Here is a 57,671-nt window from a genome sequence, read left to right as displayed (position 1 = left end):
TGCGAAGCGAAGCCGGGCACCTACGACTGCGTGCGCACGCTGGTGAAAGGATTACGCCGCGAACATCCGGCGGGGGAAAACTGGTCCTATTCCTCGGGCGGCGCGTGGCTGTTAGGCGATGTGCTTGAGCGCGCCACCGGCATGACGCTCGCCGCGTATCTGGAGAAAAGCATCTGGCAGCCGTACGGCATGGCCAGCGACGGCGTATGGCATGCCTACAGCAAAGGCCAGCACGACGTGGGCGCGCACGGATTTAACGCAACCCTGGAAGACTGGGGACGCTTCGGAGAATTTATCCTGCATAACGGTACGCTGCCGGACGGGAAGCAGATCCTCCCTGACGGCTGGGTGAAGCAGTCCTCCGAGTGGACGCAGGCAAAAGGTTCTGTCTCCGCCGCGCATCCGAAAGGCCTTTACGGCTATCAGTGGTGGAACAATGAGGTGCCGGCCAACGCCACAAACGTAGAGCCAAAGGTCGAGGATTCGCTGAAGGACTCCCTCTGGGCGCTGGGCATTTTCGGCCAGATGATTGTGGTGAATCAGAAGGAAAACCTGGTGATTGTCCAGTGGTCCACCTGGCCACAGGCGGAGCCGTCATTCAGCGCCCAGCCGCTGGAAGCGTCGCTGATGTTTAGCGCCATTGCCAACGCGCTGCGCTAAATTACCGAAGCCAGGCTTTGCCTGGCTTCACCTCTGCGCGACGTCACAAAACAGCGATTTCAGCAACTTAGCGAAAACAGGTAAATAAAAGATCACCCAAATGTTAAGTTATTGTTGCTTATGTAAATCCTGGTCAACACATTGTCATTCATGCGCTGCACGCATCAATTCATGCGCTTTTTGCGCTTATTAATTCTCACATACTGATCCAGTTTTCAGAAACAGACGAGCATAACGTCGTTATAAAAACTGGAGATAACCATGGTTTCCTCAACCTCACCTGCAACCGTCCGGGCGAAAGCCGGCGCGATTTTCCGCGTCACGTCGGGCAACTTTCTTGAGCAATTCGACTTCTTTCTGTTCGGGTTTTACGCCACCTATATCGCCCACACGTTCTTCCCGGCCAGCAGTGAATTTGCCTCGCTGATGATGACCTTCGCCGTCTTCGGCGCGGGCTTTCTGATGCGTCCGATCGGGGCCATTGTCCTCGGAGCCTACATTGATAAAGTGGGTCGCCGTAAAGGGCTGATCGTCACCCTGTCGATTATGGCCGCCGGAACGTTTCTGATTGTGCTGATCCCTTCCTATCAGAGCATTGGCCTGTGGGCGCCGCTGCTGGTGCTGACCGGCCGCCTGTTGCAGGGTTTTTCGGCAGGCGCTGAGCTGGGCGGGGTCTCGGTTTATCTGGCGGAGATCGCCACGCCGGGCCGCAAGGGTTTTTACACCAGCTGGCAGTCGGGCAGCCAGCAGGTCGCCATTATGGTCGCGGCGGCGATGGGCTTCGCGCTGAACGTGGTGCTGGAAGAGAGCGCCATTCGCGAGTGGGGCTGGCGTATCCCGTTCCTGTTTGGCTGTCTGATTGTGCCGTTCATCTTTTTCCTGCGCCGCAAGCTGGAGGAGACCGAGGAGTTCAGCGCCCGTCGCCACCATCTGGCGATGCGTCAGGTCTTCACAACGCTGCTCGCCAACTGGCAGGTTGTCGTCGCGGGCATGCTGATGGTGGCGATGACTACCACCGCCTTTTACCTGATCACCGTTTACGCGCCGACCTTCGGTAAAAAAGTGCTGATGCTGAGCGCGTCGGACAGCCTGCTGGTCACGCTGCTGGTGGCGGTGTCCAACTTTATCTGGCTGCCGATCGGCGGTGCGCTTTCGGACCGCTTCGGGCGGAAGCCGGTGCTGATCGCCATGACGCTGCTGGCGCTGGCAACCAGCTATCCGGCGCTGACGATGCTGGCCGCCGCCCCGAGCTTCTCCATGATGCTGACCGTACTGCTGTGGCTCTCTTTCCTCTATGGCCTGTATAACGGCGCGATGATCCCGGCTCTGACGGAGATCATGCCAACAGAAGTCCGCGTAGCGGGCTTCTCGCTGGCTTACAGCCTGGCGACCGCCGTCTTTGGCGGCTTCACGCCGGTGATCTCGACCGCCTTGATTGAGTACACCGGGGACAAAGCCTCTCCGGGCTACTGGATGAGCTTTGCCGCCGTTTGCGCCCTGCTGGCAACGCTCTATCTCTATCGTCGCCGTACGTTAGCCCTGCACACCGCCGTTGAGGAGTGATTGATGATGCTTACATTCAGAACGGTGATTACCGCCCTGACCTTCGCCACCCTCAGCGCGGGCGCGCTTGCACAGGATGTGACGGTGATGATTTCAGGCGGCTTCAGAGCGGCGCTGGAGAAACTGGCGCCGCAGTATGAGGCCAAAAGCGGCGACAGGCTCGTTTTAATCTCCGGCCCGTCGATGGGCAAAACCCCGCAGGCTATTCCCGCCCGGCTCGCCCGGGGCGAAAAAGCGGATGTGGTGATTATGGTTGGCAATGCGCTGGAAAAGCTTGAACAGGATCGTTGGACGGCGCCGGGCTCCCGTGTGGAGCTGGCAGATTCGCCCGTCGGGATGGTCGTTAAAGCGGGCGCGCCGGTGCCGGATATCAGTACGGTGGCTGCCCTTCGACAAACGCTGCTGAAGGCCCAATCCATGGCGTATTCCGACAGCGCCAGCGGCCGCTATGTCGAGAGCGAGCTGTTCGGGAAACTGGGCATCGACGGCCAGGTTCACGGTAAAGCACATCGGGTTGAACGCATCCCGGTGGCGTCTGAGGTGGCGAAAGGGAAATACGACCTCGGCTTTCAGCAGGTCAGCGAACTTCTGCCGGTACCGGGGGTGACGTTTGTGGGCAAGCTGCCTGACGACATGCAGTACATAACCCGCTTCGCCGGCGCCGTGACCCAGAGCGCCGACCATCCTGAACGGGGGAAAGCGCTGCTGGCCTTTCTCTCTTCCCCGGATGCAGCACCGATCGTGACGGCAACCGGGCTACAGCCCGTTAGCGCAGATCGCGATACTGCTCGGTGATCAGCGCTTCCAGTTCGGCAGCAATATAGGACTGGATCCGCCCGCGACGGCGAATCAGCCCCACGGTCCGCCTGACTTCGGGCTCGGTTAAAGGGACCGACGTCAGGAGCGAATGTTCGGCGCGGGGCATCGACATGGCGGGAACGGCGGCAATGCCGATCCCGGCTTCAACCATCCCCAGCATGGTCGTCACGTGCCGTGTTTCGCAGATGCTGGGGCGCTCGGGACGAATATGCCCGACCCGCTGGTCAAGAAGATTGCGGTTGCCGGACGTCTTATCCAGACCGATATAATCCTGCTGATAAAAAGCCTGCCACGTCAGGCTTTTTCTTTTGGCAAGCGGGCTGTCGCGCCGGCAGGCGGCGACGTAGACGTCCTCCACCAGCGGGACACATTCGATGTCGGGCTGCAAATTCTGGGCGAAACAGATACCAAAATCCGCCTGTCCGCGGGTGACGGCCTCAATAACATTCCCGGCGCTGCTGTCGATCAGCTTTATGCGTACGCGGGGGTAGCGAGACTGAAAGCGACGGATCACGTCCGGCATAAAGTAACACGCGGCTGACGGCACGGTCGCCACGGTGATCAGCCCCGTGCGCTCCTCGCTGGCTTTATCGATATCCGAAAGCATGGACTCCACGTCGGCAAGCAGTTGCCCGCACCGGTCGGCAAAGGTCTGACCATAGAGGGTCAGCGTGACGCGCCGGGTGGTTCTGTCGAAAAGCTTTGCCCCCAGCGCCGCCTCCAGCTTTTCAATTCTGCGACTCAGTGCCGACTGGGAAAGGCAGATAGACTCTGCCGCAAGGCGGAAATTGCCGTATTCCAGCAGCGCGCGGAAGGCGTAGAGATCGTTGAGGTCAAAATTGACGGGCATACGGACGAGATCCTTAAGCACATAGGGTGAGAAGAGGTTTATCATAGCCGCGCACGACATACTTCACAAAATGAAGGGGATACCCCTAAAGCGCTATCAACCAGACGGCACATAGTGATAGTTTATGCGGGCTGGATTCCTCTTAAACAGGCTGCCCGTCTGCAAACTGCCGAAGAGGAGTGTCATACTGCTATACAGAGTATGTTGGCATGCTAACAGCCCCTGACCTTTCCATTTTGTTCACGTGCGAGTAACGAGCAAAGCGATGATTAAGTGGCCCTGGAAAACGAACGACGCTGGTCGAAATATGGCGCTGCCCTGGGATGAGGCTCTGGCGATCCCCGTGCTGGCGAATCTCTTGCCTGAAGAGCAATCAAAGCTGATTCAGCTGGCAGAGCGTTTTTTACAGCAAAAACGTCTGGTACCGCTACAGGGCTTCGAGCTCGACCCGCTTAAAAATTCGCGCATCGCCCTGCTCTTCTGCCTGCCGGTGCTGGAGCTGGGCATCGAATGGCTGGATGGCTTCCACGAAGTGCTGATCTACCCGGCACCGTTTATCGTTGATGACGAATGGGAAGATGACATCGGCCTGGTGCACAACCAGCGTATGGTGCAGTCCGGACAAAGCTGGCAGCAAGGGCCGATCATCCTCAACTGGCTGGATATTCAGGACTCGTTCGATGCCTCGGGCTTCAACCTGATTATTCACGAAGTGGCGCATAAGCTGGATACCCGCAACGGCGATCGCGCCAGCGGCGTGCCGATGATCCCGCTGCGCGACGTCGCGGGCTGGGAGCACGACCTGCACGCGGCGATGGAAAACATTCAGGATGAAATAGACCTGGTTGGCGAGAGTGCGGCCAGCATTGATGCCTACGCGGCGACCGATCCCGCCGAATGCTTTGCGGTGCTGTCCGAGTATTTCTTTAGCGCACCCGAGCTTTTTGCCCCTCGCTTCCCGGCGTTGTGGCAGCGTTTTTGCCAGTTTTACCAGCAGGATCCGCTCCAGCGTCTGCGGCAAAGCGAGGACGCTGCGAGCACGTCCTCACATCCGTTCCACTAATGTTTAAGGGGTACGATCGGTTGATCGTACCCACACGCTCACCGCGAGAAACAGCACCGCCATTCCCCATGCGGCAGTAATCAAAAACTGCTCACCGTACAAGCGCGTCACCACGGGCACCAGCAGTGCGCTGGCACCGTACCCCAACGTATGGCTGGTGGCAATTACCCCTGCGCCTTTACCCGTCGTCAGCCGATCGTTGAGCAAAAGCTGGTATCCCGGCGTGGCCATGGCGGCACCCAGCGAGGTGATGACAATGCCCACGTAGAACAGAGCGACGCTTGCAAGGCACATCAGCCCAAGCCCCGCCACCATCAGAACTGCGGCGATGAAGAGTAAAACCCTCGGGCTAAAATGCTGCGGGCGCACCACCAGAAACTGTGCCGCAAGGGTCGCCAGCGCGGCCAGGCTCAGCAGCATCGCGACATGATGGCTGATTTGCACGGCATCGCCATTGAAGAGCGGGTGGAGATGGGGCGATAAGCCAAGCTGCATCAGGCTGACCAGCGCTGCCAGCAGCAGCGCCAGCGCCAGGAAAGGCAGCATCGAGGCCTGTAACCGCGTCGACTGATGCGCCACCGGCGGCAGCGGCGGATCCGCGGCCTCGCGCAGCACCAGCAGCAGCGCGATAAGCGGTGCCAGCGCCATCAGCCAGAGCGGTGCGACCGGACTGACGCTGAGCATCAGCGCGGCCAGCGGCGGCCCCAGCAGACGCCCGAGGCTAAGGCCAGAGCTTATCGTCGCCAGCGCCGCCATTCTTTTATCCAGCCCGGCACGTTGAATGGCCCACGTCTGGGCCGCAGGCACCAGCCCCGAGACCGTCAGGCCGTACAGCATGCGCGACAGAATCAGGCCCGCCATTCCCCAGAAGGCATTCAGCGCGCCGTGCGCCATCGCCCAGACCACCAGCGCCATCACCACGAAGCTCACCAGATAGCCGCCTAACGAGGCCAGCATAACGATCTTGCAGCCGCGCCGCTCGCTCTGGCGTCCCCACCAGGGCGATGCGGGTAAAAAGAGCATCGAGCCGAACATCAACAGCCCGGCCCAGACGGAGAGCGAAAAACCGGTCATTGATACCAGCTGCGGCAGCATGACCAGCAAACCGTTTTGTCCGATGCCCAGTAAACCGGCGCCCAGCGCCAGGGGCCAGTTGGCCTTCGGGGCAATATCATCAGTCAGATTATTAATAGAGGCGCGCATAGAATTGTGAAGATAATGTCAATAAATGTGTGGAAATTATGAAGTTTATGAAAACAAATATTGCAAAAATAGTTGCGACTGTAAACAGAATGAATATCATAACGAGAATTATTATCAGTCATGGAATGAGGTACATCTATGCGTGCTCTGCCCCGCTCCGCCGGTACAGATGTTGCGGCCCAGTGTTTTTTGAACGCGCTGCTGCGCGAAACGAAGGACTGGCATTATCTTCCCGCAACCCGTGCGGATGAGTTATCGCAGATTCATATCCCGCTCTCCCCAACCCAGGCCATTCGGGTTCCGGTACGCTATTTCTCCCCCACGCAGCATCACCAGTATTGTTTCCCGGCCACGCTGATTCAGGCCGACAGCGACGGTGGTGACGCGGTCACATTTCATCAACTGATTGATTTCATTCTGCAAAAACCGTCGGTCAACGGATCTCTGGATGCCGATACGCTGGCGCGCTTTAGGCAGCGCGTGCTGGAAAGCCATACGCATACCTGGCAGGCCATTGATTTACGCCACAACTGGGCCAACCTGCGCGATAAGCCGCTGACCTTTGCAGAAGCGGAACAGGCGCTGCTGGTCGGCCACGCGTTTCACCCGGCACCTAAGTCGCACGAGCCGTTTAATGACGCCGAGGCGCGCCGCTATCTGCCGGATTTTGTCTCCCGCTTCCCGCTGCGCTGGTTCGCGGTTGAGAGTAAGCAGATTACCGGCGATAGCCTGAATGTTTCCCTGCGGGAGCGGCTGCTGCGCTTTGCGGCGCAGAGCGCCCCGGCGCTGCTTGGCCACTTCACGGACACCCGCTGGCTGCTGCCGATGCACCCGTGGCAGGCTGACTGTCTGCTGGAACAGCCCTGGTGCCAGCGTCTGGTCGAAAAAGGTGCCCTTCAGGACCTGGGCGAAGCGGGCGCGCAGTGGCTGCCCACCAGCTCCTCCCGCTCGCTGTACAGCGAAACCAACAGCGACATGATTAAGTTTTCCCTGAGCGTGCGCCTGACCAACTCCGTGCGCACGCTGTCGGTGAAAGAGGTTAAGCGCGGAATGCGCCTGGCGCGCCTGGCGAAAACGGAACGCTGGCAGGGGCTCCAGGCGCGCTACCCGACCATGCGCGTAATGCAGGAAGACGGCTGGGCGGGCCTGTGCGATGAGCACGGCGTCGTTCAGGAAGAGAGCCTGATGGCCCTGCGCGTCAACCTGCTGTTCCCTACCCCTGAAACGCAAACTAACGTGCTGGTAAGCCTGACGCAGGCCGCACCGGACGGCGGCGACAGCCTGCTGGCGGCGGCGGTTCGCCGTCTGAGCGCGCGTCTGGATCTCCCGCTCGCCCAGGCCGCGCGCTGCTGGCTGGACGCCTACTGCGACCGCGTATTACTCCCCCTGTTCAGCGCCGAGGCGGACTACGGCCTGGTGCTGCTGGCGCACCAGCAAAATATCCTCGTTGAGATGCAGCAGGATTTTCCCGTTGGGCTTATCTACCGTGACTGCCAGGGCAGCGCATGGACCGAAGGGGCCGACGCGTGGCTGAAAGAAGCGGGCGAAACCGACGTGGAAAACCGCTTTGGCGACAGCCAGCTGCTGCGCTACTTCCCTTACTACCTGCTGCTGAACTCCACCCTTGCCGTGACCGCCGCCCTCGCCGCTGCCGGCTTCGACAGCGAAGAGAGCCTGATGTCCCGCGTGCGGGACGCGCTGGCCGACCTGCGCAAAACGGCGAAGCAAACCCGCTGCCTCGATTACGTGCTCGACAGCCCGACCTGGAACTGTAAGGGCAACTTCTTCTGCTACCTGCACGATCGCAACGAAAATACCATCGCCGATCCGGCGGTGATCTATTTCGACTTTAGCAACCCGTTTTATAAGGAGAAGGCGTGATGGCCATTGCGAATATCGTCCATTCCGGCTACGGCTTCCGCTGCACGTCCACGGAAAAAAACCTGCCCCTGACCCTGGGTCTTGACGGCAGCGCGGTTCTTGATCGTCTGGCCGGGATCCCGGACGGCTGGCTGGTGGAGGCGCTCGACCAGCTGTTTGTTGCTGCGCCCGCCCTGACGGGCATTACCCTGCCGTGGGCCGCCTGGCAGGATGAACCCCAGGCGCAGGCGCTGTTTAGCCTCGCAAGCGGGGATTATCTGGCGCGTGAACGTTTCTGGCAGCTGCCGTTGTGGCTGAAAGGGGAACGTCCGCAGGCGAGCGGCGGCATGCAGTTTGACGAAAGCCGCCAGCTTTATTTCCCGCTGCGCCCTCACCGCCCGCAGGGTGAAGTCTATCGCCGTTACGATCCGCAGATTAAGCGCACCCTGAGTTTCCGCGTGGCGGACGTGGCGCTGGACGGCGAGCGTTTTACCCGCTGGATGAACACCCCACGCGTGAACGCCTTCTGGGAGATGGCGGGCCCGCAGGCCGAACAGGAAAATTACCTGCGTCGCCAGCTCGACTCGTCGTACTGCTATCCGGTGATCGGCTGCTTTGACGATGAGCCGTTCGGCTATTTTGAACTCTACTGGGCGCCAGAAGACCGTATTGGCCGCCACTACCGCTGGCATTCCTTTGACCGTGGGCTGCACATGCTGGTCGGGGAAGAGCACTGGCGCGGGGCGCAGTATATCCGCAGCTGGCTGCGCGGGCTGAGCCACTATCTGTATCTCGATGAACCGCGCACAACGCGTATTGTCGCCGAGCCGCGCTTCGACAATCAGCGTCTGTTCCGCCACCTGACGTCCGCCGGTTTCGACACGGTGAAGGAGTTTGACTTCCCGCACAAGCGCTCTCGTCTGATCATGAGCGAGCGTCACCGCTTCTTTCATGAGGTGGAACTGTGAACGCGCTCTGGCAGAAAGTGAACCGCGAGATGGTGGCGAAAATCCTCGCTGAACTGGAATACGAACGCACCCTGCGCGCCGAGCCGGTTTCGGCGGACGGCTGGCGCATCGCCATGGGCAACGCGTCATGGCAGTTCCGCGCCACGCGTGGGATCTGGGGCTGGCTGCATATCGATCCGGACACCCTGACCACCGCCAGCGGCGCGACGGTCGAAGCGGAAAGTGCTTTGCTACAACTCGCCACCGTGCTGGAGATGAGCGACGCGCAAACGGCGGAGCACATGGAAGATCTTTATGCCACGCTGCGCGGCGACATGCAGCTGTTGCAGGCGCGCGAAGCGCTGGATGCCGATGCGCTGATCCAGCTCGACCCGGACGAATTACAGTGCCTGATGCGCGGTCACCCAAAGTTTATCTTCAACAAGGGACGCCGCGGCTGGGGGCTGGATGCGCTACGCCAGTACGCGCCGGAATATCGCGGTCGCTTTCGCCTGCACTGGGTAGCCGTGCAGCGCGAGCGTCTGGTCTGGAGCAGCGACGCCGATTGCGACATTAACGCCCTGCTCGCCAGCGCCATGGACGATGCCGAGCGCGCCCGGTTCGACGCCCGCTGGCAGGCGCTGGAACTGGACGACCGCTGGCTGCCCGTGCCGCTGCATCCGTGGCAGTGGCAGCAAAAAATTGCCATTCATTTCCTGGCACAGCTCGCGCGCGGCGAAATGGTCGAGCTGGGCGAGTTTGGCGATGAGTATCTGGCGCAGCAGTCCCTGCGCACGCTGACTAACGCCAGCCGTCGCGCACCGTATGACATCAAGCTGCCGCTGACCATCTACAACACCTCCTGCTACCGCGGTATTCCGGGCAAGTACATTGCCGCCGGTCCGCTGGCCTCGCGCTGGCTACAGCAGCAGTTCGCCAGCGATGCCACGCTGATTCGCTCCGGAGCGCAGGTGCTTGGCGAACCCGCCGCCGGCTATCTGTCGCATCCGGGTTATGCCGCATTGCCTGAGGCGCCGTACCGCTATCAGGAGATGCTGGGCGTGATCTGGCGCGAGAACCCATCCTGCTATTTACAGGACGGCGAACAGGCGGTGCTGATGGCGGCGCTGATGGAAACCGACAACCAGGGGCGCCCGCTGATTGACGCGTGGATCAAACGCTCGGGCTTAACCGCTGACGCATGGCTGGACACGCTGTTTGAGGCGACGGTGATCCCCTTCTATCATCTGCTCTGCCGCTACGGCGTGGCGCTGATCGCCCACGGCCAGAACGTCACGCTGGTGATGAAAGACGACGTTCCACAGCGCATCCTGCTGAAGGATTTTCAGGGCGATATGCGCCTGGTGGACGAAGATTTCCCGCAGGCGCTGAGCCTGCCGGAACAGGTAAAAGCCGTCACCGCGCGCCTCAGTGCGGATTACATCATCCACGACCTGCAAACCGGCAACTTTGTCACCGTGCTGCGCTTTATTTCGCGCCTCACCCTGCAATGCGGCGTGAGCGAAACGCGTTTTTATCAGATCCTGGCGCAGGTGCTGCACCGCTATATGGCCGCCCATCCGGATCTTGCGGCGCGCTTCGCGAAGTTCGACCTGTTTAAGCCGCAGATTATTCGCGTGATCCTCAACCCGGTCAAACTGACCTTCTCTGAACACGACGGCGGCAGCCGCATGCTGCCAAACTACGTCTGCGATCTTGATAACCCTCTTTTTCTGGTCTCCCAGGAGTCAGCGCAATGAAAACGTATGATTTCATCGGCATCGGTATCGGTCCGTTCAACCTCAGCATCGCCGCGCTGGCAGAGGGGCTGGACGGTTTTAGCTCGCTGTTTCTTGAACGCAAGCCGCACTTCTCCTGGCACCCGGGGATGATGGTGCCGGACTGCCATATGCAGACCAGCTTCCTGAAGGATCTGGTCAGCGCCGTGGAGCCGACCAACCGCCACAGTTTCCTGAACTACCTCGTTCAGCGTAAGAAGTTCTACCGTTTTCTGACCACCGAGCAGCGCACCGTCTCTCGCGAGGAGTTTGCCGACTACCTGTGCTGGGCGGCGGATAATCTGACGAATCTGGCCTTCAGCCAGCAGGTGCAGCAGGTCAGCTTTGATGAGCAAAACGGCCTGTTTGAGGTGGTGACCCAGCGGGATCGCTTCCTTGCGCGCCACGTCTGCGTGGGGATTGGTAAGCAGATCAATCTGCCCGAGTGCGTCACCGCGCAGGATGATACCTGCTTCCACGCCAGCGAGATGATGCTGCGCACGCCGGATTTGGCGGGCAAACGCGTCACCGTTGTCGGCGGCGGCCAGAGCGGTGCGGATCTGTTTTTGAATATCTTCCGTGGGGAATGGGGCCAGCCGCTAAGCCTCAACTGGGTATCGCGCCGCAACAATTACAACGCGCTGGATGAGGCCGCGTTTGCTAACGAGTATTTCACGCCGGAGTATGTGGACAGCTTCGCCACGCTCGGTGACGACGCGCGTCGTCAGATGTTGCAGGAACAGAAGATGACCTCCGACGGGATCACCACGGAGTCGTTACTGGCCATTTACCGCGCCATGTACCACCGTTTCGAAGTGTTGCGCGAAAAACCCTGGGCGCACCTGCTGCCGTCCCGCTCGGTGACGGCGCTGACGCGCCTGGAAAACGGGCAGCGCCTGAGCATACAGCATCATCTCGACGGCGGGCGTGAACAGCTGGAGAGCGACGTGGTGATTTTCGCCACCGGCTACCGCGCCGTGCAGCCCGCGTTTCTGGCCCCGCTCTCTTCCCGACTGCGTCTGGATGAGGATGACGCCTTCTGCATCAACAATGATTTCACCCTTGAATGGGACGGCCCGCAGCGCAACCGCCTGTTTGCCGTCAACGCCGGGATGCACCGTCTCGGTATTGCCGAACCCCAGCTCAGCCTGATGGCCTGGCGCGCGGCGCGAATTCTGAATCGCGCTCACGATGACGAGCCGTTTGAACTGGCAACCACCCCCGGCGTTATCCACTGGCGAAGCACCACCAGCCCGGAGAGCAGCCAGGTTTTTAAATCATTAATGAAGACCACCGAGTACTGACACACACATTCAGGATCAACATAACAATGAAACGTTCTCATCTTTGGGTTTTAAATCCGTGCCTGCTTGCCATGCTTTCTACCTCTGCGTGGGCGGAAGAACAAAAGGAAGAAGATATTGTGGTCTCCGCCAGCCGTGCCCACCGCAGCGTGGCAGAGATGGCGCAGACCACCTGGGTTATTGAGCGGGCGGAAATTGAGCAGCAGGTCCAGGGCGGGAAAGAGATTAAAGACGTGCTGGCCCAGCTGATCCCCGGCATGGACGTCAGCAGCCAGGGGCGTACCAACTACGGCATGAACCTGCGCGGTCGCTCCATGATGGTGATGGTGGACGGCGTGCGCCTGAACTCTTCCCGCAGCGACAGCCGCCAGCTCGACTCTATCGATCCGTTCAACATTGACCGCATCGAAGTGATCTCCGGCGCCACCTCGCTCTACGGCGGCGGCAGTACCGGCGGGCTGGTGAACATCGTCACCAAAAAAGGCCAGCCGGAGACCGAAGTCGAGTTCCAGACCGGAGCAAAAAGCGGATTTAACAGCCATAACGACCATGATGAGAACGTCTCCGCTGCCGTGAGCGGCGGCAACGATAACGCGTCTGGCCGTCTGTCGGTCTCGTATCAGCGCTACGGCGGCTGGTATGACGGCAACGGCGACGAAGTGATTATCGATAACACCCAGACCGGCTTGCAGTATTCCGACCGTATCGACGTGATGGGAACAGGCACCATCAACATCGACGATCATCAGCAGCTCCAGTTAACCACGCAGTATTACAAGAGCGAATCCGACGGGAAACATGGCCTGTTCCTCGGGGAGAATTTTGCTGCGGTCACGGGCGATGCCAAAGCCTATAACAAAGACAACCTGAACTCTGACCGTATCCCGGGCACAGAGCGTCACCTGATTAACCTGCAATACTCGAACACCGACTTCTGGGGCCAGGATCTGGTTGCGCAGATTTACTACCGTGATGAGAGCCTGACCTACTACCCGTTCCCGACGCTGAGCAAAGGCGCGGTAACCAGCATTGGCGCATCCCAGCAGAAAACCGATTTTTATGGCGGCAAGCTGACGCTGAACAGCAAGCCGATGGATGACCTGACGCTTACCTGGGGCGTGGATGCCGACCATGAAACGTTCGACGCCAACCAGCAGTTCTTCGACTTAAGCAAAGCGGCGGCGAGCGGCGGCATGGAGCTGGACAACGCCTACAACGTGGGCCGTTATCCGGGTTACAGCATCACTAACCTCGCGCCGTTCCTGCAAGCCAGCTATGACATTGACGCCATCACCCTGAGCGGCGGCGTGCGCTACCAGTACACCGAAAACAAGGTGGATGATTTTGTCGGTTACGCCCAGCAGCAGGCTATTGCCACGGGCAAAGCGACCTCAGCAGACGCGGTGCCGGGCGGAAAAACCGATTACAACAACTTCCTGTTTAACGCCGGGATCCTTGGACGTCTGACCGAACAGCAGCAGCTGTGGTTTAACTTCTCTCAGGGCTTTGAGATCCCGGATCTGGCGAAGTACTACGGTTCCGGCACCTATCAGCTGGTGGATGGTCACTATCGTCTGCAAAACAGCGTGAACGTGAACGACTCGACGCTGGACGGGATTAAGGTCAACGCCTACGAGCTGGGCTGGCGCTTCACCGGCGATAACCTGCGTACGCAGGTGGCGGCCTACTACTCGCTCTCGGATAAAACCATCACCATCAACAAGAGCGACATGACCATCAACCTGGAAGACGACAAACGTCGTATCTACGGGGTTGAAGGCCAGGTGGACTATTTCTTCACCGACAGCGACTGGAGCACCGGGGCGAACTTTAACGCCATCAAGTCCGAAACGCGTGAAAACGGGAAATGGGAGAAGCTGACGGTCGACAGCGCCAGCCCGTCGAAAGCCAGCGCATGGGTCAACTGGGCGCCGGGCGACTGGGCCCTGCGCGTGCAGAGCACTCAAACCTTCGACGTGTCGGATGCCGACGGTAAGAAGATCGATGGCTATAACACCATTGATTTCCTCGGCAGCTACGCCCTGCCTGTGGGGAAAGTCAGCTTCAGCGTGGAAAACCTGCTGGACAAAGACTACACCACCGCCTGGGGCCAGCGCGCACCGGGGCTGTATAGCCCAACCTACGGCGCACCGGGTCTGTATACTTACAAAGGCCGTGGACGTACGTTTGGTCTGAACTACTCCGTTCTGTTCTGATCCTTCGCGCCGCCTGCCAGCGGGCGGCGCAATTCGCTGTGCAATTTGAAAGCAAATTTGCTATTAAATCATCGGTTTGCTGAAATTCTCGGCAAACGAACAAAAACGTCGTTTTCCCCTTTGACAAGGCGCACGCAGGCCGATAATATTCGCCTCGTTCACACGATTCCTCTGTAGTTCAGTCGGTAGAACGGCGGACTGTTAATCCGTATGTCACTGGTTCGAGTCCAGTCAGAGGAGCCAAATTTGAAAAGCCTGCTTTCATAGCAGGCTTTTTGCTTTTGTGGGTTCGGTAAATTTGCCGGGTGGCGGCTGCGCCTTACCCGGCCTGCTGATTAGCGACTAAATCTGATAATCAATCGCCACTTCTTCCGGCTCCATCACCTGACGTTTGATCTCATCCACGGAGAGCCCCGCATTGCAGAGCTCGATAAATCGCCACACGTAGTTGCGCTGAAGTTGCCCGCGTTTCAGCCCCAGCCAGACGGTATTCGCGTCGAACAGGTGACGCGTATCGAGACGCACCAGATTATCGGCTTCACGCTCTGCGCCAGACTGCTCGGCCACCAGGCCAATCCCCAGCCCTAGCTCGACGTAGGTTTTGATCACGTCTGAATCCTGTGCGCTCAGCACCACGTCCGGCGTGAGCCCTTTACGCTTGAACGCTTCATCAATGCGCGAGCGTCCGGTAATGCCCTGCCGGTAGGTAATCAGCGGCCATTTGGCGATCTCTTCCAGCGTCAGTGGTGAAACCTGGTTCAGGGGGTGATCGGCGGGTAACAGCAGGCTGTGATGCCAGCGGAACCACGGGAATGCCACCAGCAGCGGGTCGTTGCTCAGCCGCTCGCTGGCGATACCGATATCTGCCCCACCGTTATGCAGCAGCACTTCGATTTCCTGCGGCGTGCCCTGGATGAGTTCGAGCCGTACGTCAGGAAAGATTTCACGAAAGGCTTTGATCACCGTCGGAAGGCTGTAGCGCGCCTGCGTATGGGTGGTGGCGATGGTCAGCACCCCCGAAGCGTCGTTGGTAAAGAGATCCGCCAGCCGGCGAACGTTGCTGGCCTCGTTGAGAATACGCTCAGCGATGGTCAGCAATGCCTTGCCTGGTTCCGTCATGCCCAGCAGGCGCTTGCCACGACGGATAAAAATCTCAATGCCTAACTCCTCCTCCAGCTCGCGGATATGCCGGCTGACGCCCGACTGGGAGGTGTAGAGCATGTTGGCGACTTCGGTCAGGTTGTAATCCCGCCTGGCCGCCTCACGAATAATTTTAAGTTGCTGGAAATTCACGATTCACTCCGGCGCATCTGACATAAGGCTATTGTTAGAGTCAGCCGGGCTGTAGAACAAATAATAAAAACCAGCATCTTATGCTTATTTGGAATATCAGCTGACCAGTTGCAGCTCGCGGTTTTCCAGCGACGGCTTGCTGACCAGAGACATCAGGATCTCTTTCACCGCCTGCGCCTGCGGTGTCAGTGAGCCGCGCGCGGACATATTCAAAGAGAGCGGTAAGCTCATGGATGGCGTAGTGATGCGGGCCATCCAGCCGTTCGCCGCGCTGCACAGTGAACGTGCGGCAGACTCGGGCAGTACCGTCACCCCCATACCACTGGCAATGGCGGCAGTCAGCGTGGAGATGGAGTCAATCTCTCCGATAATTTTCGCCGTCAGACGGCGCAGCGAGAACGCTTCGTCGACGCGCACACGCACGGCGCTGTAGTCGCGCGGCAGGAACAGATTCATCTCCGCCACGGCGGTTAAATCAATGCTCTGCCCCGGGCAATCATGGGTCCCGACCAGATAAAGATCTTCCTTCAGCAGCGGCTGGCTGGTGATCCCGGCAACCGGTGAGCGGTCGTACAGCACGGCCATGTCCAGCTGACCGTTGAGCAGTTTGTCATTGAGCACGGAACCGCTGTTCTCATGCAGATAAACCAGCACTTCCGGTAGCTCAGCGCGTACCGCCTGAAGCAGCGGCATGGTGACAGACGATGCGGCCGTTCCCGGCGCCAGGCCGATGGAGACATGCCCGCTCAGGGTCTGCCCCACATTATGAACGGCCAGCTGCGCCTGTTCGCACTGACGCAGGATCGTCCGGGCGTGGGTGTATAAAATTTTTCCCGCTTCGGTAGGCGTTACGCCGCGCTTGGTGCGGATCAACAGTTGCTGGTCCATTTCGCCTTCCAGAGTCGCGACCTGCTGGCTCAGCGCAGGCTGCGCGATATGCAGCACTTCAGCCGCCTGGGTCAGGCTGCCGATATCGACGATTTTTACGAAGTATTTCAGTCGTCTTAAGTTCATGTTGCCCCCTGTTCGAAAATAGCGTGCCGGTAACGGCTGTGTTGTTAAACAGGTTTTGCAATATGGATGCCAGTTTTTGGCGGCGGGAGAATATCTGCGTTAAGCGGCTGAAAATAAGGAAAGCCAATCGCTAATGCCAGTTTTGAGTCCGGGACAGTGGTTTCCGATCTGCCCCATTCGGGGTATGTCTGCACAAAAATGGTGCATTCCGTTGGCAAAAACGTCACTTTGCTGGTTTTGTCAGCAAACAGTTAAAAGTCAGCGATCCATCCTTTGACAAGGCGTACGCAGGTCGATAATATGCGCCCCGTTCACACGATTCCTCTGTAGTTCAGTCGGTAGAACGGCGGACTGTTAATCCGTATGTCACTGGTTCGAGTCCAGTCAGAGGAGCCAAATTTGAAAAGCCTGCTTTTAAAGCAGGCTTTTTGCTTTTCTGCGTTCGGTAAGTTTGTCGGGTGGCGGCTGCGCCTTACCCGACCTACGGTCTTGTAGGCCCGGTAAGCGCAGCGCCACCGGGCATAGCAAGCTTCACCGGCATCCCCGACCGCCGTTCCAGCTCAGCGGCTGCACCCTCGCTCACGAGCTGCGACCGCAGTGCAGCCGTAATCGGCAGCGGCACCTTGTTGGTCGATTCAAATTCAGCCCGATTGCGTGAAAGTGGCTCGTGGACCTCAACCCAGCGGCTGCCGTCCGGCTCGGTGGTCACTTTTACGGGCTGATCGATAAGCTGTACCCGCGTCCCCACCGAAACGTTATCGAACAGGTATTTGATATCGTTATTACGCAGGCGAATGCAGCCCTGGCTGACACGCAGGCCGATGCCGAAATTCGAGTTGGTACCGTGAATAGCGTACAGCCTGCCGATATAGAGAGCATACAGCCCCATCGGGTTATCCGGCCCGGCGGGAACGAACGCGGGCAACGTTTTCCCCTCTTTCGCGTAAGCGCGCCGCGTGTTGGGCGTCGGTGACCAGGTTGGGCCTTCCTGCTTGCGCTCAACGGCGGTTACCCAGTTACGCGGCGTCTCGCGCCCGGCCTGACCAATGCCAATAGGCAAGACCTCAACCGTATTGCTGCCGGGTGGATAATAGTAAAGACGCATTTCCGCGACGTTCACCACAATCCCCTCGCGCACCGTTGGCGGCAAAATTAACTGCTGCGGCACCACCAGCTGTGTACCGGCACGCGGTAAAAACGGATCTACCCCCGGGTTAGCTTCCAGCATATTGCTCAACCCCTGCCCGTGCTGCGCTGCAAACGCTTCGAGCGGCAGGGTATTGCCTTCAGGTACGGTGACGGTTATCGGCGCTCCCACCAGGCGGCTCCCCTCGGGAGGCAGCGGGTAGGTGACAGCAGATGCAGCGGGAACCAGCATACAAAGCGTAAAAACGAACGCGGCAAATCGAATCATAGTGTTCTGTACTCATCCAAAAGAGAAAGCCTGCCGGTGGGCAGGCTTATCATACTCACGCAATCACTTTTTCGTCGTGCGCCATCTCCGGGTAAGGACTTTTTCCGCTTCAACGATCATGAACATCGCAAACCCGACCAGGAAAGTAATGATCCAGTAGCGGAACGGCAGCGCCTCGGTACCGAACAGCATTTGCATGAACGGCGCATAGACGATCAGAAGCTGAAGCGCCAGCAGTACGCCGCTCACAATCCATATCCCCTTGTTAGCCAGCAGACCTTTACTCAGGGAGAAGCCGTCGGTGACGCGGCAGTTGAGCATGTAAAACCACTGGGCAGTCACCAGCATTTGCAGCAACACGGTGCGGATGAACTCCGGCGAGTAGCCGCGCGGTTGTAGCCAGGCCTCCAGCACAAAGGCGCTGATGGCGATCATCAGGCCGACAAACACCACGCGCCAGATGGCGTAACCGTCCATCACGTGCAGGTTAGACTTACGCGGCGGCCGGTTCATGATGTCCTTCTCACCCGCTTCAAACGCCAGGCCAAACGACAGCGTTGCCGAGGTTGCCATGTTCATCCACAGGATCAGTACCGGTGTTAGCGGGATCAGGTTCCCCGCCAGCAGGGCGATAATGATCAGCAGAGCCTGGGCGATGTTGCTGGGGATCACGAACAGAATGGTCTTTTTCAGGTTGTCGTAGACCCGACGCCCTTCATGGACCGCCCGGGCAATGGTGGCAAAGTTATCGTCCGTTAATACCATGTCGGCGGCTTCTTTGGTGACTTCAGTACCTTTGATCCCCATCGCGATGCCGACGTCTGCCCGCTTCAGCGCCGGCGCATCGTTCACCCCGTCCCCGGTCATCCCGACCACTTCCTGTTTACTTTGCAGCGCCTGCACCAGGCGGAATTTATCTTCCGGGCTGGTTCGGGCAAAGATATCGTATTTTTGCGCCGCCTCGCTCAACTGATGGTCGTCCATCGCCTCCAGCTCGCGTCCGGTGATGGCGCTCGCCGCATTGCCAATACCCAGCATCTGCCCGATGCTCATCGCCGTTTGCGGATGATCCCCGGTGATCATTTTCACGCGAATGCCCGCCTGTAGGCAGTCGGCGATGGCCGTAATGGCTTCCGGGCGCGGGGGATCCATCATGCCCGCAATGCCGAGCAGAATAACGCCCTCTTGCAGATCGGCATGGGTCAGCTCCCGCTGGCCGCTGGCGGCCGGCTTCCAGGCCGCAGCCACCATGCGCAACCCTTCGCGCGCATACTCTTCAATCTTCTCTTCCCAGTAGTGCAGGTTGAACGGCTCGAGCCCGCTATGGGTCTGCTGGTGCTGACAAAGACGGAAAAGGACGTCCGGCGCACCGGTAATTAACATCACCTCTTCGTCGCCCAGACGATACAGGGTGGACATGTATTTGTACTGCGAATCGAATGGGATTTTACTGCGCAACTCGGCATCAACTGCTGGCAGCGGAATTTTGGCCGCCAACACCTTCAGCGCGCCTTCGGTGGGGCCGCCGGTGATTTTCCATAACCCCTGCTCATCTTTGATCAGCTGGCTGTCATTACAGAGATCGACGGTGCGCAGATAGCGCTCCAGCACAGATCCCTGGGTCACGCTGACTGGCGTCGGATCGTCAACAGGGTGAATAGTGCCCACCGGCTCGTAGCTGTCGCCCTCCACGCGGTAGGTGGTGTCCGCGGTAATCACCGCTTTTACCGTCATCTCATTCATGGTCAGGGTGCCGGTTTTATCCGAGCAGATAACCGTCATCGCCCCCAGGGTTTCCACGGTAGGCAGCTTGCGAATAATCGCCTTGCGCCGCGCCATCGCCTGCACGCCCAGCGAGAGGATGATCGAGATAATGGCCGGTAATCCTTCCGGCACCGCCGCCACCGCCAGGCTAATCAGCGACAGCACCAGCTCTGAAACGGGCATATCGCGGAAGATGAGGCTGAAAACAAACAGCGCCAGCATCATGACCAGAATGGTGATGAAAATGGTCTTGCCGAGCTTGTCCATTTGCACCATCAGCGGGGTACGGTGTTTTTCGATGTCCGACATCATCTGGTTGATATGGCCGAGCTCGGTCTCGCCGCCGGTCGCCACCACCAGCCCTTTTCCCCCGCCGGAGCTGACCGTGGTGCCGGAATACAGCAGGTTGTAACGGTCGCCTAACGGCAGTTCACCGCTGAGCGCATCGCTGCTTTTCTCCACCACGGTGGATTCGCCGGTGAGGATAGCCTCTTCCACCCGCAGGTTGTGCGCCTCTATCACGCGAAGATCGGCAGGAATGCGATCTCCGGCGCGTATAACCACGATGTCTCCCGGCACCAGCGCCGTGGTGGGGATGGTTTCATGGCTGCCCTGCCGGATGACCACCGCCTCGCTGGAGAGCATATTGCGAATACTTTGCAGCGATTTCTCCGCATTGCTCTCCTGAATATGGCCAATCAGGGCGTTAATGACGGCCACCCCGAGAATGACAAACATATCCACCCAGTGTCCCATTATCAGCTTCAGCAGCGCCGCCACCAGAAGAACGTAAATGAGAACATCGTTGAAATGGGCCAGAAAGCGCAGCCAGCCGGGTTTACCCGGTTTTTGCGGTAAGGCATTTTCACCATATTTGTCCAGCCTGACGGTGGCTTCCGCACTGCTAAGTCCGTCCAGGCTGGATTGGATATTTATCAGGGTTTCATCAACGGTCTGTTGATAATACGGACGGTGAGGCTTTTCTGTTATCATCGTTCCTTCCTCGGGTTCTTTTCAGAAATCACCTTGCTTTCATGCCATTAACGAATAACGAAAACAGGAACATGCGCATAACGAACGATACTCGCCGCCTCTGACCCTAATAAGTGGGTTTGAATATTTGGATTGCGCGACCCCACAATAATTGCGCCGGCGTTAAGTTCATCCGCCAGTTTGATCGCCTCATCACGTATATTCCCGCTGCGAACGTGAAGATGAACATTTTCTTCCGGCAGGTTGATTTTTTTTACCAGCGCGGCAAGTTTTTCTTTAGCATTATTAACCATATATTCATCCATCTTTCTCGCGTCTGCAATAAAACCGCGGGTCAGTTCAGCCGAGAACTTTGGCATAACGTACAGCAGATGAACGTCACCCGATGCGCTTTGCGCGAGGAACTGGGCATGCTGTAGCGCTTTATCTGACAGCGCTGTTTCGTAAACATCCACCGGCACCAGAATCGTTTTATACATATCAAGCATCCTTTTTATAACCAACACAGCTGTGAGTGAATCAGGAGAGATCGCATCAAACCAGGGGGTATATGCGCAAAGGCCTTTTCGGAAAAAAGGGATGAATGCTATTAAACGTAGCACAGGAATATCAGGTTGTTATTCAAAGCGAATACGCTATCGTCACACGTGTTTCGCCTTAGCCTGCCACGCCACTAATAATGGTTATTTAACATTTATTTATTCACCGACTATGCTCATAGTCAGGCATGCAATACGTTCATTCATATTTACCCTGCGCCACCTTCTACCTCATGGAGGAATGCATGTACGGTTTAAGCCTGATTCGCCTTGGTTTGTTTATCGCGCTTGCCATTATCGCCAGCACAGCAATCGGTTTATTTACCTATGTGGTCGTCTCGGCCCTGGCAGAATAGCGCCACCCCAGCATTGATGACGAAATAAATAAAACAATTATTATCAGGGGAATACTGTGAAGCGCTACGTCTCTCTTCTGCCCGCTGTGTTATTACTGCTGACGGCGTGCGATCCTAAACCCGATCGCGCCGCGCCCCTGCCGAAAATGGTAAAAGTCGCAGAGGTGGTGAAGGCCGGCAACGCGCAGCAGCGCGTCTTTCCCGCCCGCATCGAATCCGGCGACGCTACGGATCTCGCGTTCAAACGTGCAGGGCAGATTGAGACCCTGGACATTCGCCAGGGTGCCGTTGTCAAACAGGGGCAACGGCTCGCCAGTCTTAACGATCGCGAAGCCCGGCAGCGTCTGAACGACAGGCAAACGGCGGCAACCCTGGCGCAAAGGCAATTTGACCGCTTCCAGACGCTGGCGGGACGTCAGGCCGTGTCGAAGGCCGAGATGGATGTCCAGCGCGCCAGCCGCGATTCTGCAAACGCTGCGCTACAGATTGCGCGAGAAGAATTGAGCCAGATGACGCTCGTCGCCCCCTTTAGCGGGACAGCGGCCAGCGTCCATGTGCGAAATCATCAGGTCGTGTCAGCCGGCCAGCCCGTCGTTACATTGACCCGTACAGACCTGCTGGACGTGGTGTTCAGCCTTCCGGAAAATCTGTTTAAAACCTTCGATATCCGCAATGCGCAGTACAGACCGGTGGTGAGGATCAATGCCCTGCCCGGGCGCGAGTTCACCGCAGTGTACAAAGAACACTCGGGCAGTAGCGACAGCAACACGCTGACCTGGCAGGTGATTTTAACCATGCCCCGCCCGAATGATTTTCCCGTTGTGGGCGGCGTCAGCGGGACGGTCACGGTCAATTTAACCGACCTTCCGGCGGGCGTGGGCAGCGAGGCGCTGGTGGTGCCGGTTGAGGCGGTCTTTAGCCCGGATAACCGCCCGCGCAATGAGCCGCACGTCTGGGTGGTAACGGGCGAAGGCGAAACGTTGCACCTGGAAGATCGAAAGGTCAGCGTGGGACAAGTTAGCGCTGAGGGCATCGTCGTCGTCGACGGGCTTAAGGCCGGTGAACGCGTGGTGGTCGCAGGCGTGGGCGAGCTACACGCCAATCAGCCGGTACGCATCTGGACGCGTGAACGGGGACTGTAATGGATATCTCTCGTCAGTTTATCAGTAATCCGGTTCGCGTCTGGCTGACTATTCTGCTGCTGGGCGTGGGCGGCATTATTGCCCTGCTGAACATCGGCAGGCTGGAAGATCCGGCGTTTACCATCAAAACTGCGGTGGTGATCGCCCAATATCCGGGCGCGTCGGCGCAGCAGGTTGAGGAAGAGGTCACCCTGCCGCTGGAAAACGCGCTTCAGCAGCTCCCTTACCTCGACAACGTCAGCTCCATCTCCTCCAACGGCCTGTCGCAGATCACGGTCAATATTGCCTCGCGCTACCACTCAGATGAGCTACCGCAGATCTGGGATGAGCTGCGTCGCCGGGTGGGAGATGCCGCCCGACAGTTTCCGCCGGGCGTAGTCGCCCCGTTTGTGAATGACGATTTTGGCGACGTGTTCGGCTTTTTCTTTGCCATTTCCGGCGATGAATTCAGCAATCCGGAACTGGTGCGGTATGCCGAGCAGCTGCGCCGGGAGCTGGTCCTTGTGCCGGGCGTGGGCAAAGTTGCCATTGGCGGTGCCATCACCCAGCAGATTAACGTGGACATCTCTCTGACCAAAATGGCCGCCCGCGGGATAACGCTGAACCAGCTTTCTGCCCTGTTAAGCAGGCTGAACGTGGTCTCCAGCGCCGGAGACATTCCCGCCGGGACCGAGTCCATTCGCCTGCATCCTACCGGGGAATTCGAGAATATTGACGAGCTTGCCGATCTGATCGTAACCCCGCCCGGCGCTGGGGCGGCTACCCGCTTGCGGGATATTGCCACCCTGTCGCGCGGGCTGGATGCCTCCCCCTCCAGCATCTACCATGCTAACGGCAGAAAAGCCGTCACCATGGGCGTCTCCTTTATCCCCGGCGTAAACGTGATCGACGTGGGACATGCGCTGGAGGCGAAGCTTGAGCAGATGTCAGCCGAAAAGCCGGCAGGCATCCATATTGACCTGTTTTACGATCAGGCGGCGGAGGTCGGTGATTCCGTTAACGGATTCATCATTAATTTCCTGATGGCGCTGGCGATTGTCGTCGGTGTGTTGCTGATCTTTATGGGCGTACGCAGCGGGATCATTATCGCCTTTTCCCTCGCGCTCAACGTGCTGGGCACGCTGCTGATCATGTATCTTTGGGGCATTGAACTTCAGCGCATTTCGCTGGGGGCGCTGATCATCGCCCTCAGCATGCTGGTCGACAATGCCATCGTGGTTGTCGAAGGGGTACTGATCGCCCGGCAGCAGGGCTCACCCCTGCTGAGCGCCATTAACCACATTATTCGCCGTTCTGCGCTGCCGCTGCTGGGCGCGACGGTCATCGCCATCCTGGCCTTCGCGCCCGTCGGGCTGTCGCAGGACTCCACCGGCGAATACTGTAAGTCGCTGTTTCAGGTTCTGTTGATTTCGCTCATGCTGAGCTGGTTCTCTGCCCTCACCATTACGCCGGTGCTGATCAAATGGTGGCTGTTTAAACACGACGCTGCGCCGCCAGAGGCCGACAAAACGGACCCCTACGACAAACGCATCTATCGCATTTACCAGGGTTTGCTCAGGTCGCTGTTGCGGCGTAAAGCACCAACGCTGGTGGTGATGGCCGCGCTGCTGGCTGCCGCCATCTGGGGCTTTGGCTCGGTGCGGCAGAACTTCTTCCCCTCCTCCAGCACGCCGATTTTCTTTGTCGACCTCTGGCTCCCTTACGGTACCGACATTAAATGGACCGAGAAGATGACCGGCGATATCGAGAAAACCATCAACGGCCAGCCAGGCGTGGAAACCACGGTCTCGACGATCGGTCAGGGAAGTATGCGTTTTATTTTGACCTACAGCGGACAGCGCCAGTACAGCAACTATGCGCAAATCATGGTGCGGATGGATGACCAGCGTAACATCTCTGCCCTGACCCGCCACGTTGATGAGTACATCGCCCGGAACTATCCGCAGGTTAACGCCAGCACGAAACGGGTGATGTTTGGTCCTTCCGGCGACAGCGCTATTGAAGTGCGTATTAAAGGGCCTGACCCGGACAGGCTGCGCCTGATCGCCAGCCAGGTAGACAACATCCTCACGCGCGATCCGGCCACGGACAGCGTCAGGAACGACTGGCAAAACCGCAGCAAAGTGATCCGCCCGCAGTACGTTACCGCGCTGGGCCGCGAGCTTGGCGTGGATAAGCAGGACGTGGATAACGCACTGGAGATGAATTTCTCCGGCAGCCGGGCGGGGCTGTACCGTGAAGGCAGCGATCTGCTGCCCGTGGTGGTGCGCCCGCCGGAAAGCGAGCGGCTGGACGCCAATCACCTGAATAACGTCCTGGTCTGGAGCCAGACCCGGCAGCAGTATATCCCGCTGAGCAACGTCGTCAGCGGCTTCGCGCTGGAGTGGGAAGATCCGCTGATCCTGCGTCGCGACCGCTCCCGCGTGCTGACCGTGCAGACCGATCCCGACCCGCTAAGCCAGCAAACCTCCGGCGATATTCTCGCCCGGGTGAAGCCGCAAATTGATGCGCTCCCCCTGCCCCACGGCTACAGCATCGAGTGGGGCGGGGACGCGGAGAACTCCAGCGAAGCGCAGCAGGGGCTGTTCACCACGCTGCCGCTCGGTTATCTGGTGATGTTTGTGATCACAGTGCTGATGTTCAGCTCGGTGAAAAACGCCGTCGCTATATGGCTGACCGTGCCGCTGGCGCTGATCGGCGTGACGCCGGGGTTTTTACTGACCGGGATCCCCTTTGGCTTTATGGCGCTGATTGGCCTGCTGAGCCTGAGCGGGATGCTGATCCGCAACGGCATTGTGCTGGTAGAGGAGATTGAACAGCAGAAAGCGCAGCAGGATCAGCACAGCGCGATCGTTTACGCCGCCACCTCGCGCCTGCGCCCCATCCTGCTCACCGCCTTTACCACCGTGCTCGGGCTCGCTCCTCTGCTGCTGGATGTGTTCTTCCAGAGCATGGCCGTTGTGATTATGTTTGGACTTGGGTTTGCTACAATCCTGACGCTGCTGGTACTCCCGGTAATTTACGCGTGTTTCCATCGTAAGGACGAAGCTGAACAACAATGAATGCGACAGGGCTGAACATCATCAAGACGCTGGGCTGTATGACGGCGGTGACTTTCTTCACCATCTACAATACCTGGGATCGGTACGATTATGACTATCACTGGATCCTCGGCTTTTTAACGTTTATCTCGACCATCGCCACGCCGCTGTTTTTTGTGGTGGCGGGCTATCTGGATGGGCAATCCCGCCACGGCACCCGCTGGCAGCTTGATAAGATTAAAAGCCTGGTGATCGTCTTTCTGTTCTGGGTGACCATTTATTACCTGTGGGAGCCCTATCAGCGCGGGTATCTGATCCAGCCCTGGTTCGTGTTCGCGTTTATCGTGATTTACACATTTCATCCGGTGGTGGAGTGGCTCAGCCAGCGGCGAACGCTTTTCGTTGGGGTGATTGCTGCCCTGCTGCTTTTCTCCTACGGGTACGATTTGCTGTCAGCGCTCTATCCTGACGTACATGTCCTTTCGCTGTCGCCGCAGTATCGCCTTTGGACGTGGCTGCTGTTTTATCTGACGGGACAACTCTTTTGCGATCCGCACATCGCGGCGTGGATCGGCCGCAAAAACGTGGTCAGGGCAGCGGTGATTGCCATCCCGTTTATCTATCTGTTCACGTGGTTTTACGAGCGGCACTTCTTTTTTGCCCTGTTTAAAGCGGACAGAAACGCCTTTATCCTCACCGGATCGCAAATCTACATTCTGATTATCGCCCTGGTGATCGCGGCCAACGGCGTACGCTTTCGCCGCAATGCGGAGTTTAAAGAGTCCGTGCTGGCCGCCATTAGCAAAACGATGACCGGGGTCTATATTATGCACTACTCGGTGTTTCACCTGCTGACGGCGCTCATTCCGGTGACCTCTCTGAGCATCAAGCTGGCCCTGATTGTGCTCACCTTTATTACGTCGGTCCTGTTTTCGCTGCTCATCCTCTCCAACGCGGTGGCCAAAAAGGTCATTACCCTTTAAAAGCCCAGGCGCAGCCAGGCAAACAGCACGTTGCCGTTGTTGTAGGTGCCGGGAATATAGGTGAACTGGACGGTAACGCGCTTGTATCCGGCTGAGAACAGGGGAAAGATAAACGGCAGCGGTACGTAGTTAGCAAAGTCGTCGCGCGCGGTGATCCCCGCCGCGGCGCCCAGCCCCAGACGGAAATCTTTCGCGTTATCCAGATACCAGCCCTTCTCCCAGCCGTAGCCCATCGCGGGCTGCCACTCGTTGTGGGAATCTTTAAACATCATGGCGAAGAGCGCGCTCCAGTTGCCCTCGTCGTTGTAACGAGACACACCCAGCCCACCGCCCCACGGCATTTCGTTGTAGTTGTCTGTTTTCTCTTTGTCATACATGAAGCGGGCGTGCCAGCTCAGAAACGGCAGGTAGAGATCGTAACGCTCCGGCTGCTCCCAGGTCTGGGAAATATCGTCCGTGACCGCATCCCACCAGCGGTGAATGCGCTGTTCGCCATAGACTTTCGGCTCCGCATGCAGCGGCGAAACCACCAAAAACAGGACTACCCAGAGTGCAGGAAAGAGGCGTTGCATCGTTATTCCCTCAGCTTACGTCACGCAGCGATCACTATTACTGTAAACCATTCAGCCCTAACCGGAGCCAAACAGGCTGATTTATATTGGGCCCGGGTAAGATGAAATTTATTTATTCAGCGCTTTCAGGAAAGATAAAAACGTTTTCTCTGGCCGCCCGTCGCGGTAGTCTCATACCTTCCGTCACGATGACGGCCGCAATGTGAGTGACCTTTTCTTATACCAATAATTAAAAATCAGTACAGACAGGACAACTATGGACTCCACCCTCATCTCCGCTCGCCGCAGCGAGGAGACGCCTTCGCTGAACCGCGCCCGCCGCGCCGCTTTAGGTAGCTTCGCAGGCGCCGTCGTCGACTGGTATGACTTTCTGCTCTACGGTATTACCGCTGCGCTGGTATTTAACCGCGAATTTTTCCCCCAGATTAGCCCCGCCATGGGCACGCTCGCCGCGTTTGCCACCTTTGGCGTCGGTTTTCTGTTTCGTCCGCTGGGCGGAATTATTTTCGGCCACTTCGGTGACCGCCTTGGCCGGAAACGGATGCTGATGCTCACCGTCTGGATGATGGGCATTGCCACCGCGCTTATCGGTATTTTGCCTTCCTTTGCGTCGATTGGCTGGTGGGCCCCGGTGTTGCTGGTGACATTGCGCGCCATTCAGGGCTTTGCCGTCGGCGGTGAATGGGGCGGCGCGGCATTGCTGTCCGTGGAAAGCGCGCCGAAGCACAGGAAGGCGTTTTACAGCAGCGGCGTGCAGGTGGGTTATGGCGTGGGGCTACTGCTTTCCACCGGGCTGGTGTCGCTCATTAGCCAGCTCACGACAGACGAGCAGTTCCTGAGCTGGGGCTGGCGCATTCCGTTTATCTTCAGCATTGTGCTGGTCATCGCGGCCCTGTGGATCCGAAACGGCATGGAAGAGTCGGCTGAGTTTGAGCAGCAGCAGCGCGAAAAACCGGTCGCGAAAAAAAGGCTGCCGGTGATGGAAGCGCTGGTGCAGCACCCTGGCGCTTTTCTGAAAATCATCGCCCTGCGCCTGTGCGAACTGCTGACCATGTATATCGTCACCGCCTTCGCCCTGAACTACTCCACCCAGAACCTCGGCCTGCCGCGTGAGCTGTTTCTGAACATTGGCCTGGTGGTGGGCGGGATCAGCTGCCTGACCATCCCCTGCTTCGCCTGGCTCGCAGACCGGTTTGGCCGCCGCCGGGTTTACATCACGGGCGCGCTTATCGGCACGCTCAGCGCCTGGCCGTTCTTTATGGCGCTGGAGGCGCAGTCGGTGTTCTGGATCGTCTTCTTCGCCATCATGCTCGCCAACATCGCCCACGATATGGTGGTGTGCGTGCAGCAGCCGATGTTTACCGAGCTGTTCGGCGCCAGCTACCGCTACAGCGGCGCGGGCGTGGGATATCAGGTGGCGAGCGTGGTCGGCGGCGGGTTTACGCCGTTTATCGCCGCCGCGCTGGTGACCTTCTCCGGCGGGAACTGGCACAGCGTGGCGATTTATCTGCTGGCAGGCTGCCTGCTCTCCGCCGCGACCGCCCTGTTCATGAAGGAAACGCGCTAGGCCGATCTCCTCACTTTAGTTTCACGGGCGTGTGACATACTATCGGGTATTGCCGCACACCTGTGGAACAAGGAGACAGACATGAATAATAAGGGCTCCAGCCTGACCCCGGCTCAGGCGCTGGAAAAACTCGACGCGTTGTATGAGCAATCCGTCAACGCACTGCGCAGCGCCATCAGTGAATATATCGAAACAGGGAAACTTCCCGATGAAAAGGCCAGAACTCAGGGCCTTTTTGTTTATCCATCGCTCTCTGTCACCTGGGACGGCAGCGCCAGCAGCAATCCGAAAACCCGCGCCTATGCACGTTTTACCCACTCCGGCTGTTACAGCACGACCATCACCCGCCCTGCGCTGTTCCGCCCCTACCTGGAAGAACAGCTCACGTTGCTGTATCAGGATTACGGTGCGCATATATCCGTGGAACCGTCGCTGCACGAAATCCCTTACCCGTACGTGATTGACGGCTCGGCGCTAACGCTGGACCGCTCCATGAGCGCGGGGCTGACGCGCCACTTCCCGACCACCGAGCTTTCGCAGATTGGCGACGAGACGGCGGACGGAATTTATCACCCGGCAGAATTTTCACCGCTCTCGCACTTTGACGCCCGTCGCGTGGATTTTTCGCTGGCGCGCCTGCGCCACTACACCGGCACCCCAGCCGAGCATTTCCAGCCGTTCGTGCTGTTTACCAACTACACCCGCTACGTGGATGAGTTTGTTCGCTGGGGCTGTAGCCAGATCCTCGATCCGGACAGCCCTTACGTCGCCCTGTCCTGCGCGGGCGGGATCTGGATCACCGCTGAAACCGAAGCGCCGGAGCAGGCCATTTCCGACCTGGCGTGGAAAAAGCACCAGATGCCGGCCTGGCACCTGATCACCGCCGACGGCCAGGGCATTACGCTGATTAATATTGGCGTTGGGCCGTCGAACGCGAAAACCATCTGCGACCACCTGGCGGTTCTGCGCCCTGACGTCTGGCTGATGATTGGCCACTGCGGCGGCCTGCGCGAAAGCCAGCTGATTGGGGATTACGTTCTCGCCCACGCGTACCTGCGCGACGACCACGTCCTTGACGCGGTTCTGCCGCCAGACATTCCTATCCCGAGCATCGCGGAAGTCCAGCGCGCCCTGTATGACGCCACTAAAGAGGTGAGCGGTATGCCGGGTGAAGAGGTGAAGCAGCGCCTGCGCACCGGCACGGTGGTCACTACCGACGATCGTAACTGGGAACTGCGTTATTCCGCCTCCGCGCTGCGCTTTAACCTCAGCCGCGCGGTGGCGATCGATATGGAAAGTGCCACCATTGCGGCGCAGGGCTACCGCTTCCGCGTCCCTTACGGCACGCTGCTGTGCGTGTCCGATAAACCGCTGCACGGCGAGATCAAGCTGCCGGGCCAGGCGAACCGTTTTTACGAAGGGGCGATCTCAGAGCATCTTCAGATTGGTATTCGCGCTATAGATTTACTGCGTGCCGAGGGCGATAAACTGCACTCCCGCAAGCTGCGCACCTTTAATGAGCCACCGTTCCGCTGATAACAAGGACACATCACGCACACCACTCACCCGGCCTGGGATTCGTAGGTCGGGTAAGCGGAGCGCCACCCGACAAGTTTACCGAACGCAGAAAAGCAAAAAGCCTGCTATAAAAGCAGGCTTTTCAAATTTGGCTCCTCTGACTGGACTCGAACCAGTGACATACGGATTAACAGTCCGCCGTTCTACCGACTGAACTACAGAGGAATCGTGTGAACGGGGCGCATATTATCGATGCGCCCTGAGGATGTCAAAGGGTGAATGCAGATTTTCAATCGTTTGCCGATTTATTCTCCACTTCGCGCAATTGTCAGGCGTTTGCGGTTTCCGAAACCGCCTGTTCCGCTTTTTTTCGCGGATATTTCCATAGCCAGCGTCCGCTCACCATGCGCCAGTAGAACAGCGCGCCGCGCACGGCCCAGTCAAGGAACATCCCCAGCCAGACGCCGACCACGCCCATGCCTAGCATCACCCCCAGCGTGTAGCCCGCCACGACGCGGCAGCCCCACATGCCGAGCATAGAGACCCACATGGCAAAGCGGGCGTCGCGCGCCCCTTTCAGCCCGGCAGGAAGTACCCAGGACGCGGCCCAGATCGGCATAAACGCCGCGTTGAGCCAAATCAGCACCTTCACAACCTCTTTTACGTCGTTTTCGTGGGTATAAAACGAGGCCATCAGTCCGGCAAACGGCGCGGTGCCCCACGCAATCGCGGTCAACCCGATGGTTGAAAGCCAGAAGACGTGGCGAAGCTGCCGTTCCGCCTGCCCTATCTGCCCCTTGCCGAGGCGTTTACCGGTAATAATGGTCGACGCCGAGCCCAGCGCGTTACCCGGCAGGTTAATCAGCGAGGCGATGGAGAAGGCAATAAAGTTGCCGGCGATGACGTCGGTGCCCATCCCGGCAACAAACATCTGCGTCAGCAGTTTCCCGCCGTTAAACAGCACGGATTCGATGCTGGCCGGGATCCCGATGCCCATCACTTCCCAGATAATGGCGAAGTTAAGCGGACGGAAATAGCTTTTCAGCGTCAGGCGTAGCGACGGCGTGATGCCCGCCATGAGGACGCCAATGATCGCCGCCGCACCAATATAGCGGGAAATCGTCAGCCCTAAACCGGCACCGACAAAGCCCAGGCCATCCCAGGAGAAGACGCCGTAAATCAAAACGCTGCTGATGATAATGTTCAGGATGTTCATCCCACCGTTTATCAGCAGCGGAATTTTGGTATTGCCTGCGCCACGAAGCGCGCCGCTGCCAATCAGCGCGATGGCTGCCGCCGGATAGCTCAGCACCGTCATTTCAAGGTAGGTGAGCGCCAGCGCCTTCACCTCACCGGTCGCTTCGCCGGCGACGATATCGATGATCTCTTTCCCGTAGTAATGAATGACCGCCGCGAGAGCGATCGAGAAAATCGTCATGATCATCAGCGACTGTCTGGCCGCTTCCCGGGCGCGTTTCGGATCGAGTTTGCCGAGGCTAAACGCTACCACCACCGTCGTCCCAAGATCGATGGCGGCAAAGAAGGACATCACCACCATGTTGAAACTGTCCGCCAGCCCTACCCCGGCCATCGCTTCTTTGCCGAGCCAGCTCACCAGGAAGGTGCTGAGAACGCCCATCAGCAGGACGCAGGTAATCTCCAGGAAAATAGGCACGGCAAGGGGGGTGATTTCACGCCAGAACAGAACTCGATAACTTTTACGTTTGGCATACCAGGGCGTGCGCATAATCGCCTGGCGTATGGGTGCGGTGACGTTCAAAATGGACCTTAGCGAGAAAGTTGAAACTCCATTTCAAATGATGGGGCAGAAATGCATATCCTGCAAAGTATTTTCCATTAAATTATGTCTGAAATGGCAACAAAATGACGACAGAATCATCAATCAGTCACTTTTGCCTAAGATGAGGTTTGACAAAAGTTTTTTCGCCGCTAAGATAAGCCTCCACAACGATTCCTCTGTAGTTCAGTCGGTAGAACGGCGGACTGTTAATCCGTATGTCACTGGTTCGAGTCCAGTCAGAGGAGCCACATTTAAAAAGCCTGCTTTCAAAGCAGGCTTTTTGCTTTTCTGCGTTCGGTAAAATTGTCGGGTGGCGGCTACGCCTTACCCGACCTACGGAATCGCAGACCCGGTAAGCGCAACGCCACCGGGCAACAGATTGCGCGATTACTCGCCTTTAGCGTCGACGTTTTTGATTTCGCCCATCACCTTCAGCTTTTTGGAGATATCGCGACGCTCTTTGGACAGCTCAGCATTTTTGATGATGTAGTCATCAACGCGATCTTCGTAATCGCTCTTCATGCTGGCGATGATGCCCTGAATAGCTTCAACGCTCATCCCCGGCTTGATGTAGTCGCTCAGGTTGTCCAGCAGCAGGACACGTTTCTGGTTGTCACGGATCTTCTTCTCTACGTCCTGGATTTCACGCTGTAGCTTGTTTTTACGGCGGAACAGGCGGACGAACTCCAGAACATCCTGGAACGAAGGCTTAATAGTTTCCATTTTTACACCCCTGATAATGTGAGATTCGGATTCGTTAAGGCAACCGTTTTAACAGACAGCGGCTGCGAATGACAATGAGTATATCGTTTAAAACCATCATAACCCTAATTGCTGCTGAATCGAAGCAGCAGGCATCACGTACGCTTTTTATTTGCGCAGTGCCCGGCAAATCAGCTGCGATAATAATTCCAGCTGTCGTGCCAGCTCCATACTCAGCCAGACATAGCCGTGGATGGGCGTTTCCGCCACATTGTCGGCCTGACGCTCATTCATCAGCTGTTTCAGCTCGGCGACGATTTCGTTCAGCCGCTCGCTGTTTGCCCGTATGGGCTGTGGATTCCCTTCGTAGAGCGCATGGGCGATGGTCAACAGGGTTTGCTGCGTCATCTGCTGCGTCTCTTTCAGCGTATGCGCGTTGAGCATCAGAAAGTGGCTGGGGCGTGAAGCCCAGTGGGCATTGATTTGCAGTTCAAGCATACAGACCAGATTACGGCTGACCGTCTGAATGGCTTCAAAAATGGCTTTCTGGATATGCGTTTCTTTGCTTGCCGGGGTAATCAACCCGCGCATTTTGACCACGTCACTGAGGATTTTTTGCAGGTGCTTTTCCAGCCGCGGGCGTTCGATCAGATTCGGCGAAAACCCGGCCTGGTAGACGCGGTTAAATGCCGTGACGTAGTTTGCCATCTGAATACGCCAGTGCAGGAAGGCGCGCTGCGGCCAGATGCCGGTAAACAGCATGGCGAGCAACGAGCCGAGGATCACGTCCCCGCTTCGCCACAGTGCCGTAGTCATATCGCCCGCCGGCGCGCCGACCACAACCGCAAGCGTTATGCCAATCAGTAGCGCCTGATACGGCCTCTTGCCCAGCGCCAGCCACCCGCAAAGAAACATTGCCCCCGCGCACCACAGCAACATGATCGGGAATGAAATCAGCTCCAGCTTCAGGGCGATAAGCCCAAGCGCCGAGCCTAAAACGGTGCCGCCTATGCGTTCGAGGGCACGAGGAACCACGTTCCCCCAGAATGAGATCGGCCCCATCACCACCACCAGCGTGATCAGCGGCCACGTTCCTTCCGGGATATCCAGCAAACGAACCAGTACGAAGGTCAACACAAACGCCAGCGCAATGCGGCAACCGTGCACCACGCGATAATGTTTGTATAACCGAATTTCAAATGGGGTTAATGACTTGTCGGGGCGCACACCCGTCTCCAGCTTTACGGCAAACCACAATTGTACTGTGTTTTGAGGCGGGTGGATCGCATCCGCCTCAAAAACCCTGCTTTTCGCAGGCTTATCCCACCTTGTGTTCTACCGGTACAAACATCTCAATGTCCCAGTAGCCGTCTGCATTGCCATCATTCAGATAACGTTCGAAGCACGGTTTTGGCGCAATCTGGTAGGTGTTGTCCTGGAGAAGGGAGTTGAAGAACTGGTTCCAGGGGGTGGCAAAATCATGATTTTCCACACGGGCAGCGGCGATAGCATAATCCCCGGCAGCGATTTCGGTCATCATCACCCCTTCGCTGTTCTCAGGAACAGTGAAATCATCAGGGACCGTGACGGCGGTATCGCAGCGGAGCTTTTCCGCCGGCACGTCATCCGGGTTGTCGTAATAAACGGCTACCCATTCCTGCGGCTGAATATGACGCCCGTCTACCCACATCACGAGCTGTTCGAACCCCTGCTTGACCGTTTTTTCCCACGGCCCCACGAGATGAAAGCCTGCGATTTTACGTTTCTGTTGCTGCCTGACGCTGTAGTCCATGCTGCCTCCGTTTATCACTGTATATACATACACTATAAAGCAGAATCGCGATTATCGGCAAACCGGGAATGTTGATTATGCGAGCAGACTCGCAACACTGCCAGTCTGCCCGAAAGGTTAGAGCTTATGATGCAGATAATCGCCGAGACGGGAGAAAAGGCCGCCCTTTTCAACGCTTTCCAGCGTAACCAGAGGCCAGTGCGCAACCACCTTGTCGCGATCGTACAGCTGGATCTCCCCTACCCGCTGGTGCGCGGCAATCGGCGCTTCCAGCTCTTTTTTATCCATCACGTATTTTGCCTTGATATTCGGCACTTCCGTTTTGGGCAAGGCCAGCCAGAAGTCCTGATCCGTGCCCAGCGCGATCTGCTCTTTATCGCCGTACCAGATACGTTCGGTACCCACTTTTTTGCCGTTATGCAGGATCTGCACCGTATCGAAATTTTGCTGTCCCCAGTGCAGCAGCTTGCGCGCCTGATCTTCACGCCCCTTCGGGCTGTCTGCGCCCATCACCACCGCAATCAGCCGACGCTGACCGTCGACCGCGGAGGCAATCAGGTTGAAGCCCGCGCCCGACGTGTGCCCCGTTTTCAGGCCATCCACGTTCATGGTCTTATCCCACAGCAGCCCGTTACGGTTCTGCTGGGTAATGCCGTTCCAGGTCAGGCTTTTCTCGCTGTACATGTGGTAGAACTCAGGTTCGCCGTGAATGATGGCACGGGAAAGCACGGCGAGATCGTAGGCGGAGCTGTGCTGACCCGGTGCATCCAGCCCGTGTACGGTTTCGAAGTGGGTATCGCGCAGGTTCAGCTTTTCGACGTAGTCATTCATCATTCTGACGAACTGCGGCTGACCGCCCGCCACGTGATCCGCCAGCGCTACGCAGGCGTCATTGCCGGAATCAACAATCAGGCCGCGGCTGAGATCGCGCACGGAAACCCGGTCGCCCTCCTTCAGAAACATCAACGATGAACCGTCAAAGACCGGATTGCCTTTCGCCCAGGCGTCACGTCCGACCGTCACAATGTCATCGGGGCTGATACGGTGGCTATCAATGGCGCGATCGACAACGTACCCCGTCATCAGTTTGGTCAGGCTCGCCGGATTGCGCTGCTGATGTTCGTTGCCCGCCGTTAAGATTTGACCCGTGGTGTAATCCATCAATACCCAGGATCCTGCCTGAATGGCAGGCGGCTGAGGTGAAAAATCCAGCGGCTCGGCGGCCAGCGCGGATGAAATACTCGAAGCGAGTAAAGAAACAGCAATAAACAGACGGCGTTTCAACGGTATATCCTCAGGTCAGTAAAAATCGATGACCTTTTTACGGCAGTTCTGATGTCGTTACCTGCCTTAATTGCAAAAAAATGTGACAATGCGCAAATTTTTCTGGAACAGATCTCGCAAATTTCTTGTCTGACCGTGCTTTTTATTCGGACTGCTCACCCCAATCGTTTACCATAGAGACGTCAATTTTTAACAGGATGAGATTACTGGTGTCTGACTCTGCCGCGCGCCCGACTTTTTTGTTCCACGATTACGAAACCTTTGGCACCCATCCGGCGCTGGACCGACCGGCGCAGTTTGCGGCTATCCGTACCGATGAGGAATTTAACATCATCGGCGAACCCGAGGTGTTTTACTGCAAGCCCGCCGATGACTATCTACCGCAGCCGGGCGCGGTGATGGTGACGGGCATCACGCCTCAGGAAGCGCGGGATAAAGGCGTTAGCGAAGCGGAATTTGCCCGTCGCATCCACGATTTGTTCACGGTGCCCAATACCTGCGTGGTGGGTTACAACAACATCCGCTTTGACGATGAAGTGACGCGTAATATCTTCTACCGCAACTTCTACGATCCGTACGCCTGGAGCTGGCAGAACCGCAATTCACGCTGGGATTTGCTGGATATCATGCGCGCCTGTTATGCGCTGCGCCCGGAAGGGATTCACTGGCCGGAGAACGACGACGGATTACCGAGCTTCAGGCTCGAGCACCTGACGCGCGCCAACGGTATCGAGCACAGCAATGCCCACGACGCGATGGCAGACGTTTACGCGACCATCGCTATGGCGAAACTCGTCAAAACCGCACAGCCGCGCCTGTTTGAGTATCTGCTGAGCCACCGCAGCAAGCAGAAGCTGATGACGCTGATTGATGTGCCGCAGATGAAACCGCTGGTGCATATTTCAGGGATGTTCGGGGCGTGGCGCGGGAACACGAGCTGGGTAGCGCCCCTCGCCTGGCACCCGGATAACCGTAACGCCGTCATCATGGTGGATCTTGCCGGGGATATCTCCCCGCTGCTTGAGCTTGACAGCGACACCTTGCGTGAACGGCTGTATACGCCGAAAGAGGCGCTGGGTGACCTGCCCGCTGTACCGGTTAAACTGGTGCACATCAATAAATGTCCGGTGCTGGCCCAGGCCAATACGCTGCGCCCGGAAGACGCCGACCGGCTGGGGATTAACCGTCAGCACTGCCTCGATAACCTGAAAGTGCTGCGCGACAACCCGCAGGTGCGCGAGAAAGTTGTCGCCATTTTTGCCGAAGCAGAGCCGTTCGTGCCGTCTGAAAACGTGGATGCGCAGCTTTATAACGGCTTCTTCAGCGACGCCGACCGCGCGGCGATGAATATCGTGCTGCAAACCGACCCGCGGAATCTGCCCGCGCTGGATATCACCTTTGTGGACACGCGCATTGAGAAGCTGCTGTTTAACTACCGGGCGCGCAACTATCCCGGCACGCTGGATGAGGCTGAGCAGGAGCGCTGGCTACAGCATCGACGCAACGTCTTTACCCCGGAATTTCTCAACAGCTACGCTCAGGAGCTGGAGATGCTTTACGGCCAGTATGAAGGGAATGCCGAGAAACAGGCGCTGCTGAAAGCGCTATACCAGTATGCGCAAGAGCTCATCTGAAATGCAGAGATAAAAAAACCGGAGACCATCGTCTCCGGTTTTTTTTGCCCGGTGGCGCTTCGCTTACGCGGGCCTACGGGGTATTCAGGTCGGGTAAGGCGTAGCCGCCACCCGACACAGTCTTACGCGACGTCTTCGTACTGAGGAACCGGGTTGCGGAAGCTCTTCGTCACGCAGGCCAGGTAAACCAGGCCGATACCTGCCCAAATCAGGCCAAGCACCATTGAGCTCTCTTCCAGGTTAACCCACAGCGCGCCCACGGTCATAGCACCACACATCGGCAGGAACAGATACTGGAAGTGGTCTTTCAGCGTCTTGTTACGCTTTTCACGGATCCAGAACTGAGAGATCACCGACAGGTTAACAAAGGTAAACGCCACCAGCGCACCAAAGTTAATCAGCGCCGTTGCCATCACCAGGTCAAAGTTAATCGCCAGCAGCGCGATCGCACCGACCAGAATGATGTTCATCGCCGGGGTACGCCATGTTGGATGCACGTAGCCGAAGAAGCTTTTCGGGAATACGCCATCGCGGCCCATAACGTACATCAGACGCGCAACGCCTGCATGCGCGGCCATACCGGACGCCAGTACGGTGATGGTGGAGAAGATCAGCGCGCCGACCTGGAACGCTTTACCCGCCACATAGAGCATAATTTCCGGCTGAGAAGCATCCGGATCTTTGAAGCGAGAGATATCCGGGAAGTACAGCTGGAGGAAATAGGTCGAGAAAATAAAGATCAGGCCACCAATCAGCGCCGTCAGGAAGATTGCACGCGGAATCACGCGCTCTGCATCTTTCGTTTCTTCAGACAGGTTGCTGATACCGTCAAAACCGGTAAAGGAGAAGCACAGAATCGTCGCCCCGGTAATCATCGGGATCACATGCGCATCACCAGACCAGAACGGCTTGCTGCTCGCCAGAGTGCCCGCGCCTTCGCCGTGGAACACACCGTAAATCACCATGCCGAGGATCACGGCAATCAGTACAACCTGAAGCACAACGATAACGGAGTTAAAGTTGGCAACGGACTTGATGCTGCGCAGGTTAAAGGCCGTCATAAAGGCCACCAGCGCCACGACGAACATCCAGGATGGAATCGATGGCACCAGCGCTTCAAAATAGATTTTTGCCAGCAGAATGTTGATCATCGGCGCGAACAGATAGTCGAGCAGCGAAGACCAGCCCACCATAAAGCCGACCGTCGGGCTGATGGATTTCTGGGCATAGGTGTAGGCGGAACCGGCAGACGGATAGCGGCGCACCAGTTTACCGTAGCTGAGCGCGGTAAAGAGGATCGCAATCAGTGCAAAGCCGTAAGCCGTCGGCACATGACCGTCCGTGAGGCCTGATACGATACCGAATGTATCGAACAGCGTCATCGGTTGCATATAGGCAAGGCCCATCATGACAACCGGAATCAACGTAAGCGTTTTACGTAATTCCACGCGAGAGGTGTTTGGAGTTGCGTTATGCGACATAGTTAATCTCCTTTACGGTGATAACCGCCACGTAAGCGAAAAATTGCCCCATTTCTTTCTTCCTCAGCGACAACAACTGTCGGATTTTAGTAAGTATCTATCCGGTACGAAGCCCGGCCTCTTGGTTTTTAGTTTCGTTTCGTACATGCAAAAAAAAATAACCGACGCCTTTTATATCGTCGATTATTTATTTGTTTGCAGCGGCGGCATTTTGCCCTATTCAAGATACAAAAGGCAATACATTGAGAAACGTGCCCATAAAATAATTTTTCTAACTGGTTGATTTACCATCATCTGCCTGAGTGTAAACTGTCGCGATAGCACTATTTGCTAAAATTTCGTCTCGCCACCAGGCGCTGGCAAGCCCGGCGGTTTGTTCATTCCAGCCTACCCATACCGATTCGTTACTGCTCTGCGCTAAAACCTGTTTTTCCACCAGCGCGCCGCTTTCTATAAACCGCTGGGCTAAATAACGGGGAAGGTAACCGCACCCGAGGCCGCTTATTTGCAGCTCCAGCTTGGTTTTAAAATCAAAAACGGTGATGGCCTCCTGCTCATCCAGAAGCTGCGATGAAATACCGCACTCGGGACGCGAGCTGTCTCCCACCACAATGGCGCGATGGTTTTTGATGACGCGTCTTGAAACTGGCTCCGGTTCATTTGCCAGCGGATGATGAGGCGCAACGGCAAAAATTTGCTCCAGCACGCCCAGCCGGGCGAAACCAAATTCACTCAGTTGAGGAGGCTCGTGCAGGGCTCCAACGATAATATCCGCTCTGCCCTGCGTCAGGGCGTCCCATGAACCGCCCAGCACGCCGTTGATAAAAACCAGACGCGTGACGCTATGGCGCTGATAAAAAGCCTCGATAAGCGGGGTAAGCAGTGAAAAAGGGAAAGTATCATCAACCCCAATCACCAGCTCGTTTTCCCAGCCCTGGTGAAGCTTAACGGCCTGCTTTTCCAGCTCGCGCACCGCATGCAGCACGTCACGCCCTTTTTCCAGCAGCATCTGCCCTGTACGGGTGAATCGCGCGCGATGCCCGGAACGGTCAAGGATTTGGATATTAAGATCGCTCTCAAGCTTTTGCACGGTATAGCTCAGAGCCGAAGGCGTTTTATAGAGCTTCGCCGAGGCGGCGGCAAAGCTCCCCTCTTTTTCAAGCGCATCCAGAATAACAAGAACATCCAGCAGCGGTTTCATCTTCGCCCCCTTGCGGTGTGCGATTGTCTCCGCTGATGCAGTTATTCCATGGGCATAACCAGCGGATCGGGATACTGATACTCAAATCCCAGTTCATGGCAAATACGATTGCCATCAATAATTTTGCCTTTGCGTTCCCCCTGCGCATCACTGAACACCGGCGGCGCCAGGCCAAGCTGGCGGGCCATCAGCGGATAAAAGGTGCTGCGCGCCGGGTGTGAAGGCGCACATATATTATAGATGTGCCCCCCTTTCGGAGCCTGTAAAAGCAGTTCTATTGCGCCGACAACATCTTCAAGATGCACAAGGTTAACCCCGTGCTGACCATCCGGCGCGGATTTACCGGCAAAGAAGCGCCCCGGATGGCGCCCCGGCCCCACCAGCCCGGCCAGACGTAATATATCCACCTGCGTGCCGGGCAGATTGTGCAGCCAGTCTTCCAGCTCTTTCAGTACCCGGCCGCTGGCGGTCACCGGACGGCGCTCGGTGTTCTCCTTCGCCGTACCGTCGATATCGCCATAGACGGAGGTCGAGCTGGTAAAAATGATACGCGGAATATGATGCGCCAGGGCGCTGTCGACAATCTCCTGCACCGCCTGCAAGTAAAACGTCTCGCCCGGCCCGCTGCGTCGCGCCGGTAAGGTTATGACCAGCGCATCCACATTCATCAGTTCGTCCAGCTCGTCGGTATCGCAGATAAGCTCGGGTTCGAGGCGCAGCTCGACACCGTCGATGCCGCACATGCGTGCCGCTTCAACTCCATCTCGGGTGGTCTTACTCCCTGTCACCTGCCAGCCTTTCGCGGCTAATGACATCGCCAGCGGCATTCCTAACCACCCTAACCCGACAATCGCGACCTTTTTCATGTACATTCTCCGCTTAACTACCCCTGTTATAAGGCTACGCCAGCCTGGTGGAACGCACAATTCATACCATCAATATGAAATGAATTAATGATCAAAAAAAGCCCTTGCTTTATGGCGTATAACTGGTTTAGGTTAAAAGACATCAAATGCATAAGCATTCAACGAGAATTTATATGACACGCGTTCCTTTTAAAAACCACCATCATCACCATCATCCTGACTAGTCTTTCAGGCGATGTGTGCTGGAAGACGTTTGGATCTTCCAGTGGTGCATGAACGCATGAAAAAGCCCCCGGAAGATCATCTTCCGGGGGCTTTTTTTTGGACCGCATTCAGACAGGTTAAAACAGGTTAACGAGGAACACAGAATGTTAGATAACTCACGTTTACGCATAGCTATTCAGAAATCAGGCCGTTTAAGCGACGATTCACGCGAACTGCTGGCCCGCTGCGGGATTAAAATCAACCTGCACACCCAGCGCCTGATTGCCCTGGCTGAAAATATGCCGATCGACATTCTGCGCGTACGCGATGACGATATCCCGGGCCTGGTGATGGATGGCGTCGTTGACCTCGGCATCATCGGCGAAAACGTACTGGAAGAAGAGCTATTAACCCGCCGCGCGCAGGGCGAAGATCCCCGCTACTTTACCCTGCGTCGTCTGGACTTCGGCGGCTGCCGCCTGTCGCTGGCCACGCCGGTCGATGAAGCCTGGGACGGCCCGGCCGCGCTGAACGGCAAACGTATCGCCACCTCTTACCCCCACCTGCTGAAGCGTTACCTCGATCAAAAAGGCGTGCAGTTTAAATCCTGTCTGCTGAACGGCTCCGTTGAAGTAGCGCCGCGCGCGGGCCTGGCCGATGCCATCTGTGACCTCGTCTCTACCGGCGCCACGCTGGAAGCGAACGGCCTGCGCGAAGTGGAGGTGATTTACCGCTCCAAAGCGTGCCTTATCCAGCGCGACGGTGAGATGGCCGAGGCCAAACAGCAGCTCATCGACAAACTGCTGACCCGCATTCAGGGCGTGATTCAGGCGCGTGAATCCAAATACATCATGATGCATGCGCCAACCGAGCGTCTCGAGGAAGTCATTGCCCTGCTGCCGGGCGCAGAGCGCCCCACCATCCTGCCGCTGGCGGGTGACCAGCAGCGCGTGGCGATGCACATGGTCAGCAGCGAAACCCTGTTCTGGGAAACCATGGAAAAACTGAAGGCGCTGGGCGCAAGCTCCATTCTGGTGCTGCCAATTGAGAAGATGATGGAGTAACGACCATGAGCTTTAACACAATCATCGACTGGAATACCTGTAGCGACGCGCAACGGCGCGAACTGCTGATGCGCCCGGCCATCTCCGCCTCGGAGAGCATCACCCGCACCGTGGCGGAGATCCTCGATAACGTCAAGGCCCGCGGGGACGAGGCGCTGCGTGAGTACAGCGCGAAGTTTGACAAGACGGAAGTCGGCGCTTTACAGGTTACCGAGCAGGAAATCATTGATGCCAGCAGTCGTCTGGGTGATGACATCAAGCAGGCGATGGCCGTCGCGGTGAAAAATATAGATACCTTCCACACCGCGCAGACATGGCAGACGGTGGATGTGGAAACCTTGCCCGGCGTGCGCTGCCAGCAGGTGACGCGCCCGGTGGCGTCCGTCGGCCTGTATATTCCCGGCGGCTCCGCCCCGCTGTTTTCGACCGTATTAATGCTGGCCACCCCGGCGCGCATTGCCGGCTGTCAGAACGTGGTGCTCTGCTCTCCGCCACCGATCGCCGATGAGATCCTCTACGCGGCAAAACTCTGCGGCGTGCAGGCGGTGTATAAAGTCGGCGGCGCGCAGGCGATTTCCGCCCTGGCGTTCGGGACCGAATCCATTCCCAAAGTCGACAAAATTTTTGGTCCGGGCAACGCGTATGTAACCGAAGCGAAGCGCCAGGTCAGCCAGCGTCTGGACGGCGCGGCCATTGATATGCCTGCCGGTCCGTCTGAGGTGCTGGTGATTGCAGACAGCGGCGCAACGCCGGATTTCGTCGCCTCTGACCTGCTCTCGCAGGCCGAGCACGGGCCGGACTCGCAGGTGATTTTACTGACGCCGGATGCCGACATGGCAAAACGCGTGGGCGAAGCCGTTGAGCGTCAGCTGGCCGATCTGCCGCGCGCGGAAACAGCACGTCAGGCGCTGTCTGCCAGCCGCCTGATCGTGGCCCGCGATCTCGACCAGTGCATCGCCATCTCTAACCTGTACGGCCCCGAGCACCTGATCATTCAGACCCGCAACGCGCGCGATCTGGTCGACAGCATCACCAGCGCAGGCTCGGTGTTCCTCGGCGACTGGTCGCCAGAATCCGCCGGGGATTACGCCTCTGGCACTAACCACGTGCTGCCGACGTATGGCTATACCTCAACCTGCTCCAGCCTGGGGCTGGCGGATTTCCAGAAGCGCATGACCGTGCAGGAACTCTCCCGCGAAGGGTTTGCCTCGCTGGCGTCGACCATTGAAACCCTGGCCGCCGCCGAGCGCCTGACTGCCCATAAAAATGCCGTGACGCTGCGCGTTGCCGCCCTGAAGGAGCAAGCATGAACATCGAAGAATTAGCCCGCGAAAATGTCCGCCGCCTGACGCCTTATCAGTCTGCGCGTCGTCTGGGCGGGAACGGCGACGTCTGGCTGAACGCTAACGAATATCCCACGGCAGTGGCCTTTGAGCTGTCGCAGCAGACGCTGAACCGCTACCCGGAGTGTCAGCCGAAAGCGGTGATCGAGAACTACGCACAGTACGCGGGCGTGAAGCCTGAGCAGGTGCTGGTCAGCCGCGGGGCGGATGAAGGGATCGAGCTGCTGATCCGCGCGTTCTGCGAGCCGGGAAAAGATGCGGTGATGTACTGCCAGCCGACCTACGGCATGTACAGCGTCAGCGCCGAAACCTTCGGCGTGGCCTGCCGCAACGTGCAGGCGCTCGACAACTGGCAGCTGGATTTGCAGGGCATCGCCGATAACCTCGACGGGGTGAAGGTGGTGTTTGTCTGTAGCCCGAACAACCCGACCGGGCAGATTATCAATCCGCAGGATATTCGTGCCCTGCTGGAAATGACGCGCGGCAAAGCGCTGGTCGTGGCCGACGAAGCCTATATTGAGTTTTGTCCGCAGGCCACGCTTGCTGGCTGGCTTGAAGAGTATCCGCATCTCGTCGTGCTGCGTACCCTGTCGAAAGCGTTCGCCCTCGCCGGCCTTCGCTGCGGATTTACGCTGGCAAATAAAGCGGTTATCGACCTGCTGCTGAAAGTGATCGCCCCGTATCCGCTCTCGACGCCGGTTGCCGATATTGCGGCACAGGCGCTGGCTCCGCAGGGCATCAGCGCGATGCGCGAGCGCGTGGCGCAAATCCTGGAAGAGCGTCAGTATCTTGTCGAGGCCCTGAAAGCAATTCCGTGCGTGGAGCAGGTGTTCGATTCGGAAACCAACTACATCCTGGTGCGCTTCACCGCCTCAAGCGCGATATTTAAATCGTTGTGGGATCAGGGCATTATCTTACGAGACCAGAATAAACAACCTACCCTGAGCGGCTGCCTGCGCATTACCGTCGGCACCCGCGCGGAGAGCCAGCGCGTGATTGACGCCCTGAAAGCGGAGAAAGTATGAGTCAGAAGTATCTCTTTATCGATCGTGACGGCACCCTCATATCGGAGCCACCCAGCGATTTTCAGGTCGATCGTTTCGACAAGCTGGCGTTTGAACCCGACGTGATCCCGGTGCTGCTGAAGCTTCAGCAAGCGGGATATAAGCTGGTGATGATCACCAACCAGGATGGTCTGGGCACCGACAGCTTTCCGCAGGCAGACTTTGACGGCCCGCACAACCTGATGATGCAGGTGCTGACCTCTCAGGGCATCGTCTTCGACGAGGTGCTGATCTGCCCGCACATGCCCGCCGACGAATGCGACTGCCGCAAGCCAAAAGTGAAGCTTGTTGAACGCTATCTGGCGGAAGAGGCGCTGGATAAAGCCAACAGCTATGTGATTGGCGATCGCGTCACGGACATCACGCTGGCGGAAAACATGGGCATTGCGGGCCTCCGCTACAGCCGGGACGCGCTTAACTGGGCGATGATTGGCGAGCAGCTGACCAAACGCGACCGCTATTCGCACGTGGAACGCAACACGAAAGAGACGCAGATCGACGTGAAGGTCTGGCTCGATCGCGAAGGCGGCAGCAAGATCCACACCGGCGTCGGTTTCTTCGACCACATGCTGGATCAAATCGCCACCCACGGCGGTTTCCGCATGGAGATCACCGTTAAGGGCGACCTGTATATCGACGATCACCACACCGTAGAAGATACCGGCCTGGCGCTGGGCGAAGCTCTGAAGCTGGCGCTCGGCGACAAGCGCGGCATCAACCGTTTTGGATTTGTCCTGCCGATGGACGAGTGCCTGGCGCGCTGCGCGATGGATATCTCCGGGCGTCCGCACCTGGAATATAAAGCCGACTTTACCTACCAGCGCGTGGGCGATCTCAGCACCGAAATGGTGGAGCACTTCTTCCGCTCGCTTTCTTACACCATGGGCCTGACGCTACACCTGAAAACCAAAGGCAAAAACGATCACCACCGCGTCGAGAGCCTGTTCAAAGCCTTTGGCCGTACCCTGCGCCAGGCGATCCGCGTTGAAGGTGATGCCCTTCCCTCGTCGAAAGGAGTGCTGTAATGAACGTGGTGATTCTGGATACCGGATGCGCCAACCTGAACTCCGTACGGTCGGCGATTATGCGCCACGGCTACGAGCCGGTAGTGAGCCGCGACCCGGACGTGGTGCTGCGCGCAGATAAACTTTTTCTGCCGGGCGTGGGCACCGCTCAGGCGGCAATGGATCAGATCCATGAGCGCGAGCTGGTGGATCTCATCAAAGCCTGTACTCAACCGGTGCTGGGCATTTGCCTCGGCATGCAGCTGCTTGGCCGCCGCAGCGAAGAGAGCAACGGCGTCGATCTGCTGGGCATTATCGAAGAAGACGTGCCGAAAATGAGCGACCACGGCCTACCGCTGCCGCACATGGGCTGGAACCGCGTTTATCCGAAGGCCGGAAACAGGCTGTTCCAGGGTATCGAAGACGGTGCGTACTTCTACTTCGTCCACAGCTACGCCATGCCCGTGAATACCTACACCATCGCCCAGTGCAACTACGGCGAGGCGTTCACCGCCGCGGTGCAAAAAGATAACTTTTACGGCGTGCAGTTTCACCCGGAACGCTCTGGTGCTGCCGGCGCGCAGCTGCTGAAAAATTTCCTGGAGATGTGATGATAATTCCCGCTTTAGATTTAATTGACGGCACGGTTGTTCGTCTCCATCAGGGCGATTACGGGCAGCAGCGCGACTACGGCAACGACCCGCTGCCGCGCTTACAGGCTTACGCCGCCGAGGGCGCTGAGGTGCTGCACCTGGTCGATCTCACCGGCGCGAAAGATCCGGCGAAGCGCCAGATCCCACTGCTCAAAAAGCTGGTGGCTGGCGTGGACGTCCCGGTGCAGGTGGGCGGCGGCGTACGTACGGAAGCCGATGTTGCAGCCTTACTGGACGCGGGCGTGGCGCGCGTGGTGGTCGGCTCGACTGCCGTAAAAGATCCTGAGATGGTCAAGGGCTGGTTCCGCCGCTTCGGCGCGGATGCGCTGGTGCTGGCGCTGGATGTGCGCATCGACGAGCAGGGTAACAAGCAGGTCGCGGTCAGCGGCTGGCAGGAAAACTCCGGCGTCACGCTGGAAGAGCTGGTCGGGGTTTATCTCCCCGTGGGGCTGAAGCACGTGCTGTGCACGGATATTTCGCGCGATGGCACGCTCGCAGGCTCTAACGTCTCGCTGTATGACGAGGTTTGCGCGCGTTATCCGCAGGTGGCGTTTCAGTCCTCTGGCGGTATCGGCGACCTGGCGGATATCGCCGCTCTGCGCGGAACAGGCGTGCGCGGCGTGATCGTAGGTCGTGCGCTGCTGGAAGACAAATTTACGGTGAAGGAGGCGATTCAATGCTGGCAAAACGGATAATTCCCTGCCTGGACGTGCGCGACGGTCAGGTTGTGAAAGGCGTGCAGTTCCGCAACCATGAGATCATTGGCGACATTGTTCCGCTGGCTAAACGCTATGCCGATGAAGGCGCAGACGAGCTGGTATTTTACGATATCACCGCCTCCAGCGATGGCCGCGTGGTGGACAAAAGCTGGGTGGCGCGCGTGGCTGAGGTGATTGATATTCCCTTCTGCGTGGCGGGCGGGATTAAATCTGCTGACGATGCGGCGAAAATTCTCTCTTTCGGTGCAGACAAAATTTCCATTAACTCCCCTGCCCTGGCCGACCCGGAGCTGATTACGCGTCTGGCGGATCGCTTTGGCGTGCAGTGCATCGTCGTCGGGATCGACACCTGGTTTGATGCCGCGACGGGCAAATATCACGTCAACCAGTACACCGGCGACGAAAGCCGCACGCGCGTAACCCAGTGGGAGACGCTGGACTGGGTGCAGGAAGTGCAAAAACGCGGCGCGGGTGAGATTGTGCTGAACATGATGAACCAGGACGGCGTACGTAGCGGTTACGACCTGGAACAGCTGAAAAAAGTGCGCACGGTGTGCCAGGTGCCGCTGATTGCCTCCGGCGGCGCAGGCACCATGGAACACTTCCTGGAAGCCTTCCGCGATGCGAACGTCGACGGCGCGCTGGCGGCCTCCGTGTTCCACAAACAGATTATCAATATTGGTGAGTTAAAAACGTACCTGGCCGACCAGGGCGTGGAGATCAGGGTATGTTAACAGAGCAACAACAGGCGCAACTGGACTGGGAAAAAACTGACGGATTACTGCCGGTGGTTGTACAGCATGCCGTTTCAGGCGAAGTGCTGATGCTGGGATACATGAACCAGGAGGCGCTGGCGAAAACCATCGACAGCGGCAAGGTGACATTTTTCTCGCGCACCAAACAGCGCCTGTGGACGAAAGGGGAAACCTCGGGTCACTTCCTGAACGTGGTCAGCATTACGCCAGACTGCGACAACGACACCCTACTGGTGCTGGTCAACCCGATTGGGCCAACCTGCCATAAAGGCACCAGCAGCTGCTTCGGCGAGGCGAGCCACCAGTGGCTGTTCCTCTATCAGCTGGAACAATTGCTGGCAGAGCGTAAATCAGCGGATCCTGAGAGCTCGTACACGGCGAAGCTGTACGCCAGCGGCACCAAACGGATTGCGCAGAAAGTGGGTGAGGAAGGCGTTGAAACGGCGCTGGCGGCCACCGTACATGACCGGGAGGAGCTGACGAACGAAGCGTCGGATCTGATGTATCACCTGCTGGTGCTGCTTCAGGACCAGGAGCTGGATTTAACGACGGTGATTGAGAATTTGCGGAAACGGCATAAATAAAAAAGACCGGGGAAACCCGGTCTTTTTTTATCTGTAAATCAGGATCTTGGCTTGTAGTTTCTCAGCGCGTTACGGCCGAGGACGACACCAGAACCGATAATCCCACCGAGGAGAACGGCAAGGATGAGGGTAATAGCAATTTTCGGGCTGTCGCGTCGGATAGGCAGATTTGGCTTCATAACGTAACGATAGACGTGAATAGTCTCTGGGTTAACGTTGAGGTTCTGAATATCCAGCAAATTCTGTTTCGTTTGGTAGTAAGCGCCTGAGAACACCAGAGGGCGAGACGCTTCGTTATCAACCATTGATTTCAGCGCTACGGTACCCAACAGGAACATGGTTTCCTGAGTAACATCCTGAGTCTGCTGAAGCTGCGGAGTGCTGATCTTCGCAGCTTCTGCATTCTTCAGCGCCTCGGTAATCTGCTTGATACGCAGGTCTTTTTGCTCCTGTGCGACCTTCTCCTGGTTCTGGAGGGAGTCGTTCAGGGTGGTAATCTGCTGCTTGAGGTTATCTCTGAGGTCAAGCGTCAATTCTTTTGCCGTCTGCTCGTCAACCTGCTGTATGTACTGAGCCAACTGCTTTTGAGCGGCTTCAGCGGATTCCCCCTGATAGCTTACGGTTAAAGGCAAACTTTGTCCCTTAACGGTAGGCTCAATAGTCAGTTTTTCCGGATCTTCCTGATTCTCCAGCGCCTGAGCTAATGCCGAGAAAGAGGAATTGAAACGTCCAATAGCACGATTCTGAATGTCCAACATGGAAGGAGCTGCCCCGCCATAGAGGATATTCAATGCATTGGAATAGGTGGCAATTTGAGCCGCATCAGGCTGGGCTATGATGGCAGATGACGTCCATTTCTCTTTGGCTACAGTGATGTAAACGCCAGCAAGAACGATAAAAGCAGCAATAAAAGCCCCTATCACCCACTTACCACGCCACAGCTGTAACATTACATCAAGTAAATCAATTTGCTCCGGGTCATTGTTACGTGCGACCAGGTTATTGTTGTTTTGCGTCATACAATCCCTAACAGATGAAAAAGGGCAAACATAATCTTGTTTACCTAGTGTATCCGTTGCTGCGGAATTTTCTATAAGAATCCGATGAGTTATATCGGAAAGATGGGTTATGTAAGTTCAAGGCGACGCGCTATCATAGTCGCATTCTGATGCTCTGGAGCATCAACAAGAACACTGTGAATGAGGGAAGCTATGAAATTTCTGGTAACTGGCGCGGCGGGCTTTATCGGTTCTCATGTCAGCAAGCGCCTGCTTGATGCAGGTCATAAGGTTGTTGGGATTGATAACCTGAATGATTACTATGATCCGAACCTCAAGCTCGCTCGCCTCGAACTGCTCAAATCCGTGAATTTCACCTTCCATAAGCTGGACTTAGCGGACCGCGAGGGCATGGCAAACCTCTTCGCTGATGAGAAGTTTGACCGCGTGATCCATCTTGCTGCACAGGCGGGTGTGCGTTACTCGCTGGAAAACCCGCATGCCTACGCGGATGCGAACCTGGTCGGTCACCTGAACGTGCTGGAAGGCTGTCGCCACAACAAGGTTCAGCATCTTCTGTATGCTTCATCCAGCTCTGTATACGGGCTCAACCGTAAGATGCCGTTTTCTACTGACGACTCCGTGGACCACCCGGTATCCCTGTATGCGGCAACCAAAAAAGCCAATGAGCTGATGTCGCATACCTATTCGCATCTGTACAACCTGCCGACCACTGGCCTGCGCTTCTTTACCGTATATGGCCCGTGGGGACGCCCGGATATGGCGCTGTTCAAATTCACCAAAGCTATGATTGAAGGCAACAGCATCGACGTATACAACTACGGTAAGATGAAACGTGACTTCACCTATATCGATGATATTGCAGAGGCAATTATTCGCTTGCAGGACGTCATTCCTCAGGCCGATGCCGACTGGACAGTCGAAACCGGTTCGCCGGCAACCAGCTCTGCCCCGTATCGCGTGTATAACATTGGTAACAGTTCACCTGTCGAACTGATGGATTACATCACCGCGCTCGAAGAGGCGCTGGGCAAAGAAGCCGTGAAAAATATGATGCCGATCCAGCCGGGTGACGTACTGGAGACCAGTGCAGATACCAAAGCGCTCTACGACGTCATTGGGTTTAAACCACAGACCTCCGTAAAAGAGGGCGTGAAAAACTTTGTCGACTGGTACCGCAACTTCTATAACGTTTAAAACAAAAAACCCGGCTGATTGCCGGGTTTTTTTATATCACAGTTTAAATCAGTCACTGCCGAACAAATCGCGGGTATAGACTTTATCCTTCACGTCCGCGAGCTCTTCCGCCATGCGGTTGGAGATAATGACGTCCGCTTCTTTCTTGAACGCATCCAAATCGCGAATGACGCGAGAGTGGAAGAACTCGTCTTCCTGCATCGCCGGTTCATAAATAATGACCTGCACGCCCTTCGCCTTAATACGCTTCATGATGCCCTGAATGGAAGAGGCACGGAAGTTATCGGAACCGCTCTTCATGATCAGGCGATACACGCCAACCACTTTCGGCTGACGCGCGAGAATGGAATCCGAGATGAAATCTTTACGCGTGCGGTTGGCGTCCACAATGGCAGAAATCAGGTTGTTCGGGACCGCCTGATAGTTTGCCAGCAGCTGCTTGGTATCTTTTGGCAGGCAGTAACCGCCGTAGCCAAATGACGGGTTGTTGTAATGGTTACCGATACGCGGGTCAAGACACACGCCTTCGATGATCTGACGGGTGTTCAGCCCTAAGCTCTCAGCATAGCTGTCCAGCTCGTTGAAGTAGGCCACGCGCATAGCCAGATAGGTGTTAGCGAAAAGTTTAATCGCCTCAGCCTCGGTGGAATCGGTGAACAGCACCGGAATATCTTTTTTGATTGCGCCTTCCTGAAGCAATGCAGCAAAACGCTCCGCACGCTCGGAACGCTCGCCAATCACAATACGGGAGGGGTGCAGGTTATCGTATAACGCCCTGCCCTCGCGGAGAAACTCCGGCGAGAAGAAGACATTATCAATACCCAACTCTTCTTTAATAGATTTGGTGAAGCCCACTGGAATCGTCGACTTGATGATCATCACTGCGTTAGGGTTGATTGCCGTAACGTCTTTAATCACCGCTTCAACGGTAGAGGTGTTGAAGTAGTTGGTTTTAGGGTCGTAGTCGGTTGGCGTGGCGATGATGACGTAATCCGCATCGCGGTATGCATCTTCTTTATCCGTGGTAGCGCGGAAGTTCAGCGGTTTGGTCGCCAGGTATTCTTCAATCTCTTTATCGACGATTGGGGACTTCTTCTGGTTAAGCATGTCCACTTTTGCCTGCACGATATCCAGCGCAACCACTTCATGGTTTTGTGCAATCAGGATACCGTTTGAGAGACCAACATAGCCTGTTCCGGAGATAGTTATTTTCATTTGTTTGACTTCTACACGTTTGAGTTTTTGATAGCCATATAACGGCCACCACAATGATTAACTAGGAGTTTTTTAGCGCTAATACTCATTCACTGTCAAGGTTTCAGGATTTTTGAAAAATGTTTTTGCTCACCAATACGGCTTATCACTACACCAAGCAAAGCACCTGTTTTTCAGCGACAATAAGACCTTAAAGGGCACTCGGCAGTCCGTAGATGAATAGTGCTTACTGCGTCAAATCAGACTAATCCCTTGGTCAGATTCAACAGATATTGGCCATATCCGGTCTTCTTCAGTGGCTCAGCAAGCACACGAAGTTGTTCAGCATCGATAAAGTCTCGACGAAATGCGATCTCTTCAGGGCAAGAAACCTTAAGACCCTGTCGCTCTTCGATAGTGGCAATAAAATTGCTCGCCTCGATCATACTTTGATGCGTTCCGGTATCCAGCCAGGCGTAACCGCGTCTCATCATCGCGACGGACAATCGTCCCTGCTGCATATAGATGCGATTGATGTCGGTAATTTCCAGTTCACCACGATCGGACGGGCTTAAACTTTTGGCCATCTCAATAACATCGTTGTCGTAAAAATAGAGACCGGTTATTGCGTAATTACTCTTGGGCTGTTGAGGTTTCTCCTCGAGCCCAATCGCAATGCCGTCTTTATCAAACTCAACGACGCCATAGCGTTCCGGGTCGCTGACGTGATAGGCGAAGACGGTCGCCCCCTCTTGCTGGCTTGCAGCGCCTTCAAGCAGGCGAGGAAGATCGTGTCCGTAGAAAATGTTATCGCCTAATACCAACGCACAATTATCCTCACCGATGAACTCTTCACCCAGAATAAACGCCTGAGCAAGGCCATCCGGGCTCGGCTGCACTTTGTACTGGATATGCAATCCCCACTGGCTACCGTTTCCGAGCAGTTGCTCAAAACGGGGAGTGTCCTGAGGCGTGCTGATAATCAGAATATCCCGTATACCTGCCAGCATGAGCGTAGAGAGTGGATAATAGATCATTGGTTTATCGTAAATTGGCAACAATTGCTTACTTACGGCCATTGTGACGGGATAAAGACGTGTACCCGATCCGCCAGCTAATATAATACCTTTACGTTTCGTCATTCAGTTCCGCTCCCCATAATTTTGCTCAATCCAGCTCTTATAGGCGCCGCTTTTCACGTTCGAAACCCACTCCTGGTTATTCAAATACCACTCAACCGTTTTACGAATGCCGCTGTCAAAGGTTTCCACAGGAGTCCATCCGAGCTCGTCGCTAATTTTATGGGCATCAATTGCATAACGCCTGTCGTGTCCAGGACGGTCTGCCACATAGGTAATTTGCGCGCGGTAAGATGTTTCTTTTGGTACCATTTCGTCTAACAGATCGCAAATGGTCTGGACGACCTCGCTATTTTTCTTCTCGTTATGGCCGCCGATATTATACGTTTCTCCCGGTTTACCCTTGGTGAGAACCGTATACAACGCACGAGCATGATCCTCAACGTATAACCAGTCACGGATTTGATCGCCCTTACCGTAAATCGGCAATGATTTATTATCCAGCGCATTCAAAATGACGAGAGGAATCAGCTTTTCAGGAAAGTGGTAGGGCCCGTAGTTATTTGAACAATTCGTCACAATCCCCGGTAAACCATAGGTGCGTATCCAGGCACGAACTAAATGATCGCTGGACGCTTTTGACGCTGAATAAGGGCTACTTGGCTGGTATGCAGTTTTTTCGGTAAACAGCGGTAAAGGGGAAGAATCATGACATTCATCGGGATGAGGCAGATCGCCGTAAACTTCATCAGTTGAAATGTGATGGAAACGGAAGGTAGATTTTGCTGCCTCGTCCAGTGAAGACCAGTAAGCACGGCTTGTTTCTAACAGGATATACGTGCCAACGATATTGGTTTCAATAAACGCAGCGGGCCCGGTAATAGAACGATCGACATGGCTCTCGGCAGCCAGGTGCATTACCGCATCAGGCTGATGGGTAGCAAAAATACGCGCCATTGCCTCTTTATCACATATATCTGCATGCTCAAAAACGTAGCGCTCGCTATCACTCACTTCACGCAAGGATTCCAGATTACCGGCATAGGTCAATTTATCAACGTTAACAACGCTATCCCGAGTATTGCTAATAATATGTCGGATAACCGCGGAACCGATAAAACCGGCGCCGCCAGTAACGAGAATTTTCACGCAATCTATTCCATTAAACAGTAGGTGGACGGGCAAGATAAAAAAGCCCGGTATCGCTACCGGGCTTGATGGCATGGTTAACCGTATATTAATCCAGCCATTCGGTGTGGAACACACCTTCTTTATCGGTACGCTTATAGGTATGCGCACCAAAGTAGTCACGCTGTGCCTGAATCAGGTTTGCTGGCAGTACGGCAGCACGATAGCTGTCGTAGTACGCCACCGCAGCGGAGAAAGTCGGAACCGGGATACCGTTCTGCACGGCGTACGCAACGACATCACGCAGCGCCTGCTGATAGTCGTCTGCAATCTGCTTGAAGTAAGGCGCCAGCAGAAGGTTGGCGATACCCGCATTTTCAGCATAGGCATCGGTGATTTTTTGCAGGAACTGAGCGCGAATGATGCAGCCGGCACGGAAGATCTTCGCAATCTCGCCATAGTTCAGATCCCAGTTGTTCTCGTCTGAAGCCGCACGCAGCTGAGAGAAGCCCTGCGCGTAAGAGACGATTTTACCCAGGTACAGTGCACGACGGACTTTTTCAACGAATTCAGCTTTGTCGCCGGCTGGTTTAGCCTGCGGGCCGGACAGCACTTTGGATGCCGCAACGCGCTGCTCTTTCAGAGAAGAGATATAACGCGCGAAAACGGATTCAGTGATCAGGGACAGCGGCTCGCCGAGATCCAGAGAGCTCTGGCTAGTCCATTTACCGGTGCCTTTGTTCGCCGCTTCATCCAGAATTACATCAACCAGGTATTTACCCTCTTCATCTTTCTTAGTGAAGATATCTTTGGTGATGTCGATCAGGTAGCTGTTCAGCTCGCCTTTGTTCCACTCGGTGAAGGTTTCTGCGAGTTCCTCGTTGGAGAGGTTCAGGCCGCCTTTCAACAGCGAGTATGCCTCAGCAATCAGCTGCATATCGCCGTATTCGATGCCGTTGTGAACCATCTTCACATAGTGGCCAGCACCGTCAGGCCCGATATAGGTCACGCACGGCTCGCCATCTTCAGCAACGGCTGCGATTTTGGTCAGGATTGGCGCGACCAGTTCATATGCTTCTTTCTGTCCACCAGGCATAATGGATGGACCTTTCAGGGCGCCCTCTTCACCGCCGGATACACCGGTGCCAATGAAATTGAAGCCTTCAGCAGACAGCTCACGGTTACGACGGATGGTGTCGTGGAAGAAGGTGTTACCGCCATCAATAATGATGTCGCCTTTATCCAGATACGGTTTCAGGGAGTCGATGGCTGCATCGGTACCTGCGCCCGCTTTCACCATTAACAGGATACGACGAGGTGTTTCCAGAGACTCAACGAACTCTTTAACCGAATAGAATGGAACCAGTTTCTTGCCTGGATTCTCAGCGATGACTTCTTCGGTCTTATCACGGGAGCGGTTGAAAACGGAGACGGTATAACCACGGCTTTCGATGTTGAGCGCCAGGTTGCGCCCCATCACTGCCATACCGACAACGCCGATCTGTTGCTTGGACATTACATACTCCTGTCAGGTGTGGTCGCCGCGACTGTGCGCGGCTTGAAAGTATAAATATCTTAACTTAGGTTTTATTATGAGTATATACAAATTTTGATGTACCACAAAGACTATGATAATCAATATAGTTAAGGCAACGAGTTAATATAATCCGCTATTGCGTCATACTTATTGAAAGGGATCTTTTGATATTCGTTAGGTACAAAAGTTTCGATCCTTTTCATTAAATCTTCAAAGTTGATATAATCCCACCATACTAAGAGATAACCGAATTTCTCCATATAACATGCTAAGTCACTCTGATGCTTGTCTATCCTTTCTAAATTTGGAACAGCTATAATTTTCTTTCGTTGTTCAACCAAAGAATAAATAGTACCAGCTCCGGAGTGGGTAATTATTAAATCAGAATTGATATAGTAACTTTGGATATCATCAGTAAAACCAAAGTACTCACCGCTACGAGGCATATATTTTCCATCAGCCATCTGGAACGTTACCTCATAGTCTTTTCGTCCAAAAAAGTACTCATCAATTCTTTTAATCATTGAATCAAAAGAAGTTGTACCTACTGTGACAAAAACCTTCATAATCTTCCTGAAAAAATTGCTTTAGGATATAATTGCAATAAAGACTCATTTTGAACATAAAATTTTGAAGCCAAATGATACATAATTCGTCCTGAAAATGAGCGTGTTGTAAAGCGTGACCATGTTTCAATATGAATGATTTTAACATTTAGTAGTTTCGCTGCAATTGCAGCAGAAATCGCAATGCCGGGTCCTGTAGTAACAATTGCACGACAGTTAGTCCGACGTATAATTAAGAAAGTCTTTAAAAAAATGTTCAACGGCCCTAAATTTTTCAGGACATTTACCCAAGCATATTTATTTCTGAATTCTTGAGTAACAAAATGCTCATCTGCCCATAATGGCTTTTTCTTAGAATCAGATAATGATATAGCATAGTAATTATCAAGTTTATTTAAAAGGTTCGGCGCAAATCTATTCATTTGAGCTTCATGCCCACCTTCGCCATACACAAACATCAACACTTGCTTAGTTTTTTTATTGAAAAACACCTTTTAGCACCTCTTTAACATTATCCGCTCCATATTTTTGAATAACGATTTCACTATTGCATTTGTTTATATTATTTAATTCATCGTCCCCAAACTGGGAAAATTTCACAATAGCGTCTCGAATCGCGTCTGATTCAAAATTATCAATTTGTAAGAAATTCAATCCCTGGCTTTTGAATTCATTAAAAGCAGGTATTTTTGTTAAAACACAATATACTCCACAAGCCATAGCCTCCAAAGGAACTAATCCAAGGCTTTCACTTTCAGAAGGATAAATTAGCAGGTCGATTTTTTTAAACCAAGAAGCAAGTTCGGTATGAGGTAATGGTTTGATGAATTCTACATTTGCATCTTTGCTGATCGCCATCAACTCATTTTTCTGCTCACCGTCTCCTACAATTGATAACTTTAATTTTTCAGTTCCTTTGATTGCCTTGATTATCAGATCAACATTTTTTGATTGAACCAACCTTCCAGCATATCCAATCACTATTTCATCTTTGGATTTTAGAACTGCTCCCTTATAATTAAAGCACCTATCCACGCCTCCAGAAGGATATACGACAATATTTTTATCGTTTGCTTTAAAATTTGCGAGCAAGAATTCTGAATAACTGGGTGAAGGGCATATTATTGTGGAGCTTTTTTTAAATATTGATGTAGTAAGTTGATTTTTCAATCGATGGAATAATTTACTTCTTCCTTTCAGGAGTTTAATATCACCGCCATGTACATGGCTTACAATATTCATTTTTTTACCGAAAGATGAAGCAATTAAAATTGGCAATGCTGTATGAGATACATAATGGCAATAAATGAAGTCGTATTTATTAAACAATAATTTATAGAT

Annotated in this window: 49 protein-coding genes, 4 tRNA genes, 1 pseudogene and 1 other annotated feature (1 of these 55 running past the window's edge); of the genes and pseudogenes, 28 read left to right on the top strand and 26 right to left on the bottom strand. The window is 55.9% G+C overall.

Going from position 1 to position 57,671, the window contains the following annotated elements; translation table 11 throughout:
- The 3 genes from IM300_RS20145 to IM300_RS20135 all read left to right on the top strand — a co-directional run.
- Positions 1 to 660, top strand: the 3' portion of a protein-coding gene (locus tag IM300_RS20145) for a serine hydrolase (protein WP_193033684.1). The gene continues 636 nt to the left of window position 1, outside the view; the window shows 660 of its 1,296 coding nt (coding positions 637–1,296); the start codon falls outside the window, past its left edge; it ends in the stop codon at positions 658 to 660.
- 261 nt (positions 661 to 921) lie between these two features.
- A complete protein-coding gene (locus tag IM300_RS20140; RefSeq protein WP_063450198.1) occupies positions 922 to 2,223 on the top strand; it encodes an MFS transporter in 1,302 nt (433 codons plus the stop codon).
- 6 nt (positions 2,224 to 2,229) lie between these two features.
- Positions 2,230 to 3,018 carry a substrate-binding domain-containing protein gene (locus IM300_RS20135; protein ID WP_370552252.1) on the top strand — a complete coding sequence of 263 codons (789 nt, stop codon included), beginning with the start codon at positions 2,230 to 2,232 and terminating at the stop codon, positions 3,016 to 3,018.
- Here IM300_RS20135 and IM300_RS20130 read toward each other — a convergent pair.
- Positions 2,990 to 3,892: a LysR family transcriptional regulator gene (locus IM300_RS20130; RefSeq protein ID WP_063868391.1), complete on the bottom strand. Its 903-nt coding sequence runs from the start codon at positions 3,890 to 3,892 to the stop codon at positions 2,990 to 2,992. The two genes, IM300_RS20135 and IM300_RS20130, sit on opposite strands and share 29 nt — an antisense overlap.
- A 265-nt stretch (positions 3,893 to 4,157) precedes the next feature.
- Between IM300_RS20130 and mtfA the strand changes: the two genes are divergently transcribed.
- Positions 4,158 to 4,955: a DgsA anti-repressor MtfA gene (mtfA, locus tag IM300_RS20125; protein WP_193038021.1), complete on the top strand. Its 798-nt coding sequence runs from the start codon at positions 4,158 to 4,160 to the stop codon at positions 4,953 to 4,955.
- Between the two features lie 3 nt (positions 4,956 to 4,958).
- Here mtfA and IM300_RS20120 read toward each other — a convergent pair whose 3' ends face one another.
- Positions 4,959 to 6,158, bottom strand: a complete 1,200-nt coding sequence (locus IM300_RS20120) for an MFS transporter (RefSeq protein WP_193033681.1) — start codon at positions 6,156 to 6,158, stop codon at positions 4,959 to 4,961.
- A gap of 138 nt (positions 6,159 to 6,296) precedes the next feature.
- Between IM300_RS20120 and IM300_RS20115 the strand changes: the two genes are divergently transcribed.
- The 6 genes from IM300_RS20115 to IM300_RS20090 all read left to right on the top strand — a co-directional run bounded on the left by IM300_RS20115 (position 6,297) and on the right by IM300_RS20090 (position 14,506).
- Positions 6,297 to 8,039, top strand: coding sequence for an IucA/IucC family siderophore biosynthesis protein (locus tag IM300_RS20115; protein WP_193038019.1), 1,743 nt, complete (start codon positions 6,297 to 6,299; stop codon positions 8,037 to 8,039).
- Complete coding sequence (locus IM300_RS20110) at positions 8,039 to 8,986, top strand: GNAT family N-acetyltransferase (protein WP_193038017.1); 948 nt, start codon at positions 8,039 to 8,041, stop codon at positions 8,984 to 8,986. Before IM300_RS20115 ends, IM300_RS20110 begins: the two co-directional genes overlap by 1 nt.
- Positions 8,983 to 10,725 carry an aerobactin synthase IucC gene (gene iucC / locus IM300_RS20105; protein ID WP_370552251.1) on the top strand — a complete coding sequence of 581 codons (1,743 nt, stop codon included), beginning with the start codon at positions 8,983 to 8,985 and terminating at the stop codon, positions 10,723 to 10,725. The genes IM300_RS20110 and iucC overlap by 4 nt, the downstream gene beginning before the upstream one ends.
- Entirely contained in the window at positions 10,722 to 12,047 is a 1,326-nt protein-coding gene (locus IM300_RS20100; protein ID WP_107533324.1) for a lysine N(6)-hydroxylase/L-ornithine N(5)-oxygenase family protein, read from the top strand. The genes iucC and IM300_RS20100 overlap by 4 nt, the downstream gene beginning before the upstream one ends.
- A gap of 26 nt (positions 12,048 to 12,073) precedes the next feature.
- Positions 12,074 to 14,263, top strand: a complete 2,190-nt coding sequence (locus IM300_RS20095; protein WP_063868385.1) for a TonB-dependent siderophore receptor — start codon at positions 12,074 to 12,076, stop codon at positions 14,261 to 14,263.
- A gap of 167 nt (positions 14,264 to 14,430) precedes the next feature.
- A tRNA-Asn gene (locus tag IM300_RS20090) sits at positions 14,431 to 14,506 on the top strand.
- Between the two features lie 99 nt (positions 14,507 to 14,605).
- Here the strand turns inward: IM300_RS20090 and cbl are convergent.
- Together cbl and nac are read right to left on the bottom strand one after the other, a co-directional pair.
- Positions 14,606 to 15,556, bottom strand: a complete 951-nt coding sequence (gene cbl / locus IM300_RS20085) for an HTH-type transcriptional regulator Cbl (RefSeq protein WP_063868384.1) — start codon at positions 15,554 to 15,556, stop codon at positions 14,606 to 14,608.
- A 96-nt stretch (positions 15,557 to 15,652) separates the two neighbouring features.
- A complete protein-coding gene (nac, locus tag IM300_RS20080) occupies positions 15,653 to 16,570 on the bottom strand; it encodes a nitrogen assimilation transcriptional regulator NAC (RefSeq protein WP_193038015.1) in 918 nt (305 codons plus the stop codon).
- A gap of 320 nt (positions 16,571 to 16,890) precedes the next feature.
- Here nac and IM300_RS20075 point away from each other — a divergent pair.
- Positions 16,891 to 16,966: transfer RNA gene (locus IM300_RS20075), tRNA-Asn, on the top strand.
- An 85-nt stretch (positions 16,967 to 17,051) separates the two neighbouring features.
- Here IM300_RS20075 and ldtA read toward each other — a convergent pair.
- From ldtA to IM300_RS20060, 3 genes are all read right to left on the bottom strand, one after another.
- A complete protein-coding gene (gene ldtA / locus IM300_RS20070) occupies positions 17,052 to 17,984 on the bottom strand; it encodes a L,D-transpeptidase (RefSeq protein ID WP_193038013.1) in 933 nt (310 codons plus the stop codon).
- Between the two features lie 63 nt (positions 17,985 to 18,047).
- Complete coding sequence (locus tag IM300_RS20065) at positions 18,048 to 20,741, bottom strand: cation-transporting P-type ATPase (RefSeq protein WP_193038011.1); 2,694 nt, start codon at positions 20,739 to 20,741, stop codon at positions 18,048 to 18,050.
- Between the two features lie 47 nt (positions 20,742 to 20,788).
- Positions 20,789 to 21,220: a universal stress protein gene (locus tag IM300_RS20060; protein ID WP_063868381.1), complete on the bottom strand. Its 432-nt coding sequence runs from the start codon at positions 21,218 to 21,220 to the stop codon at positions 20,789 to 20,791.
- Positions 21,221 to 21,692: 472 nt separating this feature from the next.
- Between IM300_RS20060 and IM300_RS20055 the strand changes: the two genes are divergently transcribed.
- The 3 genes from IM300_RS20055 to IM300_RS20045 are packed head-to-tail and all read left to right on the top strand — an operon-like array spanning position 21,693 to position 26,802.
- Complete coding sequence (locus tag IM300_RS20055; RefSeq protein ID WP_193038009.1) at positions 21,693 to 22,778, top strand: efflux RND transporter periplasmic adaptor subunit; 1,086 nt, start codon at positions 21,693 to 21,695, stop codon at positions 22,776 to 22,778.
- The gene (locus tag IM300_RS20050; RefSeq protein ID WP_193038007.1) at positions 22,778 to 25,840 is read left to right on the top strand and encodes an efflux RND transporter permease subunit; all 3,063 of its coding nucleotides are present in this window, start codon (positions 22,778 to 22,780) and stop codon (positions 25,838 to 25,840) included. Before IM300_RS20055 ends, IM300_RS20050 begins: the two co-directional genes overlap by 1 nt.
- On the top strand, positions 25,837 to 26,802 hold the full coding sequence (locus IM300_RS20045) for an acyltransferase (protein ID WP_063868378.1): 966 nt from the start codon (positions 25,837 to 25,839) through the stop codon (positions 26,800 to 26,802). Before IM300_RS20050 ends, IM300_RS20045 begins: the two co-directional genes overlap by 4 nt.
- Here IM300_RS20045 and pagP read toward each other — a convergent pair.
- Positions 26,799 to 27,374: a lipid IV(A) palmitoyltransferase PagP gene (gene pagP, locus IM300_RS20040; protein ID WP_131638281.1), complete on the bottom strand. Its 576-nt coding sequence runs from the start codon at positions 27,372 to 27,374 to the stop codon at positions 26,799 to 26,801. The genes IM300_RS20045 and pagP overlap by 4 nt on opposite strands.
- Positions 27,375 to 27,630: 256 nt before the next feature.
- Here pagP and shiA point away from each other — a divergent pair, with 256 nt between their 5' ends.
- Together shiA and IM300_RS20030 are read left to right on the top strand one after the other, a co-directional pair.
- Positions 27,631 to 28,941, top strand: a complete 1,311-nt coding sequence (gene shiA, locus IM300_RS20035; protein WP_063868376.1) for a shikimate transporter — start codon at positions 27,631 to 27,633, stop codon at positions 28,939 to 28,941.
- Positions 28,942 to 29,022: 81 nt separating this feature from the next.
- Positions 29,023 to 30,477 carry an AMP nucleosidase gene (locus IM300_RS20030; RefSeq protein ID WP_063450216.1) on the top strand — a complete coding sequence of 485 codons (1,455 nt, stop codon included), beginning with the start codon at positions 29,023 to 29,025 and terminating at the stop codon, positions 30,475 to 30,477.
- A gap of 131 nt (positions 30,478 to 30,608) precedes the next feature.
- On the opposite strand, the gene IM300_RS20025 is transcribed toward IM300_RS20030, so the two are convergent.
- Positions 30,609 to 30,684, bottom strand: a tRNA-Asn gene (locus IM300_RS20025).
- A 103-nt stretch (positions 30,685 to 30,787) separates the two neighbouring features.
- Positions 30,788 to 32,271 (bottom strand): annotated as a pseudogene (emmdR, locus tag IM300_RS20020) (multidrug efflux MATE transporter EmmdR).
- 161 nt (positions 32,272 to 32,432) lie between these two features.
- Here emmdR and IM300_RS20015 point away from each other — a divergent pair.
- Positions 32,433 to 32,508, top strand: a tRNA-Asn gene (locus tag IM300_RS20015).
- Positions 32,509 to 32,647: 139 nt separating this feature from the next.
- On the opposite strand, the gene IM300_RS20010 is transcribed toward IM300_RS20015, so the two are convergent.
- The 4 genes from IM300_RS20010 to dacD form a co-directional block, all read right to left on the bottom strand.
- Complete coding sequence (locus tag IM300_RS20010) at positions 32,648 to 32,983, bottom strand: DUF496 family protein (protein ID WP_063450218.1); 336 nt, start codon at positions 32,981 to 32,983, stop codon at positions 32,648 to 32,650.
- Positions 32,984 to 33,130: 147 nt separating this feature from the next.
- Complete coding sequence (locus tag IM300_RS20005; RefSeq protein WP_193038003.1) at positions 33,131 to 34,189, bottom strand: FUSC family protein; 1,059 nt, start codon at positions 34,187 to 34,189, stop codon at positions 33,131 to 33,133.
- A 91-nt stretch (positions 34,190 to 34,280) separates the two neighbouring features.
- A complete protein-coding gene (gene sbmC, locus IM300_RS20000; protein ID WP_193033669.1) occupies positions 34,281 to 34,754 on the bottom strand; it encodes a DNA gyrase inhibitor SbmC in 474 nt (157 codons plus the stop codon).
- A gap of 117 nt (positions 34,755 to 34,871) precedes the next feature.
- Positions 34,872 to 36,044: a serine-type D-Ala-D-Ala carboxypeptidase DacD gene (gene dacD / locus IM300_RS19995; protein WP_146024376.1), complete on the bottom strand. Its 1,173-nt coding sequence runs from the start codon at positions 36,042 to 36,044 to the stop codon at positions 34,872 to 34,874.
- Positions 36,045 to 36,235: 191 nt separating this feature from the next.
- Between dacD and sbcB the strand changes: the two genes are divergently transcribed.
- On the top strand, positions 36,236 to 37,672 hold the full coding sequence (gene sbcB / locus IM300_RS19990; RefSeq protein WP_370552250.1) for an exodeoxyribonuclease I: 1,437 nt from the start codon (positions 36,236 to 36,238) through the stop codon (positions 37,670 to 37,672).
- A gap of 122 nt (positions 37,673 to 37,794) precedes the next feature.
- Here the strand turns inward: sbcB and plaP are convergent, their stop codons facing one another.
- The 4 genes from plaP to IM300_RS19970 form a co-directional block, all read right to left on the bottom strand.
- Positions 37,795 to 39,153 carry a putrescine/proton symporter PlaP gene (gene plaP, locus IM300_RS19985; protein ID WP_003859499.1) on the bottom strand — a complete coding sequence of 453 codons (1,359 nt, stop codon included), beginning with the start codon at positions 39,151 to 39,153 and terminating at the stop codon, positions 37,795 to 37,797.
- Positions 39,143 to 39,205: a membrane protein YoeI gene (gene yoeI / locus IM300_RS22870; protein WP_100245854.1), complete on the bottom strand. Its 63-nt coding sequence runs from the start codon at positions 39,203 to 39,205 to the stop codon at positions 39,143 to 39,145. Before yoeI ends, plaP begins: the two co-directional genes overlap by 11 nt.
- Before the next feature lie 219 nt (positions 39,206 to 39,424).
- Positions 39,425 to 40,354, bottom strand: a complete 930-nt coding sequence (locus tag IM300_RS19975; protein WP_063868372.1) for a LysR substrate-binding domain-containing protein — start codon at positions 40,352 to 40,354, stop codon at positions 39,425 to 39,427.
- Positions 40,355 to 40,395: 41 nt separating this feature from the next.
- Positions 40,396 to 41,220, bottom strand: coding sequence for an SDR family oxidoreductase (locus IM300_RS19970; RefSeq protein ID WP_063868371.1), 825 nt, complete (start codon positions 41,218 to 41,220; stop codon positions 40,396 to 40,398).
- A gap of 173 nt (positions 41,221 to 41,393) precedes the next feature.
- On the opposite strand from IM300_RS19970, the gene hisL reads away from it, so the two are divergent.
- From hisL to hisIE, 9 genes are all read left to right on the top strand, one after another.
- The gene (gene hisL / locus IM300_RS19965; protein WP_099516347.1) at positions 41,394 to 41,444 is read left to right on the top strand and encodes a his operon leader peptide; all 51 of its coding nucleotides are present in this window, start codon (positions 41,394 to 41,396) and stop codon (positions 41,442 to 41,444) included.
- Positions 41,420 to 41,543 (top strand) — a sequence feature (His leader region). (Overlaps the previous gene by 25 nt.)
- Before the next feature lie 45 nt (positions 41,544 to 41,588).
- A complete protein-coding gene (gene hisG, locus IM300_RS19960) occupies positions 41,589 to 42,488 on the top strand; it encodes an ATP phosphoribosyltransferase (RefSeq protein ID WP_006811208.1) in 900 nt (299 codons plus the stop codon).
- Positions 42,489 to 42,493: 5 nt separating this feature from the next.
- Positions 42,494 to 43,798, top strand: coding sequence for a histidinol dehydrogenase (gene hisD / locus IM300_RS19955; RefSeq protein ID WP_193038001.1), 1,305 nt, complete (start codon positions 42,494 to 42,496; stop codon positions 43,796 to 43,798).
- Positions 43,795 to 44,856: a histidinol-phosphate transaminase gene (gene hisC / locus IM300_RS19950; protein ID WP_063868369.1), complete on the top strand. Its 1,062-nt coding sequence runs from the start codon at positions 43,795 to 43,797 to the stop codon at positions 44,854 to 44,856. Before hisD ends, hisC begins: the two co-directional genes overlap by 4 nt.
- Positions 44,853 to 45,920: a bifunctional histidinol-phosphatase/imidazoleglycerol-phosphate dehydratase HisB gene (gene hisB / locus IM300_RS19945; protein ID WP_193037999.1), complete on the top strand. Its 1,068-nt coding sequence runs from the start codon at positions 44,853 to 44,855 to the stop codon at positions 45,918 to 45,920. Before hisC ends, hisB begins: the two co-directional genes overlap by 4 nt.
- Positions 45,920 to 46,510, top strand: a complete 591-nt coding sequence (gene hisH / locus IM300_RS19940; RefSeq protein ID WP_193037997.1) for an imidazole glycerol phosphate synthase subunit HisH — start codon at positions 45,920 to 45,922, stop codon at positions 46,508 to 46,510. The genes hisB and hisH overlap by 1 nt, the downstream gene beginning before the upstream one ends.
- The gene (hisA, locus tag IM300_RS19935; protein ID WP_193037995.1) at positions 46,510 to 47,247 is read left to right on the top strand and encodes a 1-(5-phosphoribosyl)-5-[(5-phosphoribosylamino)methylideneamino]imidazole-4-carboxamide isomerase; all 738 of its coding nucleotides are present in this window, start codon (positions 46,510 to 46,512) and stop codon (positions 47,245 to 47,247) included. The genes hisH and hisA overlap by 1 nt, the downstream gene beginning before the upstream one ends.
- Positions 47,229 to 48,005 carry an imidazole glycerol phosphate synthase subunit HisF gene (gene hisF, locus IM300_RS19930; protein ID WP_193037993.1) on the top strand — a complete coding sequence of 259 codons (777 nt, stop codon included), beginning with the start codon at positions 47,229 to 47,231 and terminating at the stop codon, positions 48,003 to 48,005. The genes hisA and hisF overlap by 19 nt, the downstream gene beginning before the upstream one ends.
- Positions 47,999 to 48,610 (top strand): bifunctional phosphoribosyl-AMP cyclohydrolase/phosphoribosyl-ATP diphosphatase HisIE, encoded by a 612-nt coding sequence (gene hisIE, locus IM300_RS19925; RefSeq protein ID WP_017693103.1) that lies wholly within the window; start codon positions 47,999 to 48,001, stop codon positions 48,608 to 48,610. Before hisF ends, hisIE begins: the two co-directional genes overlap by 7 nt.
- Before the next feature lie 38 nt (positions 48,611 to 48,648).
- Here the strand turns inward: hisIE and wzzB are convergent, their stop codons facing one another.
- Positions 48,649 to 49,629: an LPS O-antigen chain length determinant protein WzzB gene (gene wzzB, locus IM300_RS19920; protein WP_131637796.1), complete on the bottom strand. Its 981-nt coding sequence runs from the start codon at positions 49,627 to 49,629 to the stop codon at positions 48,649 to 48,651.
- 192 nt (positions 49,630 to 49,821) lie between these two features.
- Here wzzB and IM300_RS19915 point away from each other — a divergent pair, with 192 nt between their 5' ends.
- Positions 49,822 to 50,826, top strand: coding sequence for an NAD-dependent epimerase (locus IM300_RS19915; RefSeq protein WP_193037991.1), 1,005 nt, complete (start codon positions 49,822 to 49,824; stop codon positions 50,824 to 50,826).
- Positions 50,827 to 50,874: 48 nt separating this feature from the next.
- Here IM300_RS19915 and ugd read toward each other — a convergent pair whose 3' ends face one another.
- The 7 genes from ugd to IM300_RS19880 form a co-directional block, all read right to left on the bottom strand.
- On the bottom strand, positions 50,875 to 52,041 hold the full coding sequence (gene ugd / locus IM300_RS19910; protein WP_131637794.1) for a UDP-glucose 6-dehydrogenase: 1,167 nt from the start codon (positions 52,039 to 52,041) through the stop codon (positions 50,875 to 50,877).
- A gap of 239 nt (positions 52,042 to 52,280) precedes the next feature.
- The gene (gene rfbA, locus IM300_RS19905; protein WP_193037989.1) at positions 52,281 to 53,162 is read right to left on the bottom strand and encodes a glucose-1-phosphate thymidylyltransferase RfbA; all 882 of its coding nucleotides are present in this window, start codon (positions 53,160 to 53,162) and stop codon (positions 52,281 to 52,283) included.
- The gene (gene rfbB / locus IM300_RS19900; protein ID WP_193037987.1) at positions 53,163 to 54,248 is read right to left on the bottom strand and encodes a dTDP-glucose 4,6-dehydratase; all 1,086 of its coding nucleotides are present in this window, start codon (positions 54,246 to 54,248) and stop codon (positions 53,163 to 53,165) included.
- Between the two features lie 88 nt (positions 54,249 to 54,336).
- Complete coding sequence (gndA, locus tag IM300_RS19895; RefSeq protein WP_126542807.1) at positions 54,337 to 55,743, bottom strand: NADP-dependent phosphogluconate dehydrogenase; 1,407 nt, start codon at positions 55,741 to 55,743, stop codon at positions 54,337 to 54,339.
- Between the two features lie 128 nt (positions 55,744 to 55,871).
- Positions 55,872 to 56,330, bottom strand: coding sequence for a PssE/Cps14G family polysaccharide biosynthesis glycosyltransferase (gene pssE / locus IM300_RS19890; protein WP_131637786.1), 459 nt, complete (start codon positions 56,328 to 56,330; stop codon positions 55,872 to 55,874).
- A complete protein-coding gene (pssD, locus tag IM300_RS19885; RefSeq protein WP_370552249.1) occupies positions 56,327 to 56,821 on the bottom strand; it encodes a PssD/Cps14F family polysaccharide biosynthesis glycosyltransferase in 495 nt (164 codons plus the stop codon). Before pssD ends, pssE begins: the two co-directional genes overlap by 4 nt.
- Positions 56,808 to 57,671, bottom strand: an 864-nt coding sequence (locus IM300_RS19880; RefSeq protein WP_193037985.1) for a glycosyltransferase family 4 protein, incomplete at its 5' end; no start/stop codon positions are given. The genes pssD and IM300_RS19880, both read right to left, overlap by 14 nt.

The sequence above is a fragment of the Enterobacter cloacae complex sp. I2 genome (assembly GCF_014896205.1).
Lineage (GTDB): Bacteria > Pseudomonadota > Gammaproteobacteria > Enterobacterales > Enterobacteriaceae > Enterobacter > Enterobacter quasihormaechei.
This window is presented reverse-complemented; position numbering and strand designations above follow the sequence as displayed.

What these genes read in the sequence shown, in the direction of transcription:
- IM300_RS20140 (WP_063450198.1), top strand. Translation starts at nt 922, where the DNA reads ATGGTTTCCTCAACCTCACCTGCAACCGTCCGGGCGAAAGCCGGCGCG.
- IM300_RS20135 (WP_370552252.1), top strand. Translation starts at nt 2,230, where the DNA reads ATGCTTACATTCAGAACGGTGATTACCGCCCTGACCTTCGCCACCCTC.
- IM300_RS20130 (WP_063868391.1), bottom strand. Translation starts at nt 3,892, where the DNA reads ATGCCCGTCAATTTTGACCTCAACGATCTCTACGCCTTCCGCGCGCTG.
- mtfA (WP_193038021.1), top strand. Translation starts at nt 4,158, where the DNA reads ATGATTAAGTGGCCCTGGAAAACGAACGACGCTGGTCGAAATATGGCG.
- IM300_RS20120 (WP_193033681.1), bottom strand. Translation starts at nt 6,158, where the DNA reads ATGCGCGCCTCTATTAATAATCTGACTGATGATATTGCCCCGAAGGCC.
- IM300_RS20115 (WP_193038019.1), top strand. Translation starts at nt 6,297, where the DNA reads ATGCGTGCTCTGCCCCGCTCCGCCGGTACAGATGTTGCGGCCCAGTGT.
- IM300_RS20110 (WP_193038017.1), top strand. Translation starts at nt 8,039, where the DNA reads ATGGCCATTGCGAATATCGTCCATTCCGGCTACGGCTTCCGCTGCACG.
- IM300_RS20100 (WP_107533324.1), top strand. Translation starts at nt 10,722, where the DNA reads ATGAAAACGTATGATTTCATCGGCATCGGTATCGGTCCGTTCAACCTC.
- IM300_RS20095 (WP_063868385.1), top strand. Translation starts at nt 12,074, where the DNA reads ATGAAACGTTCTCATCTTTGGGTTTTAAATCCGTGCCTGCTTGCCATG.
- nac (WP_193038015.1), bottom strand. Translation starts at nt 16,570, where the DNA reads ATGAACTTAAGACGACTGAAATACTTCGTAAAAATCGTCGATATCGGC.
- ldtA (WP_193038013.1), bottom strand. Translation starts at nt 17,984, where the DNA reads ATGATTCGATTTGCCGCGTTCGTTTTTACGCTTTGTATGCTGGTTCCC.
- IM300_RS20065 (WP_193038011.1), bottom strand. Translation starts at nt 20,741, where the DNA reads ATGATAACAGAAAAGCCTCACCGTCCGTATTATCAACAGACCGTTGAT.
- IM300_RS20060 (WP_063868381.1), bottom strand. Translation starts at nt 21,220, where the DNA reads ATGTATAAAACGATTCTGGTGCCGGTGGATGTTTACGAAACAGCGCTG.
- IM300_RS20050 (WP_193038007.1), top strand. Translation starts at nt 22,778, where the DNA reads ATGGATATCTCTCGTCAGTTTATCAGTAATCCGGTTCGCGTCTGGCTG.
- IM300_RS20045 (WP_063868378.1), top strand. Translation starts at nt 25,837, where the DNA reads ATGAATGCGACAGGGCTGAACATCATCAAGACGCTGGGCTGTATGACG.
- pagP (WP_131638281.1), bottom strand. Translation starts at nt 27,374, where the DNA reads ATGCAACGCCTCTTTCCTGCACTCTGGGTAGTCCTGTTTTTGGTGGTT.
- shiA (WP_063868376.1), top strand. Translation starts at nt 27,631, where the DNA reads ATGGACTCCACCCTCATCTCCGCTCGCCGCAGCGAGGAGACGCCTTCG.
- IM300_RS20030 (WP_063450216.1), top strand. Translation starts at nt 29,023, where the DNA reads ATGAATAATAAGGGCTCCAGCCTGACCCCGGCTCAGGCGCTGGAAAAA.
- IM300_RS20010 (WP_063450218.1), bottom strand. Translation starts at nt 32,983, where the DNA reads ATGGAAACTATTAAGCCTTCGTTCCAGGATGTTCTGGAGTTCGTCCGC.
- sbmC (WP_193033669.1), bottom strand. Translation starts at nt 34,754, where the DNA reads ATGGACTACAGCGTCAGGCAGCAACAGAAACGTAAAATCGCAGGCTTT.
- sbcB (WP_370552250.1), top strand. Translation starts at nt 36,236, where the DNA reads ATGAGATTACTGGTGTCTGACTCTGCCGCGCGCCCGACTTTTTTGTTC.
- plaP (WP_003859499.1), bottom strand. Translation starts at nt 39,153, where the DNA reads ATGTCGCATAACGCAACTCCAAACACCTCTCGCGTGGAATTACGTAAA.
- IM300_RS19975 (WP_063868372.1), bottom strand. Translation starts at nt 40,354, where the DNA reads ATGAAACCGCTGCTGGATGTTCTTGTTATTCTGGATGCGCTTGAAAAA.
- IM300_RS19970 (WP_063868371.1), bottom strand. Translation starts at nt 41,220, where the DNA reads ATGAAAAAGGTCGCGATTGTCGGGTTAGGGTGGTTAGGAATGCCGCTG.
- hisG (WP_006811208.1), top strand. Translation starts at nt 41,589, where the DNA reads ATGTTAGATAACTCACGTTTACGCATAGCTATTCAGAAATCAGGCCGT.
- hisD (WP_193038001.1), top strand. Translation starts at nt 42,494, where the DNA reads ATGAGCTTTAACACAATCATCGACTGGAATACCTGTAGCGACGCGCAA.
- hisC (WP_063868369.1), top strand. Translation starts at nt 43,795, where the DNA reads ATGAACATCGAAGAATTAGCCCGCGAAAATGTCCGCCGCCTGACGCCT.
- hisB (WP_193037999.1), top strand. Translation starts at nt 44,853, where the DNA reads ATGAGTCAGAAGTATCTCTTTATCGATCGTGACGGCACCCTCATATCG.
- hisH (WP_193037997.1), top strand. Translation starts at nt 45,920, where the DNA reads ATGAACGTGGTGATTCTGGATACCGGATGCGCCAACCTGAACTCCGTA.
- hisA (WP_193037995.1), top strand. Translation starts at nt 46,510, where the DNA reads ATGATAATTCCCGCTTTAGATTTAATTGACGGCACGGTTGTTCGTCTC.
- hisF (WP_193037993.1), top strand. Translation starts at nt 47,229, where the DNA reads ATGCTGGCAAAACGGATAATTCCCTGCCTGGACGTGCGCGACGGTCAG.
- hisIE (WP_017693103.1), top strand. Translation starts at nt 47,999, where the DNA reads ATGTTAACAGAGCAACAACAGGCGCAACTGGACTGGGAAAAAACTGAC.
- wzzB (WP_131637796.1), bottom strand. Translation starts at nt 49,629, where the DNA reads ATGACGCAAAACAACAATAACCTGGTCGCACGTAACAATGACCCGGAG.
- IM300_RS19915 (WP_193037991.1), top strand. Translation starts at nt 49,822, where the DNA reads ATGAAATTTCTGGTAACTGGCGCGGCGGGCTTTATCGGTTCTCATGTC.
- ugd (WP_131637794.1), bottom strand. Translation starts at nt 52,041, where the DNA reads ATGAAAATAACTATCTCCGGAACAGGCTATGTTGGTCTCTCAAACGGT.
- rfbA (WP_193037989.1), bottom strand. Translation starts at nt 53,162, where the DNA reads ATGACGAAACGTAAAGGTATTATATTAGCTGGCGGATCGGGTACACGT.
- gndA (WP_126542807.1), bottom strand. Translation starts at nt 55,743, where the DNA reads ATGTCCAAGCAACAGATCGGCGTTGTCGGTATGGCAGTGATGGGGCGC.
- pssE (WP_131637786.1), bottom strand. Translation starts at nt 56,330, where the DNA reads ATGAAGGTTTTTGTCACAGTAGGTACAACTTCTTTTGATTCAATGATT.